The organism is Streptomyces sp. NPDC107546, from assembly GCF_055639175.1.
Genome location: NZ_JBVKBA010000037.1, coordinates 1 through 55,403, shown reverse-complemented (window position 1 = coordinate 55,403; position 55,403 = coordinate 1). Strand labels below are relative to the sequence as shown.

Genomic DNA, 55,403 nt, shown 5'->3' with positions numbered 1-55,403 from the left:
CCTGGTGACACTGGTGTACGCCCGTTCGTTCAAGCCCGGACAAGACCGATACGGTGGCGGACATGAGCGGCCGCGCACAGCTGATGTGGGACGAGGCAGTAACGGGCTATGACTTCGGCCCGGACCATCCGATGGATCCGGTCCGGCTCGCGCTGACCCGGAGACTGGTCGACGCCTTCGGGCTCGACCGGGACGTCGACGTGGTCGCTGCGAAGCCCGCGGGCGAGTCGACGCTGCGGCTGGTGCACCGGGGGGACTACGTGGCGGCGGTGAAGGCCGCGTCCGCGGATCCGGAGGCGGCCGACGGGTCGTACGGGATCGGGACTCTCGACGATCCCGCGTTCGCCGGGATGCACGAGGTGTCCGCGCTGATCGCGGGGCAGTCGGTCGGGGCGGCGGAGGCGGTGTGGCGCGGGGACGCGCTGCACGCGGTGAACTTCGCGGGCGGGCTGCACCATGCGATGCCGGGAAGCGCGTCGGGGTTCTGCATCTACAACGACGCCGCGCTCGCCGTCGCCCGGCTGCTGGAGCTGGGGGCGGAGCGGGTGGCGTACGTCGACGTGGACGTGCACCACGGGGACGGGGTCCAGGCGGCGTTCTGGGACGATCCCCGGGTGCTGACGGTGTCGCTGCACGAGCATCCGCGCACGCTGTTCCCGCAGACCGGATGGCCGGAGGAGACGGGCGGGCCGAACGCGGAGGGCAGCGCGGTGAACGTGGCGCTGCCGGCGGGGACGGGCGATGCGGGGTGGGTGCGGGCCTTCCATGCCGTGGTGCCGGAGCTGATCGCGGACTTCCGGCCGCAGGTGCTGGTGACGCAGCACGGGGCCGACACCCACTTCGAGGATCCGCTCGCGCATCTCGCGGTGTCGCTGGACGCGCAGCGTGCGGTGCAGGTCGCGTGTCACGACCTGGCGCACGAGTACGCGGGCGGGCGGTGGGTCGCGCTGGGCGGGGGTGGCTATGCGGTGGTGGAGGTCGTGCCGCGGTCCTGGACGCATCTCGTCGCGATCGCGGCGGGGCGGCCGGTTGAGCCGGAGACGGTGATTCCGGAGGGGTGGCGGCAGGAAGTCTTCGCACGGACGCGGCAGTTGGCGCCGGCGCGGATGACGGATGGGCGGTGGCCGGTGGCGTTCTCTGGGTGGGAGTCCGGGTACGACCCGGCCGATCGGCTGGACCAGGCGGTGCTGGCGGCGCGGAAGGCGGCGTATCCGCTGCGCGGACTGCTGCCGTAGCCCCCGGGCGTGCTGCTGGATTTCAGGCCCTCCGGCGTTCGAGGACGAGGCCGTAGGCCGACAGTGGGGTCCGGGGGCGCAGCCCCCAGGCGGGGTGTGATTACGCCGACTGTGGGGTGTTCCCTGCATTCCGGACATGCGGCGGACGTGATTGGGACAGCATCGCTGGCGTGTTGAGCACCGGCGCACTGCGTGCGCATCTGCTGGCCGCCCGGCTGGCCGGGCCCGTGGCCACCTCGCGGGAGGAGAGCCTGCGCAGCTATCGGCTCTTCGCTGCCCGCGACCCCCGCATGCTGATCGGACTCGATCCCGAATGGACATGGAGTTCTGGGGATTTGATCGAGTTGATGGCGGACAAGTGTGGGGTTTCGGCCGATCCACGGTATGTGTCCGGCCATGATGTGATCGATCCGGAGCGCACGCTGGAGGGGCTCGAGGCGTTCGCCGAGCGCGTCGCCAGGGCCGCGCGCCACCGCGAGGCGGTGCTGCTCGGCACCGGGCACCCGCACCGGCTGCTCGGGTTCTACGCCGCGCTCGCGGACGCCCTGTCGGCGGCGGGATGTACCGTTCTCACCCCGGCGCAGGGTCGCTGTGTCGACATAACGACCCGGTTCGGCCTACGCACGTACAACCTTGATTACGTACGGGGAGTCGCCCTCGTACGAGAACCAGGATCGGGAAGAGCCGGTTGTGAGCCCGGCGCACACACGCACTCGCCGCTCCCGCTTCGCACCGCGCTGGCCGCCGCTGCGGAAGCCGGCGGCCCGCTGCCGGAACTGGTCATCGGGGACCACGGCTGGGTCTGCGCAGCAGGTCAGCTGGGGTTCGACGCGATCGGCCTGGCCGATACGGACGATCCGGCGCCCTTCGTCGGCGAGGCGGAGGGGCGGGTGTCCGTCGTCGTTCCACTTGATGACGCTGTGCGGTCTGATTACTACCGACCGCTTACTCGCTATGTACTCAATCGAGCGTGTCTGTCACAGTAGGCCGCGGATGCCATCCCCTCTTCCCCACTTGCATCATCCGCACCTACATTGGGGAGTGAGCACGCAGCGACGAAGAGTCACCGGAAGGGGAAGCCGGTGGCCGTCGAGTGCGGAAGGTGCAGGTGTGTCATGGCTGCAGCTGGCGAGAGGCCTCTGAACGAGGTTCAGTTCCTGACCGTGGCGGAAGTCGCCTCGGTGATGCGAGTGTCGAAGATGACCGTGTACCGGCTGGTGCACAGCGGTCATCTGCCGGCGATCCGGGTGGGGAGGTCCTTCCGGGTCCCGGAGCAAGCGGTTCACGAGTACCTCCGCGACAGCTACGTGGGGGTGGAGACGGTCTGACGGCGGCCCGCCGGAGGTGCTGTGCGGCCTTCGGCGGGGCCTCGATTACAACCTCGCGCTCGGGTTGGGTAGGCTAGCCCCTCGTAGGTCGTATGGGCCCATGGCGCCCAGCACCGAGTGATGAGAAGTGAGCGAGGGTAGTCGTGGGCTCTGTTATCAAGAAGCGGCGCAAGCGGATGGCCAAGAAGAAGCACCGCAAGCTGCTCAAGCGCACTCGCGTTCAGCGTCGCAACAAGAAGTAAGGCGCGGCCCCGTCCAGGGGCGCCCCTGCTTCTGTGCGTGAGCGCGCGCAACACCCCCCACCACCGGTGGGGGGTGTTTGTCGTTTTCCGGGTGGGTGCGTTTCCGGGTGCGCGTGTTCCAGTGCCTTCCGGACGTGCGTACGCCTGTGACGCGAATGGCTTGGTCTGGTCGTACGTACGGGTGTGTCGTCACTTCGTGCATCGGGCGGTCATCACAGCGCAACACCGACCCGCTAAGTTGGCCGTATACGGGGAACGCGGCAGGCTGGCGGACAGAGCTACGTCCACTACTGGACGCGACGGGAAGAGAGGCGCTGATCTTGGGCAAGGTCGTGCTCGTGACCGGAGTGGCCCGCCGGCTCGGCGGCCGGTTCGTACGACGGATCCAGCGTGACCCGGAGGTCGACCGCGTCATCGCGGTGGACGCGGTACCACCCGAGCACCATCTGGGCGGCGCGGAGTTCCTCCAGGCCGACATCCGCCAGCCCACCATCGCCCGGGTGCTCGCCGAGCACTCCGTGGACACGGTGGTCCACATGGACGTGACCGGCACCGCGCTGGGCAGCGGCAGCCGGGCCACGGTCAAGGAGACCAACGTCATCGGCACCATGCAGCTGCTGGGCGCCTGCCAGAAGTCCCCGAGCGTCAAACGGCTGGTCGTGAAGTCCAGCACGAACGTGTACGGGTCCGCGCCCCGCGATCCGGCCGTGTTCACCGAGACGACCCCGCCCAAGTCGCTGCCGAGCGGCGGCTTCGCCAAGGACGCCGTGGAGGTCGAGGGGTACGTACGGGGCTTCGCGCGGCGCCGGCCCGATGTCGCCGTCTGCGTTCTGCGGTTCGCCAACATCCTCGGACCGCACGCCGACACGCCCCTTGCGTCGTACTTCTCGCTGCCGGTGCTGCCCACCGTGTTCGGCTACGACCCGCGACTGCAGTTCGTGCACGAGGACGATGTGATCGAGGTGCTGCGCATCGGCGCGCACGAGCCGCGGCGCGGCACCCTCAACAGCGGCACGTTCAACATCGCAGGCGACGGCGTGCTGCTGCTGTCGCAGTGTGCGCGGCGCCTGGGTCGGCCCACGGTGCCGCTGCTGCTGCCCGCCGTCACCTGGGTCGGGTCCGCGATGCGCACGCTGAGCATGACGGACTTCTCGCCCGAGCAGATCCGGCTGCTCACCCACGGCAGGGTCGTGGCCACGGACCAGATGTGCGAGACGCTCGGCTACGAGCCGAAGTACACGACCGCGGAGACCTTCGCGGACTTCGCGCGCAGCCGCGGGCCCGGACTGCTGCCGCCGGAGGCCCTCGCGGGGGCCGTCGACCGGATCGCCGCACTGCCCGTCCTGGGCGGTGGCCACCCCCCGACGCCAACCGCCCACTGAGGAGCGCATCAACGATGGCGGACGCCAAGGTCATTCCGTTCGACGACGACCGGTCGCGGGGGGCTGCCGTGCAGCGGCCGTCGCGGCGCCGGAGCGCCGGGAACAGCCGGCTGAAGGGGGAGCCCGCGGTGGTCCGCGAGGTCCAGCCCCTGCACGGCGAGGCCCTCCCGCAGGATGATGTTCCCGTGACACGCGAGGAAAGGCCGCCGGCCCGCTCCCGGGAAGGGGGCCTGGAGCGGCGTATCGCCGGAGGGCTGGCCTTTCTGCGCCGACGCCTGACGGGCGACTACGAGGTCGACGACTTCGGCTACGACGAGGAACTGACCGACCAGGTCCTGATGTCGCTGCTGCGGCCGGTGTACGAGAAGTACTTCCGGGTCGAGGTGAAGGGCATCGAGAACATCCCGGACAAGGGCGGGGCGCTGATCGTCGCCAACCACTCCGGGACGCTGCCGCTGGACGGCCTGATGATGCAGGTCGCCGTGCACGACAACCACCCGGCCGGGCGCCATCTGCGGCTGCTCGCGGCCGATTTGGTGTTCGTGCTGCCGGTGGTGAACGAACTGGCCCGCAAGGCCGGCCACACCCTGGCGTGCGCGGAGGACGCCGAGCGGCTCCTCGATCGCGGTGAGGTGGTCGGGGTGATGCCGGAGGGCTTCAAGGGGATCGGGAAGCCGTTCGGCGAGCGCTACAAGCTGCAGCGGTTCGGGCGTGGCGGCTTCGTGTCCACGGCGCTGCGGGCCGGGGCGCCGATCATTCCGTGCTCGATCGTCGGCGCCGAGGAGATCTACCCGATGATCGGCAACGCGAAGACGCTGGCCCGGCTGCTGGGGTTCCCGTACTTCCCGATCACCCCGACGTTTCCCTGGCTGGGGCCGTTGGGGGCGATTCCGCTGCCGACGAAGTGGACGATTCAGTTCGGGGAGCCGATCGCGACGGACGGGTATCCGCCGGAGGCCGCGGAGGATCCGATGCTGATGTTCAACCTGACGGATCAGGTGCGGGAGCAGATTCAGCACACGTTGTACAAGCTGTTGGTGCAGCGGCGGTCGGTGTTCTTCTGAGCGGTTCGGGGTCTGCGGGTACGACGATGGGGGCGCCCCTTGGTGGAAGGGGCGCCCCCAAGCGGTTTCCCGGTGGCCTACCTGTTCTCCTCGCCTTCGATGCCCAAGCCCGGTAGCAGGCCCGGAAGCAGCGGCGGGAGCGTGACGTTCGGTCCCGAGGACGGGGTCTTGCTCGTCGACGGGGAACTGCTCGTGCTGTCCTTCGGGGGGTCCAGGAGACCGCCCGTGTTGCCGCCGAGCAGGCCGTCGCCGGTGCTGCTGGAGCTGGACGGCTGGGGGTTGCCGCTGCTGCTGTGGGTGCCCGGGGCGGAGCCTCCGGTGGTGCTGGGGGCCGGGGCGCCGGAGCCGGCGGAGCCGGTGGACCCCGGGGCGGAGCTGCGGTGCCGGCCGGGGCCGCCCTGTGACGGGGGCTGCGGCAGCAGCGACTGCAGCGGTGCGACATCCCGGTCTATGGCGTCGAAGACCGACGAGACCTCCTGACTGACGTCCCCGAGCTGGGCGGGCAGCCGCTCGCGCAGGGCGCCCCAGGCCTCGCGGTGCGACTGGGAGAAGGCGGAGAGGGTCTGGATGGGTGCGAGTGAGCCGTCCCGTTCGTACGCCTCGTGCAGCAGGCGGTGGCCTTCGGCCGCGTCGTGCCGCATGCCGGACAGGGTGCGGCGGACCTCGGTGAGGGACTCGTGGTCGAGGTCGCCGCTGCGGCCGCGCTCCATCAGCCGGCGGGCCTCGCTCAGCCGGGTCGACGCCTGGTCGAGGTAGAGCTGCCCGCGGTCGTTGTCCCCGTCGGCCATGTCGAGTTTGACGTCCTCGATGCCGCGTTTGAGGCCGTAGAGGGAGTCACCGGGCAGGGCGTCGGAACTCGCAGCGGCCACTCCGCCGAAGGAGGCCGCGGCCACGCCGACGCCGAGTCCGCCCGCGGCGAGACCCTTGGTGAGCCGTGTCCGCGGTCGCAACTTCCCCAGCGTGGTTGCACGATGGGCGCCCCGCCCGTGTCGTTGCTCCGGCACCGAAGGGCCCGCCGCCTCGCCTGCCGGGGCCGCGCCCTCCCGGAACATGGCCTCCATCGCGGCCACCAGCCGCGCGCGCTGGACGACCTTGACCTCCGGGTCGAGCGTCGGCCTGGGCAGTTCGCCGAGACGGCTCGCGAGACCCAACAGACGGGTCTCATCGGTCCGTTCCGCCGCAGCCGGGGCCGGTCCTTCTGGCTGCTCGGCCGCCGCGCCCCGGTCGTCGGACTGCTCCTCCAGGGCCTGGGCGAAGGCGTTGGCCCGCCGGTGCGCCGATACGTTCGCGATCACTGGCGGCACCTCCTCTCGTCATGACGGTCGACTCCCCAGGGGGTCCTGAGGGTTGCACGCGCTGACCGCATCCACACGATCGAGTGATCAAAGAGAGTCAGGGTGTGACCACAGGGAGCCTGTGTCCCGCACAACGAGCGGCTCGGCACTTGGGTTACGGACGGCGGATGATCGGATCGCAAACACAACGGGCTTGTACGGACGGTGAGTTGGCGGTTGCGCTGGGTGTTCGCCCGGTGGGTGGACGAGGACGGTCCGGGGGTCTCAGCGGGCGTCTTCGGGGAGGAGTCGGGCCAGGGTGCGGACGGCCCGGTACTGGAGGGTCTTGATCGCGCCCTCGTTCTTGCCCATCACGCGGGCGGTCTCGGCGACGGACAGACCCTGGAGGAAGCGGAGTGTGACGCACTCCTGCTGCTGGGGATTGAGTCGCCGCACGGCTTCGAGGAGGGCGGCGTTGGAGAGCGACTCCAGCACGGAGTCCTCCGGGGAGCGCTCGACCTCGTTGGCGTCGAGCATCTCGCCGGTCGTCACCTCCAGCCGGAAGCGGCTGGACTTGAAGTGGTCGGCGACGAGGTTGCGGGCGATGGTGACGAGCCAGGCGCCGAAGTCGCGGCCCTGCCAGGTGAAGGTGCCGATCCGGCGCAGGGCGCGCAGAAAGGTCTCGCTGGTGAGGTCCTCGGCGGTGGCCCTGCCTCCGACACGGTAGTAGATGTAGCGGTAGACGGTGTCGCTGTACTGGTCGTACAGGCGCCCGAAGGCGTCGGCCTCGCCGGCCTGGGCGCGCTCCACGAGGTCCATCATGCGGGCGCTGTCGCTGTCCGCGGCCGGGCGGCGTGCGGTGGCGGCGGACGCGCCCGAGCGGCCGCGCCTGCCGACCGCGGCGCTTCCGTCGGCCAGTGCGTAGCACGGGCCGACGGGGGCGGCGGTGGCGAAGGCGGGGGTGGCGTACGCGGTGGGGACGAAGCCGCGCAACAGCTCGTGGACCGTTGCGCGGAGCGTAGCCAGGCCCGAGGCGTCAACCCCGACGTGTGGGTACACGGGACTCCCAGAGGCAGAGCTTCCATCACGTGCAGTACCGGACCGTTCACCCATCGTAGCGATGGAGGGGTACCGGTTTGCGTCTGAGGAGAATAACGCTTAGTACAGGCAGCGCTACACCCAGTTGCTCAAATCATCGATTACGTCGCTTCTGTAACCGATTGATGCCTGCTCAAGTGCCGTATAGTGACCGTTTGTTGATCGGTTGAGTTCGGCTTCCGTCTGGCTGCAGGGCGTGTTGTGGCCGGGTGTGCGACGCGGGGAGTGCTTGGTCCCAGGCCCGGGTAGAACACGCGGAATGGGCAGGACGCCTCAGGCCGCCCGGTGCCTGGCGGGCGAGTGTTTCGAGTCACCCGGCGAACGACGCGGACCGGCGCGTGGTGCCGCAATGTTCACGGCTCATCAATCGAGTCGACATCGATACGGCCACCCTGTGACGGCGACTGTGCGTTGACTGTGTGCCTCCGCTCATCTGAAGGGTGATCGCACATGGCCAAAAAGAGACGTAGCGTCATTGCCGTAGGGGTGGCTGCCGGCGTGATCGGCGCCGGTTTCGCCCTGTCCTCCGGTGTCGCCGACGCCGACGACGGCCCCGGGAGCTGGTCCTCGGTTCCGGCCGTCACCGACGTCCGGGGCGTGACCGCGCCGAACACCCTGTCCCCGGGGCTCACCGAGCACCCGGCGGCCCAGGGCTCGCTGAAGCTGGAGAACCCGACCGCCGGGGTGCCGTACTACGGTTACCTCGGCGACGGCACGCTGCTGCCGGACCCCGCCGTCAAGCAGGCCCCGGGCGTGAAGATCGAGGCGAGCAAGACCGAGCCCGACAAGAACACCTACCTGAGGCTGAACGGCTTGCACGGCGCCGACCCGTCCTACCCGTACGGCACGCACTTCCTCTTCCAGGGGCACGAGGGCGGCGAGGCCGGGTACATCACCCGCATCAACCTGGACGCCGACCAGCAGCACCGGGTGACGCTGCTGGCCACCAAGGAGACCGACGGCACGGACATCCCCGCCATCGACGGCTCCACCTGGGACCCGTGGGCCAAGCGGCTGCTGTTCACCTCCGAGGAGGGCGCCGAGGGAGCCGTGCTCCAGGCGACCCCGGACATCGACTCGAAGGTCCAGGACATCTCCTACGTCACGGGGCGTGCCGGCTACGAGGGTGTCCAGAACGACTCCGCGGGCAACCTGTGGCTGGTGGAGGACGCAGGCGGCACGACGGTCACCGGCAAGGCGAAGGTCCCGGGCAGCTTCGTCTACCGGCTGATCCCGTACGACAAGCACGATCTCACCAAGGGCGGCAAGCTGCAGGCGCTCCAGGTGACCTCGCGTCGCAGCGGCTCGCCGATCGCCTACCAGAACGTCGACGCCGCGCACCCGAACGGCGCCGCGTTCAGCGACGACGTGAAGGACCTGACGAACTACGGTCCGGCCCTGCGCACCCGCTGGGTGACCGTCCACGACACGAAGACCGACACCAGCGGCAAGCCGTTCGACGCCAACGCCCTGGCGAAGGCGGCCAAGGCCACTCCCTTCAAGCGTCCGGAGAACGGGCAGTTCCGCCCGGGGGCGGACTTCCGCGAGTTCTACTTCGACGCCACGGGCGACACGAACACCACCAGTGCGGCCAACGACGGATACGGCGGCTGGGGCAACGTCTACAAGCTCACGCAGAGCGACCCGAGGTCCGACGAGGGCACGCTCAGCGTCTTCTACAGCGGTGACAAGGCGCACACCGGGCTCGACAACGTCACCTTCCTAGACCGGACCCACGTCGCGTTCGTCGAGGACGCGAGCGACACGGTGCACACACAGCGCGGCGCCTTCGACTCCGGTTACGTCTTCGACACGACCACCGACTACTCCCGCGGCGCCCAGCCGGTGCGCTTCCTCGCCGAGGGCCGCGACCCGTCGGCGACCCTGGACAACATGCTGTCCTCGGTGAACGGCGGCATCCAGAACGACGGTGACAACGAGATCACCGGCATCCACGTGTCCGACGGCGACCCGGGCACGGACGGCATCCTCGGCGCGAAGACGCCGAGGCTGTTCCGTGACGGCTGGCGCCTGTTCTGGACGCAGCAGCACGGCGACAACACGACGTGGGAGATCACCCCGTCCGACGACTAGGCCGCGCCCGGCCACAGCAGCGGACCCCGCGACGGGCGCCGACCCGTCGCGGGGGACGTATGCGTCCGGCGGCAGCCGTGACCATCCGGTGAGCCCTCAGCGGCGCCGGCGGTGCAGTGCGATCGCCGCCGCCGTGCCCCCGGCCACCGCGCCCACCCCGGCCGCCGCCGGCAGGCCGACCTTCGCGGCCTTGCGGGCCGTGCGGTAGTCGCGCAGGCGCCAGTCGCAGGCGCGGGCGTGTTTGCGGAGCTTGGCGTCCGGGTTGATCGCGTAGGGGTGGCCCACCAGCGACAGCATCGGGATGTCGTTGTGCGAGTCGCTGTACGCCGCGCAGCGCGAGAGGTCCAGCCCCTCCGCCACCGCCAGCGCGCGGACCGCCTCCGCCTTCGCCGGGCCGTGGAGGGGTTCGCCCACCAGGCGGCCGGTGTAGACGCCGTCGACCGACTCCGCCACCGTGCCCAGGGCTCCGGTGAGGCCCAGCCTGCGTGCGATCACCGTGGCGATCTCCACGGGTGCGGCGGTCACCAGCCACACCTTCTGGCCCGCGTCCAGGTGCGCCTGCGCCAGCGCCCGCGTACCCGGCCAGATCCGCTCGGCCATGTACTCGTCGTAGATCTCCTCGCCGATCGACATCAGCTCGGAGACCCGGTGGCCCTTCACGATCGACAGCGCCGAGTCCCGCGCGTCCTGCATGTGCTCGGGATCCTCCACCCCGGCCAGCCGGAACCACGCCTGCTGCCAGGCGAACTTCGCCAGATCGCGGGTCTCGAAGAACTTCCGCTTGTACAGGCCCCGGCCGAAGTGGAACAGCGCGGCGCCCTGCATCACCGTGTTGTCCAGGTCGAAGAACGCCGCCGCCTTGTCGTCGCCGTGGACCGGGAACTGCTGTTCCTGGTCGGAGACGTCCTGCGAGGTCTTGCGCGCTGCCTCCGCCGAGGCCTCGCCTGCCAACACGCTCCGCGCCGTGGCGGAGCGCCTACGGGGAGTGAGCCATCCGAGAGCGGCCATGACGCGAGCATAGCCACTCTGTTCGGTGGTTCCGGACTCGAGAGGTTTGGAGGCTGTGAACTCTCCACGACCGAGTCGTCAAAGGACTCCCAAGGAGTCATCCCCCCGGCGTGGCACGGGCGGTGGGGTGGGCACGACCGGGCGGTGAGCGCGGGCTGCCGCCGCGTTCCACCCGAGTGAGAATGGCCGACATGAGTCCCATCTTTCGGCGTAACAGCAGCGGCCGGCAGCCCCACGAGCGGCTCGTCACCCTCATCCGTAAGCCCGGGTGTCATCTCTGCGACGACGCACAGCTCGTCATCGAGAAGGTGTGCGGCGAGCTGGGCGTGCCCTGGGAGCAGAAGGACATCACCCAGGACCAGCGGCTCCACGACGAGTACTGGGAGCAGATCCCCGTCGTCCTCGTCGACGGCGCCCAGCACACCTTCTGGCGTGTCGACGAGCAGCGGTTGCGCAGGGCGCTGACCGACTAGTCCAAAGAGGTCCGCGAAGTCGCCTAGGATCGGGGGCGACTGGTCTTGGGGGCGGGGATCGTTGAGGAGAGTGTGCGGTGAAGCCCCCAGGAGTACCACGCGTGACCCCGGTCACGTTTGCCGGGCAAATCGGACACCATCTTTGTGCACGCGTTCACAAAGACATAGCCTGCATTCGACGGGGCGGTCCGGGGACGTGTGACCGCCCGCAGCCCCGCTCTACCCGCAGGAGCACCGTGGCAACTGGCCGAACTCACCGACCGGCGACCCGTAGCCGAGGGATTCCCGAGGCCACCGTCGCCAGGCTTCCGCTGTACCTCCGAGCCCTGACCGCGCTGTCGGAGCGCTCGGTACCCACGGTCTCCTCCGAGGAGCTGGCCGCCGCCGCGGGCGTGAACTCCGCGAAGCTGCGCAAGGACTTCTCCTACCTCGGCTCCTACGGCACCCGGGGCGTGGGCTACGACGTCGAGTATCTCGTCTACCAGATCTCCCGGGAACTGGGCCTGACCCAGGACTGGCCGGTTGTGATCGTCGGTATCGGTAACCTCGGCGCGGCGCTGGCCAACTACGGCGGGTTCGCCTCCCGCGGCTTCCGGGTCGCCGCCCTCATCGACGCCGACCCGGCCCTCACGGGCAAGGCCGTCGCCGGCATCCCGGTCCAGCACACGGATGATCTGGAAAAGATCATCAAGGACAACGGCGTCTCGATCGGCGTGATCGCGACCCCCGCGGGCGCCGCCCAGCAGGTCTGCGACCGGCTCGTGGGCGCGGGCGTGACCTCCATCCTGAACTTCGCGCCGACCGTGCTGACCGTTCCGGACGGTGTCGACGTCCGCAAGGTCGACCTCTCCATCGAGCTGCAGATCCTCGCCTTCCACGAGCAGCGCAAGGCCGGCGAGGAGGCCATCGCCGATGCGCTGCCCGACGGCCTGCCGTCCGCCGCCACGACCACGGAGTCCGCCGACAAGGGACCCGACGGGGACGTCCCCGCCGTGATGCCGGCATGAGTCTCCTCGTCGTCGGGCTGAGCCACCGCAGCGCACCGGTCAGCGTCCTCGAGCGGGCCACGCTGACCACGGACGCCCAGGTCAAGCTGGTCCATGACACGGTCGCCGCCGAGCCGGCCACCGAGGCCGCGGTGCTCGCCACCTGCAACCGCATCGAGCTGTACGCGGACGTCGACAAGTTCCACGCCGGTGTCGCCGAGCTGTCCACCCTGCTCGCCCAGCACAGCGGGGTCGGCCTCGACGAGCTGACCCCCTACCTCTACGTCCACTACGAGGACCGGGCCGTCCACCACCTGTTCTCGGTGGCCTGCGGACTGGACTCCATGGTCGTCGGCGAGGGGCAGATCCTCGGGCAGATCAAGGACTCCCTGGCCACCGCGCAGGAGCAGCACACCGCCGGACGCCTGCTGAACGACCTGTTCCAGCAGTCCCTCAGGGTCGGCAAGCGCGCCCACTCCGAGACGGGCATCGACCGTGCCGGGCAGTCCCTGGTCACCTTCGGCCTGGAGCAGCTGTCGGCCGGTGCGCCGGTGGAGACGTGGGCCAAGGGCAAGCGTGCCCTGGTGATCGGCGCCGGCTCCATGTCGTCGCTGGCCGCCGCGACGCTCGCCCGCGCCGGTGTCGCCGAGGTCGTGATCGCCAACCGCACCCTGGAGCGCGCCGAGCGCCTGGCGCAGATCCTCACCGAAGGGGACGACACGGACGTACGGGCGCGTGCGGTGCCGATGGAGACGGTTCCGGACCAGCTGACACGTGCCGACGTCGTGGTGTCCTGCACGGGCGCGACCGGGCTCGTCCTCACCGCCCAGTCGGTCGCCGCGGCCCTCGAGGGCCGGGTGGAGGGACCGGTCGCCCCGGACGCCGCAGCCGCGTCTTCCGCGCGCGTCACCGACCCGGCGCCGATACGCGGCCACCTGCCGCCCACCGGTCTCGGCACCGAGGAGGGCTGCCCGCTCGACCTCTCCGCCGTCCAGGGCACCGCCCACTTCTCGGTGCTCGGCGAAGCCGCCGTCGCCGGTATGCCGGCCGCCGAGCTGGAGCAGCACGCCGCGTGGGTGGACAAGGGCGCCGAGGAACCGCGCGGCGGTCGTACGGCCGTCGTGGCGGACCCGGGGACCGAGGCCGAGCTGATCAGCGCGCTCGCCGCGACCGTCGCCACGATCGGCCGGATCCCGGAGCGCCGCCGTCCGGAGCCCGTCGTCGAGACGCCCCGCCCCGCGCCCGTGCTGTCGCTGCTGGACCTTGCGATGCCCCGCGACATCGACGCGGCCGTGCACCGGCTGCTCGGAGTGCGGCTCGTCGACATCGAGTCGCTCGCCGAGGCCTCCGCCGACGCGCCGATGGCTGCCGACGTCGACCAGGTCCGGCGTATCGTCTCCGACGAGGTCGCCGCGTTCGGCGCCGCCCAGCGCGCCGAGCACATCACGCCCACCGTGGTCGCGCTGCGCTCGATGGCCGCCGACGTGGTGGCGAACGAGATCGCCCGACTGGAGGGGCGGCTGCCCGGCCTCGACGACAAGCACCGCGCGGAGATCACGCAGACCGTGCGGCGCGTCGTGGACAAGCTGCTGCACGCCCCGACCGTACGGGTCAAGCAACTCGCGGCCGAACCCGGCGGCGCCGGCTACGCGGACGCGCTGCGCACCCTGTTCGACCTGGACCCCGAGACGGTCGCCTCCGTCTCCCGGGCCGACGACCCCAAGCCCACCGAGAACACCGAGAACGCCAAGAACCGAGGGCGAGCATGAGTGAGCAGTCACCACTGAGGCTCGGGACCAGGCGCAGCAAGCTGGCCATGGCCCAGTCCGGGCAGGTCGCCGACGCCGTACGCCGGGTGACCGGACGGCCCGTGGAGCTCGTGGAGATCACGACGTACGGGGACACCTCCCGCGAGCACCTCGCGCAGATCGGCGGCACCGGTGTGTTCGTGACCGCCCTGCGCGACGCACTGCTGCGCGGCGAGGTCGACTTCGCGGTGCACTCGCTGAAGGACCTGCCGACCGCGCAGCCCGAGGAGCTGGTGCTGGCCGCCGTGCCGGTACGCGAGGACCCGCGGGACGTGATCGTCGCGCGCGACGCCCTGAAGTTCACCGACCTGCCCCGCGGGGCGCGCGTCGGCACCGGTTCGCCGCGCCGCATGGCGCAGCTGAACGCGTACGCGCGCGGCCACGGCCTCGACATCGAGACCGTCCCGATCCGCGGCAACATCGACACCCGGGTCGGATACGTCCGCAGCGGTGAGCTGGACGCCGTGGTCCTCGCCGCGGCCGGGCTCAACCGCATCGGGCGGATCGACGAGGTGACCGACTTCCTGTCGGTCGACACGGTTCTGCCCGCCCCCGGCCAGGGGGCACTGGCGATCGAGTGCAGGGCGGGGAACACCGCCCGGGATGCTGCCCTGATCGCGGCGCTCGCCGAGCTCGACGACCCGTTCACACGGGCCGCCGTGACCGCCGAGCGGTCCCTGCTCGCCGCCCTGGAGGCCGGTTGCAGCGCCCCCGTGGGCGCGCTGGCCGACCTGTTGGCCGACGGGCAGGTTGTCAAGGAAATGCGCCTGCGCGGAGTCGTCGGAACACCCGACGGCCGCACGCTGGTGCAGCTGTCCACCACCGGTCCCGTGCCCGAGACGCACGACCAGGCAATGGCGCTCGGTCGCGAACTCGCCGCCGAGATGCTCACCAAGGGCGCGGCCGGTCTGATGGGGGAGCGAGCACATTGAGCCCCACCACCCTTCCCGCCGGCCTTGAACACGGGCACGTCACCTTCCTCGGTGCCGGACCCGGAGATCCGGGACTACTCACACTGCGCGCCGTCGAGGCGCTGGCCAACGCGGACGTCCTCGTCGGCGAGCACGAGGTGCTCGACGTCGTGCGCACGCATGCCAGAGCGGGCGTCGCCGAGCTCAACACGGACACGGACCCCTCCACGGGTGCGTATCCGGGCGTGGGCACGCCTCAGCTGACGGTTGTTGACGGCGAGTCAACAGCCGCTGGTGTCCCTGCGTTGCGGGATGCCGCACATCTTGTCATGGAGGCTGCGCGGGGCGGCAAGCGGGTCGTCCGTGCGGTGTCCGGCGACCCCGGCCTGGACGCGTACGCGGCCGGCGAGATGCTGGCGTGCGCCGCCGAGGGCGTGCCGTTCGAGGTCGTCCCCGGCGTCGCGGCCGCCGTGGGCGTGCCCGCGTACGCGGGTGTGCCGCTGCGGGACGCGCAGGGCGCGGACGTCCGGTTCGTGGACGCCCGGACCGCCTCCGACCGCTGCTGGACGGAGGTCGGCGCGTCCGACGGCACGGTCGTGGTGTCCACGACGCTGGACTCGGTGGCGGCGGCGGCCGGGGAGCTTGTGGCCGCGGGCCGCAAGCCGGACACCCCGATGACGGTGACGGTGGCCGGTACGACGACGCGGCAGCGCACCTGGACCGCCACCCTCGGCTCCATCGCGCAGACGCTGAAGCAGGCGAAGGTCCTGCCGTCCCCCGAGGGCGGGCGTCCGGTGATAGCCGTGGTCGGTGAGCGTTCCGCCGCCGCCCAGCGCGACCAGTTGTCGTGGTTCGAGAACAAGCCGCTGTTCGGCTGGAAGGTCCTCGTGCCGCGTACGAAGGAGCAGGCGGCCTCGCTCTCCGACCAGCTGAGGTCCTACGGGGCCGTGCCGCACGAGGTCCCGACGATCGCGGTGGAGCCCCCGCGCACTCCGCAGCAGATGGAACGAGCGGTCAAGGGCCTGGTGACGGGCCGCTACGAGTGGATCGCGTTCACGTCGGTCAACGCGGTGCGGGCGGTCCGGGAGAAGTTCGAGGAGTACGGCCTGGACGCGCGCGCCTTCGCGGGCATCAAGGTCGCGGCGGTCGGCGAGCAGACGGCGAAGGCACTGGTGGACTTCGGTGTGAAGCCCGACCTGGTCCCCTCCGGCGAGCAGTCGGCGGCCGGCCTGCTGGAGGACTGGCCCCCGTACGACCCGGTCTTCGACCCGATCGACCGCGTGTTCCTGCCGCGCGCCGACATCGCGACCGAGACCCTGGTCGCGGGCCTGATCGAACTCGGCTGGGAGGTCGACGACGTGACGGCCTACCGGACGGTCCGCGCCTCGCCTCCGCCGGCCGAGACGCGTGAGGCGATCAAGGGCGGCGGCTTCGACGCGGTCCTGTTCACGTCCTCGTCCACGGTCCGGAACCTGGTCGGCATCGCGGGCAAGCCGCACAACGTGACGGTGATCGCGTGCATCGGTCCCGCGACCGCGAAGACGGCGGAGGAGCACGGCCTGCGGGTGGACGTCATGGCCCCGGAGCCGTCGGTCCACAAGCTGGCGGAGGCGCTGGCGGACTTCGGCCTCAAGCGCCGGGCCGCCGCGCTGGCGGCCGGGGACCCGGTGACACGGCCGAGCGAGCGGAGGCCGGGGGCGCGGAGGCGTCGGTCGACGACGTAGCGGTGTCGTCGCCCCCGCCGCCCCTGCCCTTGCCGCCCCTGGGGGCTGCGCCTCCCAACGGGGTGCGGGGGCGGGGCCCCCGCCGGGGTCGAAGGGGCGGGGCCCCTGGAGGACGGGACCGGCGGGGGCGAGAGGCGTGCGGAGTTTCGCCCGACTCGGCGTCGGCAAAAGGACACCCCCGCCGGGCGTAGCGTAGAAGGCATGACGAAGTACGGATCCTTCCCCGGTACCCGTCCCCGGCGGCTGCGCACCACGCCCGCCATGCGCCGTATGGTCGCCGAGACCCGGCTGCACCCCGCCGACTTCATCCTCCCGGCCTTCGTGCGTGAGGGAGTCAGCGAGCCCGTGCCGATCGGCTCCATGCCCGGTGTCGTGCAGCACACCCGGGACAGCCTGAAGAAGGCGGCGTTGGAGGCCGTGGAGGCCGGGATCTCCGGGATCATGCTCTTCGGCGTGCCCGAGGAGTCGAAGAAGGACGCCGTCGGGACCCCGGGCACCGACCCGGAAGGGATTCTTCAGGTCGCCATCCGGGACGTGCGCGCCGAGGTCGGCGACGACCTCCTCGTCATGTCGGACCTGTGCCTGGACGAGACCACCGATCACGGGCACTGCGGCGTGCTCGACGCCAGGGGCCGGGTCGACAACGACGCCACCCTCGAGCGGTACGCCGAGATGGCACAGGTCCAGGCCGACGCCGGTGCCCATGTCGTCGGGCCCAGCGGGATGATGGACGGGCAGATCGGCGTCATCCGCGACGCGCTCGACCAGATCGGGCGCGAGGACGTCGCAATCCTCGCCTACACCGCCAAGTACTCGTCCGCCTTCTACGGGCCGTTCCGCGAGGCCGTCGCCTCCTCGCTGCAGGGCGACCGCAAGACCTACCAGCAGGACCCCGCCAACTGGCGCGAGTCCCTGCGCGAACTCGCCCTCGATCTCGAGGAGGGCGCCGACATGGTGATGGTCAAGCCGGCCGGGCCCTACCTCGACATCCTGGCGAGGGTCGCGGACGCGGTCGACGTGCCCGTGGCCGCGTACCAGATCTCCGGCGAGTACGCCATGATCGAGGCCGCCGCCGAGAAGGGCTGGATCGACCGCGACCGGGCCATCCTGGAGACCCTGACCGGCATCAAGCGCGCCGGTGCGCGCAGCATCCTCACGTACTGGGCCACCGAGGTGGCCCGCAAACTCCGCGCAGACACCCAGTACATCGGCTAGTACGTCAACGCCGCCTTCCGGTTCGGCAGCCAGCACGTGACCCGCAGTGTGTCGTCGACGTACAGGCCCTTGGGCGGCAGCGCCGGGCGGGCGGCCGGGCCGGTGGGGAGCGTGATCGTGAGGGACGTGACGGTGCGGCCGTGCCCGCCCGTGCCGTCCGCCGCCGACAGCAGCACGGCCGCGTAGGCGGACCCTCCGGGGGAGAGGGTGATCCGGGACCCACGGGGCTTCGGATCCCGGGCCGGCGGCGCGAGGGAGCCGGACTCGCCGAAGCGGGCCTTCGGGTAGCCGTTGAGGGAGCAGTTCACGGCGCCCGTGTTCGTCACCGTCAACAGCAGGTGGTTCACCGGCTCGCTCACCCGCGTCGCCGTCGTCCGCATGTGTTTGCCCGAGCAGGGGACCGCCCTGCCCGGGTGCCCGGTGTCCCGGACGGACGGGCCGGGCAGCGAGGAGGGGCCCTCGTCCCGTACACCCTCGCCGTTCTCGCAGGCCGACAGCGCGAGCGCGGCGAGCGCGACGGTGACGGCGGCGAGCAGCCGGGGGCGGACGGCACGGGTGGGACGGCCGGTACGAGCAAAGGACATGGTCGGGGCCCTTCGGACGTGCGAGTCGGGGGGTGACGCCTCCGCTCGACCGGTCGGCGGGAGCGGAGGCCTCGACGGCCCAGCTTGACCGGTGGTTCGCCCGCCCGCCACAGTCGCCGCCGAATTCGGGACGCCGAGCCGATGGAACGCTTCCCGACCTGCGCGAATGCCGTCCCTTGGGAGGGGTGCCCGGGACGGCGGGTCTCGGCCGGAAGCGGACCGGGCACTTCCAACCGGCCTCAGCAGTCACGTTGTTGACCATCACATCGGTCGCTCGACGCACGACCGAGGGAACGGCCGACCGACCCATCGACCGATGGAACGACCGACTCCTTACGCCGACCACCAGGGAGACGCCATGTCCGACGACGCACTCAGCCACGACCCGGCCGAGCTGCGCAAGCGGATCGACACCACCAAGGCCCATCCGGCCCGCGTCTACGACGTCTTCCTCCGACTTCGACCAGCCGGTCGCCCTCGTACTCGTGGCGGTCCTGCACTTCGTCGAGGACGTCACGGACGCCGACATCAACGTGTACGGGGCCACCGGCGAGAAGGCCTGACGCCGGGAGCGTTCCCCGGTGTCAGCCGTCCGTGCCGAACCACTGCTCGGCGAGTGCGTCGAAGCGTGGTTCGGCCGGGTGCGGCAGCTCGTGGAGGTAGAAGGGCAGATCGCTGAAGACGTGCAGCAGCGTGTACGCCATCAACTGGTCCGGGTCGTGCGGGGCGCGTCCGTAGGCCTCGTAGAAGCGGCGGAGCTGGCGCGGGTCGGCACGGGTGACGAACAGGCCGACGCAGACGAAGTCGTACGCCGGATCACCGATCATCGCCGGCTCGAAGTCGAACATGCCCGTCAGCACGCGCCCGCCGCGCATGTCGATGGTCAGGTGCTCGCTCATGAACTCGGTGTGCAGCAGCACGCGTTCGGTGGACACGGGCAGCGGCACGGAGTCCAGGAAGTCGGGGATCCGGCTCAGCCAGGGCTCGGTCACCCCGGAGTGACGGTGCCACTCGAGCGCTCCGGCGCGCTGGCTGCGCAGGAACGCCGTCCAGTCCGGGGGCCCGACGATGTCCGTCAGCGGGTTCCAGTACATCGCGTGCAGGGAGGCCAGCGCCTCGGCCGACTCCGTGACGATACGGTCCTGTTCCGCCGCGGTCAGCCGGTGCCAGACGTCGTTGAGGGTCCAGCCGGGCAGCCGGGACATCAGCACCCACCGCCAGCCGTTCACGAACTCCTCGGTGCCGATCAAGCGCGGGGTGGGAAGCTTGAGCTGTCCCCACAGGTGGTGCAACACCCGTGCCTCGCGCACGGCTTCCCGCGCCTCGAACCGCGGATACAGCTTCAGCACCAGGTCGCCCCCGACGGCGTACACGGGCAGAGTCCCGTCCGGGAAGCGGCGCACCGCGAGTCCGACGAGGCCCATCTGGTCGAGCAGATGCAGCACGGCCGGGCGTAACACCTCCTCGTCCGAGACGATGGCTTTCAACTCGTCGTTCGTGTCCACGCTCGGCAGCATGCGCCGCATGCTAGGGCCCACGGACCGTCGTCCGCATGGCGAAACGAGACTGTTGTAGGGGACAGCGATATCCCTAAGGTGCACGAACGAGCCGTTTTCGAATGGCGTTCCCTATGACGTGTTACGTCCTGCGAACGCCCCTGCCCATCAGGAGCCGCCCTCGTGACCTCCAGCGAAAGCACGCCCAGCGGTCCGCCCCAGCCCGCGTTCGCCGCCCGGGTCGCCGAGGTCGGCGGTTCCCCCGTTCGGGACATCCTCGCCGTCACCGCGCGTCCCGAAGTCGTCAACTTCGCGGGCGGCCTGCCCGCCCCCGGGCTCTTCGACAGCGAGGGCGTCGCCGCCGCGTTCCACGCCGTGCTGACGGAGGCCCCGCAGCGGGCACTCCAGTACTCGACGACCGAGGGTGAACCGGCGCTGCGCGCCGCCCTCGCCGACCGCACCACCGCGCGCGGCCTCGCCACCGGCCCGGACGACCTGCTCGTCACCACCGGCTCCCAGCAGGCCCTCTCGCTGCTCGTCACCGCCCTGCTGGAGCCCGGCGACACGGTTCTCGTCGAGAACCCCTGCTACCTCGCGGCCCTCCAGGCCTTCGGCTTCGCGGGCGCCCGGGTCGTCGCCGTCCCCTGCGACGAGGACGGTATCGACCCCGGCGCGCTGGAGGAGCTGGTGGTGCGGGAGCGCCCCAAGCTGCTCTACACCGTCCCCACCTTCCAGAACCCCACCGGCCGCACCCTGCCCGCCGACCGCCGCGCGGCGATCGCCGGCGTCGCCGCCCGGCACGGCCTGTGGATCGTCGAGGACGACCCCTACGGGGAGCTCCGCTTCGAGGGCGAGCGCGTGCCGTGGATCGCCTCCTACGAGGACGCCCACGACCGCGCGGTGCTCCTCGGCTCGTTCTCCAAGGTGATGGCCCCCGGCCTGCGCCTCGGCTGGCTGCGGGCACCGGCGGCGCTGCGGCGGGCCTGCGCGATCGCGAAGCAGGCCGCGGACCTCCACACCCCGACCGTGAACCAGCTCGCCGCCGCGCGGTACCTGGCGGACCGCGACCTCGACGCGCACGTCGTCCGGGTCGCCGCCGCGTACCGCCAACGCCGCGACGCGATGCTCGTCGGCCTCGCTGACGCCCTGCCCGAGGGCTCCGTCTGGAACCGCCCCGAGGGCGGCATGTTCCTCTGGGCGCGGCTCCCGGAGGGGTACGACACCACGGCGCTGCTGCCGCGGGTGGTGGAGCAGGACGTGGCGTACGTCCCGGGCGCGCCGTTCTACGCCGACGCGCCGGACCGGTCGACCCTGCGGCTGTGCTTCGTCACGCACACACCGGGGGAGATCGAGGAGGGGTTGCGCAGACTGGGGAAGGGACTGAGCTGAGGGTCGCCTAGCGGGTCGCGTAGGTGGTGAAGGCGGTCCAGGTGGCGGGGGTTACCCGGAGGGTGGGGCCGGTGGGGTTCTTGGAGTCGCGGATGTGGACCGCCGCGTTGTCGGTGGACTGGGGGGTGGTGAAGGCGACTTCGAGGCACTGGCCGCCCTCGTCACCGCTGTAGGTCGACTTGAACCACTGAAGTGCTTCGGTGCTCATGCTTCTCCCAGCAAGCGGTCGAGCAGACCCATGGAGTCATGAGTGGTCAGGGCCTGTGTTCGCAGCATCGCATATTTGCGCGCCAGGATGGACACCTCGTCCGGGTCGGAGACCCACTGGCTGCCGCGCTGGGACTCGGTGTAGGCGAGATGCTGGTGGTCGGGCGTCTCCAGGAGGGTGAACGGGCCGTTGAGACCAGCGTGATAGGGGCTGTCCAAGGGGAGGAACTGCAGGGCGACGCCCGGCAGTTCAGCAATCGCGCGCAGGTGCCGTAGCTGCTCCCTGCGCACCCCTGGGTCGCCGATTCCCAGGTGAAGCACGGGTTCCCACACGACGAAGCTCAACGTCGGCGGGATCTTCCGGTGCAGAATCTCCTGACGCTCGACACGGGCTGCCGTACGGGTCTCGACCTCGTCCTCGTCGTACGCCGGTACACGATTGCGCAGCACGGCGCGGGCGTATGCCTCGGTTTGGAGGATGCCAGGCACGACCAGGGTGTCGTACCAGGACAGGGCAATGGCCTCGCGCTCGTGGTGGATGTACAACTCCGCCCACATCGGGAACTGGTCGATCTCAGGGAGGTTGGCCACCCCGGCCGTCAACAATCCCTTCGTGTCGAGCAGGTGGTCCAGCGCCTCGGCCAGATCCGGCTTCAACGGCCGTCGCCCCTGCTCGATCGACGCGATGGTCTCCTCGTCGACCATGAGCTCCCTGGCCAGGGACCCTTGGGTGTGGCCCGCCGCACGGCGGGCCGTGCCGAGCTGGACGCCCAGCATCTTCATGGCCGAGACGTTCTTCTTCCGTGGAGGCTTCCTGGAGGTCATGCTGGTCCAACTCCCCGCGCGTGCCCGTTCGCGACCCCGAAGGAACCCGTACAAAAAAACCGTACGGGTTCACTGAGTGATTCACGGTAGTGACTCTCCGCAACACTCGTCTCGTGAACGAAATGATCCAACTTCCGCCCCTGCGTGAGAGGTTCTTCCGACGGGAGCGCCGATCCGTCCCGGCCGCACGGCAGTTCGCGTACGAGGTGCTGGCCGGCTGGGGGCTCGCGAAGGCCGAGCGAAGTGACGACGTGCTGTTGTGCGTGAGCGAGTTGGCGACGAACGCGCTGGTGCACGGGGTACCGCCGGGCCGTTGCTTCCGGGTGTTCCTGCGGTACGACGGCGTGTTGCTGCGGGTGGAAGTGCACGACAGCGGTCCGGGCGAGCCGCGCATCCCACTGGAGGCGGACGAGGGCGGCCGGGGGCTGCTCCTGGTGGCGGCGCTCTCGGACAAGTGGGGGGTGGGGGAGCGGGACCCCGGCAAGGTGGTGTGGTGCGAATTTCTGTCGACGCTGTGGCCAGGCGGTTGAACCCTCCGGTGCGACACATTTCCCAGATGTGTCGCAGTTCCGCAGGCACACCCCTCAGTGGACGCGACCGGGCCTCCCAGGGTTCGCGCGACGTTCGCCGGCCATGGTCAGGTCATCCGGAGGGCCGGGTCGCGGGGGTCTGAGGCGGGGCCGTCACACGGCCCTCGACGCACTCCGGTCGCCCGCCCGCCGTCGGTCGGAAGCACGCCCGGACGACGGTGCCGGGGCGGGTGGCGGCCATGGGGGTGTAGACGTAGTCCTTCGCGTCGTCGGCGTCCTTGACCCGGGCGGAGTGACTGCGGCCGTCCGCGGTCACATCGATCCGGTCCCCGACATGGGCGCCCCACACCCGGGCCCAACTCGCGCCGCAGTCCTTGTTGTAGCGCAGTTCCATGCCGACGCCGGCGGCGGTGTGGTGCGACGCCAGGGTGGCCGGGTGGGGGCCGCAGTGCAGTGCCATCGGGTCCCCGCCCTCGCAGGTGGCGCCCCCGCAGAGCGGGGCGAGGACGGGTTGGGGCGGGGACGGGAACGGTCGCGGTGCGCCGCCCGGGTGCGGCATCAGGAAGAGGGCCAGGGCGACGGCCCCGGTGGCGAGGGCGCACACGGCGGCGACCAGCGCGGCGACCGCGCCCTTCCGGACGGCGTGTCCGGTGTCGTCGGCCGGGGCCGGGGCGGTGCCGGTGGCCTTCGCCGTGCCGGTGGCGTTCGCCGCGTCCGTATCCGTGGCCCCCGCCGTGTCCCCGTCCGTGGCCGGGGAGGGGGACGAAGCCGGAGGCGGGGGTGACTGCTGCGCCGGGGCCGTGGGCGGCTCCTCCGCCCGTGCGCGTCCACTCGCCTCCGACTCCGCCAGCTCCCACAGGGCCAGACAGCGGGCGGCGGGTTCGTGGGCGAGGCGGCACAGGTCCAGCACGGCCTGGCGCGGCGGCAGTGTCTTGCCGTTGAGGTAGCGCTCCCAGGACGACTTGCTGTACGGGGTGCGTTCCTCCAGGCGGGCCAGGCTCAGACCGGTGCGTGCCTTCAGCTCGCGCAGTTCGGCCGCCAACCGCGCCCGCTCCGCGGACGTCGTCCCCTGCGTCCCCGTCGGCCGGGTCATGTGCGCAGCGCCCTCCAGGTGTGCGGTCCGACGATGCCGTCCGGGGGCAGACCGGCCCGCTTCTGCAGCTCCTTGACCGCGCGCTCGGTCAGCGGCCCGTAGACACCGTCGATGCCGCCGGGGGAGAAGCCCGCCCGACGCAGCAGGCACTGCGCCTCGGCCACGTCCGGACCCGCCAGGCCCTGCGCCAGGATCGCGTCCTGCGTACGGCTGTTGCCCGCGTACCAGTGGCCGTCGGTCCGCTGGATGCGACAGGTGTACGACGGCGCCGACCCCGACGTCGGGAAGGAGCCGGCGGTCGAGGCGGGGCGGGTCGTCACCGCCTTGTCGTCGGTGCCGTGGTCCGTGAGGCGGGCGACCAGGAGAACCGCCGAGACGGCGGCCAGCACCAGGGCCACGGCTCCCGCCCCCACCGCGATGCGCAACGAACGTCCGTGCGGCCGGGCCGTCTTGCCGTCCGCGGCGGACGGGGTCTCGTCGTCAGTCGGGAACGGCCCGGCCTCGGCCGCCGAAGGCTCCTTCCCGTCCGCCTCCGCCACCGACGTGCCCCGGCGCCGCTTCTCCCAGCCCTCCGCGGCCAGTTCGTGCAGCACCAGCAGCCGTGTCGGATCCTCACCACCGACCTGGGCCAGTGCCTCCACGGCCTCACGGGGCGGCAGCGACCTGCCGTTGAGGTACCGCTCCCACGACTTCTGGCTGTAGCCGGTCTTCGCCGCCAGCCGCTGCATGCTCAGATCGCCGTGGTCCTTCAGCCGCCGTAATCGCACCACCAACTGCCGCACACGCGGATCCAGGTCTGCGGGCAGCGCTTTCCAACGCGACATGTTCCCCCTACTCGCGTCCCGGGACCTTGGTCGTCGGTCCCCGTTTCCGCCGCATTCTGCATGAACTTCCACGGCGCACCCCACATATCGGTTCCCGCCCCGGCACCGAATAGGCCACCCGCCCGCCCCACCCGCTCCCCGCCGACGTCACGTCGAAGCGTCCCGCCCAGGCGTCCCGCCAAGATGTGTCCCCGCAGGTCAACGCCCTGGACGTCCCACGAAGTCGTCACTGCGGCGGCGCTCGTGGCGCATCTCGGCGCCCGGCCCGCACTCTCGAGTGGCCAGCGGCGCCCACCACGTCAGGCGCTGCCCGATCACCCGAAAGGGACACACATGCGACCGAACTTCATGGCGAGGACCCTCGTTGCGGCCACCGCCGTCGCCGGGATCGCCGCCGGGAGCCTCGCGGGGGCGACCGCCGGCTTCGCGGCCTCCGCGCCGGCCGCCAAGCCGGCGATGAGCACCCAGGCCGTCTCGGTGCAGGCGGTGAACAACCTGGGCCTGAACACCAAGGAGGCCATGGGCATCCAGCGGGTGCTGAAGAACCACTGGGGCTACCAGGGCAAGATCGACGGCCGGCTCGGCACCGACAGCTGGAAGGCCATGCAGCGCTACCTCCACAAGTACTGGGGCTACAACAAGAAGATCGACGGCGTCGTCGGAGGCGACACGGTGAAGGCGCTGCAGCGCATGCTGAAGAAGTACTACGGCTACAAGGGCAAGATCGACGGAATCGCCGGGAAGGACACCAAGGCCGCGTTCAAGCGGTTCGCCGACGACTACGTCTGACGGCCGCCCGCGAGAGGCGGCCTGCGCGCAGACGGCCCAAAGACACCGCGGCCCGTCCTCCCACGGGGGAGAGGACGGGCCGCGGCCCTGGCAGGGTGGGGTTCAGAGCCGCTCGGGCGTCCTGATGCCCAGCAGCGCCATCCCCTGGTGCAGCGTCCGGGCCGTGACGTCGCACAGGAAAAGGCGGTTCTGCACCTGCTCCGGCGTCTGAGCCTTCAGCACCGGGCACTTGTCGTAGAACGACGTGTACAACGACGCGAGCTGGTAGAGGTACGCCGCCATCTTGTGCGGGGCGTACTCCGCCGCCGCCTCCGCCACCGTCTCCGCGAAGGCGTCCACGTGCAGGCCGAGCGCGCGCTCCGCGTCCGTCAGCGCCAGCTCCGGATGCGCGGACGGCCGTACGTCGCCGGCCTTGCGCAGGATCGACTGGATACGGGCGTACGCGTACTGGAGGTAGACGGACGTGTCGCCGTTCAGCGAGACCATCTGGTCCAGGTCGAACTTGTAGTCCCGGTTCGCCGACGTCGACAGGTCCGCGTACTTCACCGCGCCGATGCCCACCTGGGCGCCCCGCTCGGCGATCTCCTCCTCGGACAGGTCCTGCGCCTTCTCCCGTACGACGGCGGAGGCGCGGTCGATCGCCTCGTCCAGCAGGTCCACCAGCCGCACCGTCTCGCCCTCACGGGTCTTGAACGGCTTGCCGTCCTTGCCGAGGACCGTGCCGAAGGCGAGCTGGTAGGCCTTCACGTCGTCGTTCAGCCAGCCGGCCCTCCGCGCCGTCTCGAAGACCATCTTGAAGTGCAGCGACTGGCGGGCGTCCACGACGTAGATGATCGAGTTGGCCTTCAGGTTGAAGACACGGTCCCTGATCGCGGACAGGTCCGTCGCCGCGTAGCCGTAGCCGCCGTCCGACTTCTGCACGATCAGCGGGACCGGCTTGCCGTCGGGGCCCTTGATGTCGTCGAAGAAGACGCAGAGCGCCCCTTCGGAGCGGACGGCGACGCCCGACTCCTCCAGGAGACGGCAGGTCTCGGCCAGCATGTCGTTGTAGCCGGACTCGCCGACGATGTCGGGGTCCCGGATCTCCATGTCCAGCTTCTCGAAGACCGAGAAGAAGTAGATCTTCGACTCGTCGACGAACTTCTGCCACATGGCGAGCGTGTGCGGATCGCCGGCCTGGAGGTCGACCACCCGGCGCCGCGCCCGCGTCTTGAACTCCTCGTCGGAGTCGAAGAACTTGCGCGCGGCCTTGTAGAGGCGGTCGAGGTTCGACATCGCCTCCTCGCCCGTCACCTCGGCGGCCTTGTGGTCCAGCTCGTGCGGGTGCTCGTCCAGGTACTGGATGAGCATGCCGAACTGGGTGCCCCAGTCGCCGATGTGGTGTCGGCGGATCACCGTCTCGCCGGTGAACTCGAGAAGCTTGACGACCGAGTCGCCGATCACCGCGGAACGCAGGTGACCGACGTGCATCTCCTTCGCCACGTTCGGTTGGGCGTAGTCGATCACCGTGGTACCCGGCCGCTCGGTGTACGGCACGCCGAGGCGGCCCTCGGCGTCGGCGGCGCGGGCCGCGAGGTTCTCGGTGATCGCCTGGTCCGTGACCGTGATGTTGAGGAAGCCGGGGCCCGACACCTCGACCTTCCCGATCACGTCACCCGTGACCACCTGGCCGACGACCTGCGTCGCCAACTCCCTCGGGTTCGCCTTCGCCTTCTTCGCCAGCGCCAGGATCCCGTTGGCCTGGAAGTCCGCCCGGTCGCTGCGTCGCAGCAGCGGGTCCGCGTCGGCGGCCTCGGGCAGGGCAGCCGAGAGGGCGGACGCGAGGCGCTGGTGGACGGCGGACGTGAGGGACGTGACCGAGGCCATAGCTATGGGTGCCGTTCTCCTCGTGGGGATGGATAGACACGCCCAGTATCCCATGCGGGGTAAAGCGAATTTTCCTCTCGCCCGGTGAACGGCCGCGCCCGTTCACCCGTCCAACGCGTTGAAAAGGCGTTTTCGTGGATGTGGCGCAGCCTGGGACAATGGAGCGGTCAGCCGTGCGACCGTACCGGCTGCTCGTGGAGAACTTTCAGAAAAAGAGGACGTGCCGATCGTGGCTCAGAGCACCGAGACCACCGACTGGGTCTCCCGTTTCGCGGATGAGGTCATCGAGGAGTCGGAGCGTCGGGCCCCGGGCAAACCGGTCGTCGTCGCGTCCGGGCTGTCTCCGTCCGGCCCGATCCACCTGGGGAACCTGCGCGAGGTCATGACCCCGCACCTGGTCGCCGACGAGATCCGCCGGCGCGGGTACGAGGTGCGGCACCTGATCTCCTGGGACGACTACGACCGGTACCGCAAGGTGCCGGCCGGTGTCGCGGGCGTGGACGAGTCGTGGGCCGAACACATCGGCAAGCCGCTCACCTCCGTCCCGGCCCCGAAGGGCTCGGCGTACCCGAACTGGGCCGAGCACTTCAAGGCCGCCATGATCGCCTCGCTCGCCGAGCTGGGCGTGGAGTTCGACGGCATCAGCCAGACCGCGCAGTACACCTCCGGGGTGTACCGGGAGCAGATCCTGCACGCGATGAAGCACCGCGGCGACATCGACGCGATCCTCGCCCAGTACCGCACCAAGCCGAAGCCCGCCAAGAAGCAGCAGCAGAAGCCCGTCGACGAGGCCGAGCTGGAGGCCGAGGAGGGCTCGGGCGCCGCGTCCGAGGACGACGGCAGCTCCGGCGCCGCCGGTTACTTCCCGTACAAGCCGTACTGCGGCGGTTGCGGCAAGGACTTCACCACGGTCACCGCCTACGACGACGACTCCACCGAGATGACGTACACGTGCACCGCGTGCGGCTTCTCCGAGACGGTCCGGCTGAGCGAGTTCAACCGCGGCAAGCTGGTCTGGAAGGTCGACTGGCCGATGCGCTGGGCCTACGAGGGCGTGATCTTCGAGCCGAGCGGTGTCGACCACTCGTCGCCGGGATCGTCGTACCAGGTCGGTGGGCAGATCGTCGGGATCTTCGGCGGCAAGCAGCCCATCGGGCCCATGTACGCCTTCGTCGGCATCTCCGGCATGGCGAAGATGTCGTCCTCGCGCGGTGGCGTCCCCACCCCGGCCGACGCCCTCCAGATCATGGAGCCCCAGCTGCTGCGCTGGCTCTACGCCCGCCGCAGGCCCAACCAGTCCTTCAAGATCGCCTTCGACCAGGAGATCCAGCGCCTCTACGACGAGTGGGACAAGCTCGCGGGCAAGGTGGCCGACGGCTCCGCCCTCCCCGGCGACGTCGCCGCGTACACCCGCGCGGTCGGCACCGCCGCCGATGAGCTGCCCAGGACGCCCCGCCCGCTGCCCTACCGCACCCTCGCGTCCGTCGCCGACATCACCGCCGGCCACCAGGACCAGGCGCTGCGCATCCTGTCCGACCTCGACCCGGCCAACCCGCTCGCCTCGCTCGACGAGGCGCGCCCGCGGTACGACAAGGCCGAGGCGTGGATCAACACCCACGTCCCCGCCGACCAGCGCACCATCGTCCGCGACGAGCCCGACGTCGAACTGCTGAAGTCCCTCGACGAGCCCTCCCAGCAGTCGATCCGGCTGCTGCTCGACGGCCTGGAGGAGCACTGGTCGCTGGACGGGCTCACCCACCTCGTGTACGGCGTGCCCAAGGTCCAGGCCGGATTCTCCGCGGACGCCACGCCCAAGGAGCTGCCGCCGGAGATCAAGACGGCCCAGCGGTCGTTCTTCGCGCTCCTGTACCACCTGCTCGTCGGCCGCGACACCGGCCCGCGCCTGCCCACGCTGCTGCTCGCGGTGGGCCAGGACCGGGTGCGGGCCCTGCTCGGGGAGTAGGACCGAGCAGAAGGCGCCCGGTGCTCTTCTGCACCGGGCGCCTTTCCGTGCAGGCCCTAGGCGATGTGGTCCTCTTCCAGTTCCGCGTTGTAGCGGTTGGTGAAGCGGTTGACCATGCGCTTGGCCTCTTCCGGGGGGAGGCCGATGCTGAACTCCGCCTCGACGTTCTCGCTGAACTCACGGGGCGTCGGGTAGCTGCCGTTGATCGACTGCTTGAAGACCTGGTAGTACGCCTCCTCGTCCGGCTGGGGCGTGCCGCCGCCCTCGCCGAGCTCGCGGGTGCGGTTCGGGCCGACGGGGATGGGGAAGCTGCCGGTGTCCTCGGGGGAGGGCTGCGGGGGACCCTGCGGTCCGGACTGCTGCGCGCCCTGCGGGACGGGCGCCTGGAACTTCTGCGGGACGGTCTGCTCGAACTGCTCCGGGTGCTGGTCCTCGTACCAGTCGTCGTACGGGGGCTCCGGCTCGTACGACGGGTCGTAGCCGCCGTGGTAGTCGACCTGCCGTGGGGCCTGGAACCAGGGGCTCTGGTCGTCCGGCTCCTCGTATCCGAGATGCCCGGGGTCGCCCTCGAGCTGGGGGCGCTGCCCGCCGAGCGGTGCGGCTGACTGCGGGACCGGCGCCGCCCCGGCGGCACGACTGCCCGCCGCTGCGTTCAGCTGCGGCGCCGAGGGTATCAGCGCCGGTTCGATGCCCGCCGCCGCCAGGCCGGCCGGAGCCGTCTGCGCCAGCGGCACGCCGTACCGCGCCAGCCTCAGCGGCATCAGCGACTCCACCGGGGCCTTGCGACGCCACGCCCGGCCGAAGCGGGAACGCAGGCGCGCCTGGTAGACGAGACGCTCCTGCTCCAGCTTGATCACCTGGTCGTACGACCGCAGCTCCCACAGCTTCATCCGTCGCCACAGCAGAAACGTCGGAACCGGCGAGAGCAGCCACCGGGTCAGACGGACGCCCTCCATGTGCTTGTCCGCCGTGATGTCCGCGATCCGGCCGATCGCATGCCGGGCCGCCTCCACCGCGACCACGAACAGCACCGGGATCACCGCGTGCATGCCCACACCCAGCGGGTCCGGCCACGCCGCCGCGCCGTTGAACGCGATCGTCGCCGCCGTCAGCAGCCACGCCGTCTGACGCAGCAGCGGGAACGGAATGCGGATCCAGGTCAGCAGCAGGTCCAGGGCCAGCAGCACACAGATGCCCGCGTCGATGCCGACCGGGAAGACATAACTGAAGTCGCCGAAGCCCTTCTTGATGGCCAGCGCACGGACGGCCGCGTATGAACCCGCGAAACCGATCCCGGCGATGATGACAGCACCGGTGACGACCACACCGATGAGAATCCGGTGCATCCGTGTCAACTGCAGTGGCGCGGCCACCTGTACTCCCCTCCCAGTGCCTGTTGTTGCGCGCAACAGGGTGGCACACGCGTGCGGTGAACGGGTGGCCGGTATGGGGAGAGCCCCCCATCCGCACCGGACCGAACCCCCGCAACCTCCCTGCGCGCGCCACGCGTTCCGCGCGGCAGTCGGTCAGCTCTTCGGCGAGGCCGACGGCGACGGAGAGCCGCCCTTCGCGGGGCTCGCCGACGCGGAGGACGACGCCGACGCCGACTTCGACGGCGAGGCGCTCTTCGACGCCCCCTGCGACGGAGACCCGCCCGGCGCCTTGCCACCGTCGTTGTTCGCCGCCGACACCGCGGACACCACCTCCTTGACGGCCTTCTCCGCCGCCTTGGTCAGGTCGTCCGCGTCCGGCGACTTGTCACCGGCCAGGCCCGCGCCGTTGTAGTCGACGGTGACCACGACGTTCTCCAAGCGCGCCACCACCGTCTGCTGCTTGAAGTCGCCTTCCTTCTTCTTCAGGTCGTACGTCACCGCCGTCGCCGCGTCGCCCGCCCCGGAGACCGGCACCGCCTTGGTGTCCTTCGCGCCCTCGACCGCCTTGGCGTCCTGTACCTGCTGGTCGTAGTACTGCTGCGCCAGCTTGTTCCCGTCGCCGCGCGTGGCGTCCGACTCGAAGCGCAGCAGGGAGACGTTGAGCCAGCGGAACTGGGAGCCCTTGACGCCGTTGTTCTGCAGACTGCTCCACGAGCAGCTCGACCGCGTCTTCGCGTCGTCCGTCGAGCCCGCCTTGCCGGACTTCACACCCTTCGGGACCAGATCGCCCAGGGTCTTCTGCGACAACACGGAGCAGGGCTGGGGCAGCGTCGCGTACGCCGCGGGCCGCACCGCGTTCGCCGACGCGCTCTGCGAGGGTCGTGCGCTCGACTCCTGCGCCTGCGGCTTGGCGTCGCCGCCCGAGCCCGAACCGGAGGAGCCCGAGGAACACCCGGCGGCGACGAGCACCGCCGGGACGGCGGCCGCGCAGACGAGGAAACGGCTCACGCGTGAACCCCGCCGGCCCGGCCGGCACTCGCTCCGCTCGCCCTGATCACTGTGCTCGTGCTGGTCTCGCTGTCGGTGCATGGTTCCTTCACTCATGACGCTTGTGACGCTCGTGGTCCTTCGGTCGGAACGGGTCCGAGGGGCCACGGTACGCGGTGGGGACACATGCGGGGGGAGGTTCGGTTCCCGCGCGGGGGTCCGGCGAGGGGGTCCCTCAGCCGAGCGAGCCGGCCAGCTGACCGGCCAGTTTCCTGGCCTTGTCCTGCATGTCCTCGCTGCTCGGGGTGGTCCCGGGCGCGGCCGGCTGCTCGTCGTACTCGATGGTCACGATCACGTTGGACGTGCGGAACACCACAGTCACGGTCCGCTGCTGGGCGGTGCTCAGCACGTCGTCGATGAACGCCTCGTCGCCGAGGTCGTCGAGAGTGCGGGGCTGCAGATCGGCCGGGGTTCCGGTGACGGAGGGACTGCCGGAGGGAGAGCCGGACGCCGATGCCGAGGGGTGGGGACCGCCACCGGCCGGAGAAGCAGAGGCGGAGGAGGACGGGGAAGCGGAGCCGGAGCTGGAACCGGGAGCGGGGCTCGCAGGGGAACCGGAACTCGAACTGGAACCGGCACTGGGCTCCGGAAGGTTCGCGGCCTGCTCCTTGGTGGCGTAGACCTGATGGGCGGCGTTGTCGTCGGAGACCGTGTTGTCGTACGACACCACCCGCTCGAAATCCACGAACAGATGGTCCGTGGCGTCGGTCGACTCCGCCTTCCAACGACAGCCGGAGCGGCGGTCGTTGTTGTAGGTGAGGGCGGCCTCGCCCTGGTACGCCCTGTCGCGCTGCTCCTGGTCCGCTATGCGTGTCAGGCCCGGCAGAAGCGCTTCGAGGGTGTCATGGCTCACGGCACTGCAGGCGTCGGCGAGGGTGCGGTACTTGCCCGGCTGCGGGGCGGCGGCGCTCGTGGTGGAACCGGCCTTGGGGTCCGCGGCCCGGCCACCGCTGCCGGAACCGCCGGTGCAGGCGGCCAGCAGGGCCGCGAGGAGCACGGCGGCGCCCGGTACGTACGCCTTCCGCTGCACGGTGAGGCTCCTCTCGACGGTGTTCCGCGGGGTGGGGCCCGCTGGTTATTCGGTTGCCGCACGGGGCGGACCCCTGGAGACAATGTGTATCGCACGCACTGCCGTGGACGCCGGTCCGTTGTCCCATACGTCGACCTTGGCGCCGGTTTTGCGCTTACAGACTTCTGTTGTGATTCCGGGGGATTGAGGACGATATGTCGTACGTTGAGGTGCCGGGGGCGAAGGTTCCGATCCGTATGTGGACGGACCCGTCGACGGTCGAGGACGCCGCGATGCAGCAGCTGCGGAACGTGTCGACCCTGCCGTGGATCAAGGGCCTGGCGGTCATGCCGGACGTCCACTACGGCAAGGGAGCCACGGTCGGCTCGGTGATCGCGATGCGGGACGCGGTGTGCCCGGCGGCGGTCGGGGTCGACATCGGGTGCGGGATGTCGGCCGTGAAGACGTCACTGACGGCGAACGACCTGCCGGGGGATCTGTCACGCCTGCGCTCGAAGATCGAGCAGGCGATTCCGGTGGGGCGGGGGATGCATGCCGATCCCGTCGACCCGGGGCGGCTGCACGGGTTCGCCACCTCGGGGTGGGAGGAGTTCTGGGGGCGTTTTGACGAGGTCGCTGAAGCGGTCAGATTCCGTCAGGATCGGGCGGAAAAGCAGATGGGAACGCTCGGATCCGGCAACCACTTTGTGGAAATATGCACAGATACAGCGGGTTCCGTCTGGCTGATGCTCCACTCCGGCTCTCGCAACATCGGTAAGGAACTCGCCGAGCACCACATCGGCGTGGCCCAGAGCCTCCCGCACAACCAGGGCCTGATCGACCGTGACCTCGCCGTCTTCGTCGCGGACACCCCGCAGATGGCGGCGTACCGCAACGACCTGTACTGGGCGCAGGAGTATGCGAAGTACAACCGCACGCTGATGATGGCCCTCCTGAAGGACGTGATCCGCAGGGAGTTCAAGAAGGCGAAGCCGACTTTCGAGCCGGAGATCTCCTGCCACCACAACTACGTGGCGGAGGAGCGGTACGAGGGCATGGACCTGCTCGTGACCCGTAAGGGGGCCATCCGCGCGGGGTCCGGCGAGTACGGGATCATCCCCGGTTCGATGGGGACGGGTTCGTACATCGTGAGGGGCCTCGGAAACGAGAAGTCCTTCAACTCCGCGTCGCACGGCGCCGGTCGGCGCATGAGCCGCAACGCCGCGAAGCGCCGGTTCACGGCGAAGGACCTTCAGGACCAGACGCGGGGCGTCGAATGCCGCAAGGACTCCGGCGTCGTGGACGAGATCCCGGGCGCGTACAAGCCCATCGAGAAGGTCATCGAGCAGCAGACCGACCTGGTGCAGGTCGTGGCGAAGCTGAAGCAGGTCGTCTGCGTGAAGGGTTGATGTACGAGGCCCCCGCAGGTTTCACTTCGCGTGCCGCACGGCGTAGATCATCACGAACGCCACGAGGTGGATGCCGAAGAGGAAGTACGCCAGGTAGTACCAGACGTAGCGTTCGCGCTTCTTCTCCAGGGAGAGGCGTTGTTGTTCGGCTGTGTGGTCCGCGTCGTCGGCCGGTGGGATCGGGTCGGCCATCAAAGGTCCCTGTGTACCTTGGTGTTCGAGGCCTGGGCGCGCGGGCGGACCACCAGGAGGTCGACGTTGACGTGGCTGGGGCGGGTGACCGCCCAGGTGATCGTGTCCGCGACGTCGTCCGCGGTCAGGGGCTCGGCGACGCCCTCGTAGACCTTCGCCGCCTTGTCCTGGTCGCCGCCGAAGCGGGTCAGCGCGAACTCGTCCGTCTTCACCATGCCGGGGGCGATCTCGATCACGCGGACCGGGGTGCCGACGATCTCCAGGCGCAGGGTCTCGGCGAGGACGTGCTCGGCGTGCTTGGCGGCGACGTAGCCCGCGCCGCCCTCGTACGTGCCGTGGCCGGCGGTGGAGGAGACGACGACCACCGTGCCGTCGCCGCTCGCGGTCAGGGCGGGGAGCAGGGCCTGGGTGACGTTGAGGGTGCCGAGGACGTTCGTCTCGTACATCCGGCGCCAGTCCCCGGGGTCGCCGGTGGCGACCGGGTCGGCGCCGAGCGCGCCGCCCGCGTTGTTCACGAGGACGCCGATCGTCTTGAAGGCGGTCGCGAACTCGTCGACCGCCGCGCGGTCGGTGACGTCGAGCGCGTACGCCGTCGCGGAGTGACCCGCGCCCGTGAGTTCCTCCGCGAGCGCCTCGATACGGTCCTTGCGGCGGGCGGTGAGGACCACGCGGTAGCCCGCTGCGGCGAGTTGCCGGGCCGTCGCGGCGCCGATCCCGCTGCTCGCGCCCGTGACGACGGCGATACGGGAGGCGGCGGAGGGTGCTGCGGCGGTCATGGGCGACTCCTCGACGGTCGTTCGGCAGTGGCTCGTTCATGCGGGCGTATGAGCGGCCTCCGCCCAGGATAGGTGGCGGGGCACGCGCCCGGCGGGGTGCCCGAAGGGTGGTCAGTGGCCCCGCGGCGCCCACATGATCACGGCCATTCCGGCGAGGCAGATCAGTGCCCCGGTCACATCCCAGCGGTCGGGGCGGTAGCCGTCCGCCACCATGCCCCAGGCCAGTGAACCGGCCACGAAGACACCGCCGTACGCCGCCAGGACGCGCCCGAAGTGGGCGTCCGGCTGGAATGTGGCGACGAAGCCGTAGATACCGAGAGCCATGACGCCCGCGCCGGCCCACAGCCATCCGCGGTGTTCACGCACCCCTTGCCAGACCAGCCAGGCGCCGCCGATCTCGAACAGCGCGGCGAGGAGGAACAGGGCTGCGGAGCGGAGGATCAGCATGCGGCCACCTTCGCACGCCGTTTCCGTGGGCCCGTCGGCCCTCCTGCGTCCTCACCTCACCTGCCCGGCGGCGCCTGTCCTGTCGTCCGCGTGGCATACATGCGGTGATTTGTCCGGGGACCGACGTGGAGGAAGTGACGTATGCGGAAGCGGATCGCGGGTGTGCTGGGCGCGGCCCTGACGATGGGTGCCGCCGTGCCCGCCGCGGCGGTGGCGGTGCCCAGGGTCGCCATCGCCTCTCACGGGTATGTGACCCTGACCGGTGGCCGGGCCGAGGTACGGCTGACCCCGCGCAACGACGGGTGGGCCGCCGTCGCCGGGGCGACCGTGCGGCTGCACTTCTCGCGCGCCCTGGGCGGTCCGCAGCAGCTGCCGGAGGGCTGTGCGGCGACCGACGCGAACACGGTGGTGTGTGGGACGGGACCGCTCGCGGCGGGCCGGGCGGGCCGGGAGATCCGGCTGCGGGTGGGTCTTGAGGGGGCGCCTGCCGAGGTGCGGCTGGACGTCGAGACCCTGCACGACGGCGACGCCGCCGACCGGGACCCCGTCGGGGACCGGCAGCAGGTGCTCGCGCTGGAGACGGGGGACGAGTACGCCTTCTAGGGCCCTCATGGGAGGCTGTGCCGAACGTAGGCCGTGGGGGGTACGCCCACCGTCGCCGTGAAGTCCCTCACCAGGTGGGCCTGGTCCGCATAGCCCAGGTCGGCCGCCAGGGCCGCCCAGTCCACCGCCCTCTCGGTCTCCGCGCGCTCCAGGGCCTCGTGGATGCGGTAGCGCAGGACGGCCCACTTGGGGCCCACGCCCACGTACGCGGCGAACAGGCGCTGCATGACCCGTACGGACATGCCCTCGGACCGGGCGAAGTCGGTGACGCGGCGGATCGTGCGGTCCGTGCGGATGCGGTCGACCAGGACCATGGCGAGGTCGGCCTGCGGGTCGGGGCGCGGAGCGAGGCCCAGGAGGAAGGTGTCCAGGGCGGCTACGCGGGCGTCCTCGTCGTCTGGGGCGAGGACGGTGTGCGCGTCGGCTTCCGGGAGCGGGAGCCGCTTGCCCGTCCACTGCGACACCGGTCGGTCCGGGAAGAAGGGGCGGAAGCCGCCCGGGCGGAACTGGATGCCGCAGACCCGGCCCTTTCCCTCCAGTTTCTGGGTGAAGAGCTCCAGGCCGATGCCGGCGATCTCGGCGAAGGGCTCCCGGTCCTCGTACTGCTGGAAGACGATGTTCACGGACGGGTGCGGGACCACGTGTGAGGCGTAGGGCCGGGTCAGGTCCCAGTCGATCAGCCAGTAGTGCTCCAGGTACGGCCGCAGGGGGTCGGCCGGTTCGCGGCGGCGGAAGTCCACGCGCGCGAAGAGCTCCGCTGCGTCGACGATTCCTCGGGTGTCACGGCGTGGGGCGGCCATGTCCGGGATCGTACGAGCGGGCACTGACAGGGGCGGAATAGTGGGAAGGGCGGAACCGTTTGTCGGTATAGTTGAATCGTAAACAACTTGAAGGGTGTGAGCGACCATGCAGTTCGGGATCTTCAGCGTCGGTGATGTCACGCCGGACCCGACCACCGGCCGGACGCCGACCGAGCGTGAGCGGATCAAGGCCATGGTCGCCATCGCGCTGAAGGCCGAGGAGGTCGGCCTGGACGTCTTCGCGACCGGCGAGCACCACAACCCGCCGTTCGTGCCGTCGTCCCCGACCACGATGCTCGGCTACATAGCCGCCCGCACCGAGAGGCTGATCCTCTCCACGTCCACCACCCTCATCACCACCAACGACCCGGTGAAGATCGCCGAGGACTACGCGATGCTCCAGCACCTCGCGGACGGTCGGGTGGACCTGATGATGGGGCGCGGCAACACCGGCCCGGTGTATCCGTGGTTCGGGCAGGACATCCGGGAGGGCATCAACCTCGCCATCGAGAACTACGCCCTGCTGCGCCGCCTGTGGCGCGAGGACGTGGTGAACTGGGAGGGCAAGTTCCGCACGCCGCTGCAGGGCTTCACGTCCACGCCACGCCCGCTGGACGGCGTACCGCCGTTCGTCTGGCACGGCTCCATCCGCTCCCCGGAGATCGCCGAGCAGGCGGCCTTCTACGGCGACGGCTTCTTCCACAACAACATCTTCTGGCCCGCCGACCACACCAAGCGCATGGTCGAGTTCTATCGGGAGCGCTACGCCCACTACGGGCACGGCACCCCCGAGCAGGCGATCGTGGGCCTGGGCGGGCAGGTGTTCATGCGGAAGAACTCCCAGGACGCGGTGCGCGAGTTCCGGCCGTACTTCGACAACGCGCCGGTGTACGGGCACGGGCCGTCCCTCGAGGACTTCACCGAGCAGACCCCGCTGACCGTCGGATCGCCGCAACAGGTGATCGAGAAGACGCTGGGCTTCCGCGAGTACGCCGGGGACTACCAGCGGCAGCTGTTCCTGATGGACCACGCGGGACTGCCCCTGAAGACCGTGCTGGAGCAGCTCGACATGCTCGGCGAGGAGGTCGTGCCGGTGCTGCGCAAGGAGTTCGCGAAGGACCGGCCGGCCGGGGTGCCGGACGCGCCGACGCACGCGTCGCTGTCGGTCGCCGAGGAAGCCGGGGAGAGCGCGCAGGAGACCGCAGCGGAAGGGGTGAGCGCCGTATGAAAAAGCTGGTCGTCGTCTCGGCGGGGCTGAGCGTGCCGTCGTCGACGCGGCTGCTCGCGGACCGGCTGGCCGCCGCCGTGGAGCGCGGGGCGCCGGTGTCGGTGCGGGTCGTGGAGTTGCGGGACCTCGCCGTGGAGATCGCGCACAACTTCACGAACGGCTTTCCGGGCCGGGCGCTGGCCGCCGCGCTCGATGCCGTGACGGATGCGGACGGGCTGATCGTCGTCACGCCGGTGTTCTCGGCGTCGTACAGCGGGCTGTTCAAGTCGTTCTTCGACGTGCTGGACAAGGACGCGCTGGCGGGCAAGCCGGTCCTGATCGCCGCCACCGGCGGCTCGGCCCGCCACTCCCTGGTCCTGGACCACGCGCTGCGTCCGCTCTTCTCCTACCTGCGCGCGGTGGTCGCCCCGACGGGCGTCTACGCCGCGTCGGAGGACTGGGGCGCGGAGGGCCTGCCGGAACGGATCGAGCGGGCGGCCGGGGAGCTGGCCGGGCTGATGGGGGCGGGGTCCCTCCGGGAGGGACTGGACGGGGCGGTCCCTGCCGCTTCCGCACCTGAACCGCGCGGGCCCTTCGCCGAGCCCACCGGGTCCGTGGCGGAGCCTGCCGGCGCCGCGCGGGAGCCGGCCGGAGCGCAGAGCGCGCCCGGGGCGGACGGCGACGCTGCGTCCGCCGGGGACGGCGGCCGTGGCGCGACCGTCTCGCACGGCTTCCGGGTGGTCCCGTTCGAGCAGCAGCTGGCCGCCCTGCGCGGCTAGTGCTGTGGCCGGATCGTGCCGTGAGTGAGGGTGGGCCGCCGCCGTCGTGTCGTGCCGGCCCACCCTTCCGCGTCGGCCGGTCTCCGGACCGGGGGGAGGATCCGGGACCGGCCGGGCGGACCCCTCACCCGGCCACGCCCTGGGATGGTGGGCCGGACGGGCTCGGGGATCCGGCGGGACCGGTGGCTCGGCGCGTGGCGTCCGGCGACGGGGCCCGCCCCGCCGGCCGGGGCCCGCAGCCGCTGCGTCACGGCCCGCCCCGACGGCTCTCCGCGTTCCCTCCCCGGAGGGCCACGCGGTGATGTGACTCAGTCGACGCAGTGGCCCGACCAGGTAAGTCACCGCGGATGAGGCGGTGAGAGGCGGGTAAGAAGCCCCTTCCTCGCTCCACCACCCGCTGGTGCACCGCCGTGACCTTGGCAGACTGGGGGCGTGACCCAGACAGTGCTGCTCGCCGAGGACGACCGCGCCATCCGTCATGCCCTGGAACGCGCGCTGACACTGGAGGGTTACCAGGTGACCGCCGTGGCCGACGGGGTGGAGGCCCTCGCCCAGGCCCACCGCAGCCGCCCCGACGTGCTCGTCCTCGATGTGATGATGCCCGGCATCGACGGCCTCCAGGTGTGCCGCGTGCTGCGCGCCGAGGGCGACCGCACGCCCGTCCTGATGCTCACCGCACTGGTCGAGACGGCCGACCGCATCGCCGGCCTGGACGCGGGTGCCGACGACTACGTCGTCAAACCGTTCGACGTCGAGGAGGTCTTCGCCCGGCTCCGGGCCCTGCTGCGCCGCAGCAACGGCGGCTCCTTCGAGGCTCCCAAGGAAGAGGACAGGACCCCCACCGGCCAGGTGTCCGTCGCCGGGCTGCGCATGGACGTGCAGGCGCGCCGGGCGTGGCGCGGCGAGCGCGAGCTGGAACTGACCCGCACCGAGTTCGACCTGCTGGAACTGCTCGCCCGCAACGCGGGCATCGTCCTGGACCACGCCACGATCTACGACCGCATCTGGGGTTACGACTTCGGCCCCGGATCCAAGAACCTCGCCGTCTACGTGGGCTATCTGCGGCGCAAGCTCGACGAGCCGGGCGCACCGGCGCTCATCCACACGGTACGCGGCGTGGGGTACGTACTGAGGGAGGACTAGGTGCCTCCTCCAGCACGCCGTTCGGGCGCCGAAGTGGACGTCGGGTTCTGGATGCGCCTGTGGCATCGGCTGCCGCCCGGGCTGCGCCGCCGGCTCCGGCTGCGGGCCCGGTTGCGCAAGGTGTCCTCGCTGCGGACGACCTTCACGGTGTCGTTCGCGGCCGTCGCCGCCGGCGTCACCGTCCTCGTCGGCTTCCTGAGCTACGACGCCGCCGCCCGCCTGGTGCGCGTGGACCAGCAGACCGTGTTCACCCAGGTCGTCGCCGACCTGCGGGACCAGGTCAGCCAGAAGCAGCTGATGCCGGACGACTTCGCCATCTCCGACAAGGACCACGACACCCCGCGCGACGACATCATCCGGCCCGCCCGCACGGTCGTGCAGGTGCTCGGCCCCGGCGGCGCGGTCGTCGACCACTCCAACCCGCCGCTGCCCGTGGGCGCCGACGACCGCAAGATCGCGGCCAGTGCCAAGGCCGCCAAGCTGCTGGAGCACAAGAACGTCGACGTCGGCGGCGACGTCTACCGGGTCGCGACCGTCGCGCTCGGCCACGGCCGGGGCGGGGTTCAGGTCGCCCAGGAGCTCAGCTCCACCGAGGACCTGCTGCGCAGCCTCCAGCAGCGCACGGCCCTGTTGATGGGAGCTGTCGTGATCGCTGCCGGCCTGTTCGGCTGGTGGCTGGCCCGGCGGATCACCCGGCGGCTGGTCGTGCTGGCCGGGGCCGCCGAGGACGTGGCGCGCACCCGGCGGCTCGGCATCCAGGTGCCGGCCACCGGGAACGACGAGGTGGGCCGTCTCGGCCGCTCCTTCGACCGCATGCTCGAGCGCCTCGCCCAGTCGGAGGAGGACCAGCGGCGCCTGGTGCAGGACGCGGGTCACGAGCTGCGCACGCCGCTCACCTCGCTGCGGACGAACATCTCCCTGCTGCGCCGGATAGACGAGCTGCCGCCCGCCGCCCGCGAGGAGCTGGTCGCCGATCTCGCGGAGGAGTCCCGCGAGCTGACCGACCTGGTGAACGAGCTGGTGGCGCTGGCGGCCGGGCAGTCGGACACCGAGCCGGTGCAACGGCTGACGCTGGCCGACGTCGCGGAGGACGCGGCGACGATCGCCCGACGGCGTACGGGGCGCGAGATCGTCGTCCGGGCCAGTGGTGACACGACGGTCGACGGCCGTACCACGGCTTTGCAGCGGGCGGTGTCGAACCTGCTGGAGAACGCGGCGAAGTTCGACCGGGACGCCAAGGCGCCGATCGAGATCGTCGTGACCGGTCCCGAGCATCCGCTCCAGCTGGAGGACTCGGACGAGCCGGAGAGCGGGGCGCCGCTGGGGATCGTACGGGTGGAGGTGCTGGATCGGGGGCCCGGGATCGAGGGGCCGGATCTCATGCGGATCTTCGACCGGTTCTACCGGGCCGCGGACGCACGGAGTCTGCCGGGGTCGGGACTGGGGTTGTCGATCGTGCGGGAGGTCGCCACCTCGCACGGGGGTGCCTCGTTCGCGTACCGGCGTGAGGGGGGCGGGGCGGTCATCGGGTTCACGGTGGGCGGGGGAGCCGGGGCCGGGGGCGACTGACGGGGTCACCCGACGTGCACGCGTGGCCGGCGCGCGCGGTTCGGTTCCGCTTCTCGCAGGACCTCCCGGGTGACCGGGGCCACCTCGCCCTGGCCGAAGAGGAAGAAGCGCAGGAAGTTGGCGAACGGGTTGCCCTCGGTCCACTCGAAGTAGATGTGCGGGATGCAGCCGGTGCGCTCCCGGACGTGCAGCAGCAGGGCCGCGAGGGCGTTGGGGATCGAGGACGACTCCAGGGTGAGCACCCGGTAGCGGCCGTGCATGACCTCGCCGCGGACCGTCATGCTCGACTCGAACTCCGAGGGGTCGCGGACGGTCACCTCCACGAAGACGAAGTCCTCCTGCAGCGGGAGGTCGTTGTCGTTGCGGATCTGCTCGACCTTCCCCCGGTACTCGTCGAAGTCCCGGTTGTCGGGCTCGTTGGCGATGAAGCGGATACGGCGGCTGGCGATGTCTCTGACGAAGCGTTCCGCCATGTCGTCGAGCGTCACGCTGGTCACGCGCAGCTCGAAGGCGCGGGCGAGCCGGGACAGCAGTGAGACGAGGATGATCCCGGCGATGAAGCAGGCGCCGATCTTCACACCGTCCGGCCGCTCCAGGACGTTCACGACCGTCGTGTACAGGAAGACCGCGGAGATCACCGCGTAGACGACCACCAGACGGCTCTGGCGGGCCTTGCGGGCGGCGATGGTCACCGCGATCGCGGCGGAGCTGATCAGCACCAGGACACCGGTGGCGTAGGCGCTGCCCTGGGCGTCGACGTTGGCGTCGAAGATCCAGGTGACCAGGAAGGCGATCAGGGTGAAGACGATGACCATGGGACGTACCGCGCGGGCCCAGTGCGGGGCCATGCCGTAGCGGGGCAGGTAGCGGGGCATCAGGTTGAGCAGCCCGGCCATGGCGGAGGCGCCGGCGAACCACAGGATCGCGATCGTCGAGACGTCGTAGACCGAGCCGAAACCGCTGCCCAGGTACTGGTGCGCGAGGTACGCCAGCGCCCGCCCGTTGGCGGGGCCGCCCGGCTTGAACGCGGGTGCCGGGATCAGCAGGGTCGTGATGAAGCTGGTCGTGATCAGGAAGACGCTCATGATGAGGGCGGCCGTGGTCAGCAGCTTCTTGGTGTCCCGGATACGGCCGGTGGGCTTCTCCTCGGTGTCGCCGGGGTCGCCCCGGACGTGGGGCATGACCGCGACGCCGGTCTCGAAGCCGGACAGGCCGAGCGCCAGCTTCGGGAAGACGATCAGGGCCAGTCCGACCATGACGAACACGTTGCCGTGCTGGGCGATCAGGGCGCCGGTCCAGTCGGTCACCACGTGCTCGGCGGTCAGGACGTGCCACAGGCCCACCACCACGACGACGGCGTTCAGCGCCAGGTACACGCCGACCAGGGCGACCGCGACACCGATGGCCTCCAGGAAACCCTTGAGGAAGACGGCACCGAGAAGGGCGATCAGGAGCAGGGTGATCAGCAGCTGGTGGCTGTGCAGGGCGCCGGTGAGGTGGGGGTTCTCGATCAGGTGGGTGGAGGCGTCGGCGGCGGAGAGGGTGATGGTGATCAGGAAGTCGGTGGCGGCGAAGCCGAGCAGGGTGAGGACGAAGAGCTTGCCCTTCCAGAAGGAGAGCAGGCGCTCCAGCATGGCGATGGACCCTTCGCCGTGCGGGCTCTCCTCGGCCACCCTCCGGTACACGGGCAGGGCGCCGGCCAGGGTGACGGCGACCAGGACGACGGTGGCGACGGGGGAGAGCAGGCCGGCGGCGAGGGCGGCGATGCCGGGCTGGTAGCCGAGGGTGGAGAAGTAGTCGACGCCGGTCAGGCACATCACCCGGTACCAGGGCTGCCCCTTGTGCGGATGCTCGGGCTCCGCGTGCGGACCCTGCGGGACGTCCGCCTTGCCCAGGTCGGTCAGCCCCTGCAGCATCCACGCCCGCAACCGGCTCGGACGAGCGTGCTCCGTGGCGGCCATCGGCGTGCTCCTGCCATACGGCTCTACGAACGGCCCCGGCCACCTACGGCACATCCATCCCGTACGTGGCCAATAGAGGATGCCGCGCTACCAGCGTAGGCAGAGGGAGGGGCGGGGGCCTGTGCACGGCGGTGGGAGGGGTCGGCGCGGGTTGGCGTGGGTCGGCGCGGGTCGGCGCGGCTCGGCGGCAGGGATGCGAAGCGGAACAAGGTAAGAAATAGCTCGCCGAGGTGACCCGATCCACCTGCTCTGATTACAAGAGGTAACCGGTTTGGGGGCGTCGGCGTTACTGCAATGCGGTGACATCCGGGTCGCCGCCGGACCGGTTACATGGAAGCCTCAGGAGTGCGCGCGCTGGGGGAGTCCGTCAATGGGGGATCTGTCCAAGCACAGGAGACAAACGTGAAAGCCTCACTTCGCACGCACTCCACCCGTGTCCTTGCCGCCGGTGCGCTCTCCGTCGCGCTGCTGACGTCCGGGGCGGCCGCCGCGTTCGCGGTCGACCCGGTCGCGCCCAACCCGGTGGCGGGCACGTCGACGAAGTCGCCGAACCTGGCGACGAAGCCGGACCAGCCCAACCTCAAGCCGGCCGTGACCGCGACCTCGATCACCATCAGCGCCAACAGGACCAACGTGAAGTCCGGTCAGTCGGTGACGTTCACGGGTCAGGCCAAGGGCGTGAAGGCGGGCGACAGGCTCGACCTCCAGCGCTACGACGGCAGGAAGTGGGCCACCGTGAAGACCGTCACGGTCAAGCGGGGCAGCAGCTACACCTATGCCCTGGCCACCAAGCTGACCGGGATGGGCAAGGAGAAGCTCCGCGTGGTCCACGCGAAGACGATGTCGCCGACGGTGACCATCACCGTGAAGTGACGCAGTGAAAGCGGGGGTGTCCCGGCCGGGGCGCCCCCGCTTTCCCGTGCCCGTAGTTGAATCGGGCCATGATCTATCACGTCGTACCGCTCGCCGACTGGAATGCGGCTCCCGACCGCCCGTACGCCCCCGCCTCCCTCGCGGAGGACGGCTTCGTCCACTGCTCTCCCGACGAGGAGACGACGCTGGCCGTCGTGAACGCGTTCTACCGCGGCGCGCCGAGGCCGTTGCTGGCACTGCTCCTCGACGAGAGCCGGCTCACCGCGCGGTGCGAGTGGGAGCGGGCGGTCCCCGCGCCGCCGCCGGGCGTGGCCGAGGGCACCCTGTTCCCCCACGTGTTCGGCCCGGTCGACCGCGACGCCGTCACGCGGATCCTGGAGGTCGAGTGGGACGAGGAGGGCCGGGCGGCCGGGCTGAAGGATGCGGACTGATCCCCGCGTCGATCAGCGCCTGCCGTCGGGCGTGACGGGTGTGAGTCGGATCCTGGTGACCGGTTCCGCCGACGGCCTTGGACGTGCCGCGGCGGATTCGCTGTCGACCGCGGGACACGACGTGGTGGTGCACGCCCGGAACCGGGAGCGCGCGGCGGGCCTCAAGGCGCTCGTCGACCGTGGGGCACACATGGTGGTGGGCGATTTCACGGACCGTGACGCCGTACGGCGCATCGCCGCGGAGCTGAACGACGCCGAGCCGCTCGACGCGGTGATCCACAACGCCGGTGTGTGGAGCGGACCGGCGGTCATGCCGGTCAACATCGTCGCACCGTACCTGCTCACGGCCCTGCTCCGCGGCCCGCGCCGGCTGGTGTACCTGAGCAGCGGCTCGCATTTCGGGGGGCGTCCCTCGCTCGACGGGGTGGACTGGCGGGGTGAGAGCGCGGGCTCGTATGCCGACAGCAAGCTGTTCGTCACGGCACTCTCCGCCGCGGTGGCCCGTCTGCGCCCCGGGGTGGTGAGCAACGCCGTGGATCCGGGCTGGGTGCCGACGAAGATGGGCGGGCCAGATGCACCGGACGACCTCGAACTCGGCCACCGGACGCAAGAGTGGCTCGCCTCCAGCGACGAACCCGAGGCCCTGACGACGGGCGGGTACTGGTACCACCGCCGACGGCAGCAGCCGCACCGCGCGGTCCACGACGAGGCGTTCCAGGACCGCCTCCTGCAGACGTTGGCCGAGGAGACAGGCATCACACTGTGAACCAAGAGGTCTCCCGGCAGATGCCGGGAGACCTCTTGCCTCGTCCCCGATCGGTCGCGCAGCAGCCCGTGCTGGACAGCCCCGCCCAAACCCCACGAAACCTCAGTTCACGGCCAGACCAGGCAATAAGGCTGATGCCCCGCCTCGTGCAGCCGGTGGCTGAAGTCCTGCCACTCGTGCAGCAACTGGTACACGTTGAACGCGTCCCGCGGGCCGCCCCGGTCCGGCACCGTCGACCAGATGAAGGCCGCCGCGCCGACCTGTTCCTCACCGATGCCGCGCAGCGGGTCCACGACCGTCATGGGGAGTTTGACGACCGCGTAGTCGGGGTGCAGGACCACCAGTTCCAGCGGTGGGACCTTGTGCAGCGGGACGCCCTCGATGCCCGTGAGGACCATCGCCGCCATCGTCTCCGGCTTGATCTTGGTGAACATGCCGCCCATGCCGAGCTCGTCGCCGCCGAGCTCCTCGGGACGCATCGAGATCGGGACACGGGCTGCCGTGGCGCCGTCCGGCGCGCCGAAGTACTTGTACGTCACCCCCACCCGACCACCATTCCCGCTTCCTGCCCCGAGCCGATCCCGCCTACGGTTCACATGGTCCATGCCATCCATACGCGTCAGCCGGTCGATTCGCTCAGGACCGCCGGGACCGACAGGGCCACCCTGTGGACCCTGCGTCTGACGTGTCTCGCTCGTCTCCTCCGCGTCGCGCCGGTGCCTTCCCCGCCGGGCACGCCGAGGACCCAGGTCATCGGTCCCCTCGCCCAGTCCGCCACCGCGATGCATATCTCCACCCGACTGCTTTTCTAGGACGCGTGGCCCCCGCCGCGCAACCCGATCATCGTGTCAGTGACCTCCCCCGCGGCTGCCCGCCGAAACGTGCGTTTAACCACCTGTCCGCAGGATCCTCGAGGCCTCTGACACCATGGCTAGTGTGAGCTATCCGTACGAAGCCCCAGTTTCGCAGACTCTTTTCGAGCGCGCGGCGGTCGTCACGCCCGGCGGCGTGAACTCTCCGGTGCGCGCCTTCCGCGCCGTGGGCGGTACGCCCCGGTTCATGGTGTCCGGTAATGGTCCGTATCTGACTGACGCCGACGGACGCGAATATGTCGATCTCGTGTGTTCCTGGGGGCCGATGATCCTCGGCCACTCCCACCCGGACGTGATCGCCGCCGTCCAGGAGGCCGTCGCCCGCGGTACCTCCTTCGGTACGCCCGGTGAGGGCGAGGTCGCTCTCGCCGAGGAGATCGTCGCCCGGGTCGCGCCCGTCGAGCAGGTCCGGCTCGTCTCCAGCGGCACCGAGGCCACCATGTCCGCCATCCGGCTCGCCCGCGGGTTCACCCAGCGGTCCAAGGTGATCAAGTTCGCCGGTTGTTATCACGGGCACGTCGATTCGCTGCTGGCCGCCGCGGGCAGTGGAGTGGCCACCTTCGCGCTGCCCGACACCCCGGGTGTCACCGGCGCCCAGGCCGGCGACACCATCGTGCTGCCCTACAACGACCTCGAGGCCGTCCGCGCCGCCTTCGCCGCGCACCCCGGCGAGATCGCCTGCGTGATCACCGAGGCCTCCCCGGGGAACATGGGCGTGGTCCCGCCGCTGCCCGGCTTCAACCAGGGGCTCAAGGACCTGTGCCGGGACAACGGCGCCCTTTACATCTCCGACGAGGTCATGACCGGGTTCCGCACCAGCAGGGCCGGCTGGTACGGCATCGACGGGGTCGAGCCCGACCTGATGACGTTCGGCAAGGTCATGGGCGGCGGTTTCCCCGCCGCCGCGTTCGGTGGCCGCAAGGACGTCATGGCGCACCTCGCGCCGGCCGGGCCCGTCTACCAGGCCGGCACCCTCTCCGGGAACCCGGTGGCCACCGCCGCCGGCCTCGCCCAGTTGAGGCTGCTCGACGACGCCGCGTACGACAAGGTCGACGCCGTCTCGGCCGAGATCCGTACGCTCGTCACGGAGGCGCTGAGCAAGGAGGGCGTGGCGCACCAGTTGCAGAACGCCTCCAACATGTTCTCCGTGTTCTTCACCGACCGGCCGGTGCGCGACTACGAGGGCGCCAAGGCGCAGGAGTCCTTCCGGTTCACCGCCTTCTTCCACTCCCTCCTCTCCCAGGGCGTCTACCTGCCGCCCTCCTCCTTCGAGTCCTGGTTCGTCTCCACCGCGCACGACGAGCGGGCCGTCCAGCGGATCGCCGACGCCCTTCCGGCGGCGGCCCGGGCAGCAGCGGAGGCGACCGCGGCATGAGCGACATCACAGTCGTCCACCTGATGCGGCACGGCGAGGTCGCCAACCCGGACGGAATCCTCTACGGGAGACTGCCCGGCTACCACCTCTCCGAGCTCGGCCGGCAGATGGCCGAGCGGGTCGCCGAGCACCTGGCCTCGCGGGACATCACCTACGTCGTCTCCTCCCCGCTGGAGCGGGCGCAGGAGACGGCCACCCCGATCGCCAAGGCACACGGTCTCGACCTCGCCACCGACGAGCGGCTCATCGAGGCCGAGAACGTGTTCCAGGGGAAGACCTTCGGTGTCGGGGACGGGGCGCTCAGGCGGACCGAGAACTGGAAGCACCTGGTCAACCCGTTCAAGCCGTCCTGGGGCGAGCCGTACGTGGAGCAGGTCGTCCGGATGATGGCGGCGCTGGACGCCGCCAAGGACGCCGCGCGCGGGCACGAGGCCGTGTGCGTGAGCCACCAGCTGCCGATCTGGATCGTGCGCAGCTTCGTGGAGCGGCGGCGGCTGTGGCACGACCCGCGCAAGCGGCAGTGCACGCTCGCCTCCCTCACCACGTTCACGTACCAGGGCGACAAGATCGTGTCGGTGGGCTACACCGAGCCGGCCCGTGACCTGGTGCCGCCGCATCTGCGCGCGGGTGCCAAGCCGGCGAAGGGGAAGTCCGCTGCGGGGAACAGCAAGGCGTTCGGGGCCTGAGAGCCTTGTGACGCAGGGGCTGTTGGCGGAACACGGGGTCTGATGGCGGGACGGGCCTGACTGTGGAAGAGGGGGAACATTCCCCGCCCTACGGTTGACGGCTCGGCGTACGCTTCGTCACAAGACGTATGCAGTCCCGGCATCAGGCAGTATCTTCGTAAAATCCGCGACAGGTATGCGGTTTCAGCGGAACCTGCCTCTCCATAGCGCCCTCTCACTGTGCGACCACTGAGAGGGCGCTATGAGATGGGGACGGAATGCGGGACATCAGCCGACGGGGACTGATAGGACTCGGCGCGGGTGCGGCGGCGGCCATGGGACTCGCCGCGTGCGGTACCCAGCATGACGGCGCGAATCCCGCCCACGGTTCCGACAAGGGGGGATCCGACGGTTCCGGCGGTCCCGGCGACAGCCCCACGGCCACCGCGCGTCCGCTGGGTGACGGCTCCACCGCCGACACCGGCAAGCAGCCGAACCAGCCGGACAAGCCGGTGCCGCTGGAGCCGGGCCAGACTCCTCCGCAGTTCGTGGTCTTCTCCTGGGACGGCGCCGGCGAGGTCGGCAACGGCCTCTTCCCGCGCTTCCTGGACCTCGCCAAGGAGCACGGCGCGCACATGACCTTCTTCCTCTCCGGGCTCTACCTGCTGCCGGAGTCGAAGAAGCGCAAGTACCTGCCGCCGAACAACGCGCCGGGCGCCTCCGACATCGGCTACCTGTCGGACCCGCACATCCGGTCCACGCTGGAGAACGTCCGCCGGGCGTGGCTCGAGGGCCACGAGATAGGCACCCACTTCAACGGCCACTTCTGTGGCGAGGCTCACGGTTCGGTCAAGTGGTGGACGCCCAAGCAGTGGCGCAGCGAGATCGACCAGGCCAAGGCCTTCGTCAAGGAGTGGAAGACCAACACCGGCTGGCACGATCTGCCGCCGCTGCCCTTCGACTACGACAAGGAACTGGTCGGGGGCCGTACGCCCTGCCTGCTCGGCCAGGACAACCTGCTGCCCACCGCACGCGAACTGGGCTGGCGCTACGACGCCTCCTCGCCCGGCGGCAACCAGGTGTGGCCGACGAAGCGGCACGGGCTCTGGGACTACCCGCTCCAGGCGATCCCGTTCCCGGGGCACAGCTTCCAGGTGCTGTCCATGGACTACAACATCATGGCCAACCAGTCGAAGAACTCGACCAAGGCGCCCGCGTACAACTACCCGGGCTGGCGCCAGCAGGCAGCGCAGGCCTACATAGCCGGATTCAAGCGGGCATACGAGACGAACCGGGCACCCTTCTTCATAGGTAACCACTTCGAGCACTGGAACGGCGGCATCTACATGGACGCCGTCGAAGAGGCGTTCAAGCACATCGCGCGCGCGAAGGAGAACGGCGCCGACGTCCGCATCGTCTCCTTCCGGCAGTTCACGGACTGGATCGACGTGCAGCGGCCCGAGATCCTGGCCAAGCTGCGCACGCTCGGGGTCGGGCAGGCGCCGGCCGGTGGCTGGAAGACGTTCCTCTCCGAAACCTCCGGCACCGGCAAGAAGACCTCGGGCACCACCGCGGGCACCACCTCGGGGAGCCCGTCGAACCCCGCCTGAAATGCGGGTTTCCGCCCGCAAGGGGGGTGCGCAAGATCCCCGGAACGGACATGCGAAACTTTTCACATGAGTGCCGCCTGCCGCGCCCCCCAGCGCCTGAACCGCACCCGTAGCCGCAGCCGCCGACGCGCCGTCCTGGCCACCGCCGGGGCCGCCGTCGCGGCGCTCGTGCTGTCCGCCTGCGGATCCGGCGGCACCTCGGGGGGCTCCGGCAACACCAACTTCATCACCGGCAAGGACGGCATCGCGACCGTCAAGAAGGGCGAGCGGGCCGACGCCCCCGACCTGTCCGGCACCACCATCGACGGCAAGAAGCTCGACGTCGCCGACTACAAGGGCAAGGTCGTCGTCATCAACGTCTGGGGCTCCTGGTGCCCGCCCTGCCGCGCCGAGGCGCCCAACTTCGTCGAGGTCGCCAAGGAGACGGCGAGCAAGGGTGTCCAGTTCGTCGGCATCAACACCCGTGACACCAGCACCGGTCCGGCCCGCGCCTTCGAGCAGCAGTACGGGGTCACGTACCCGAGCCTGTACGACCCCACCGGCAAGCTGATGCTCCGCTTCAAGAAGGGCACGCTCAACCCGCAGGCGATCCCGTCCACGCTGATCGTCGACCGGGACGGGAAGATCGCCGCGCGCACCCTGCAGGCCCTCACCGAGGACAAGCTGCGCGAGATGCTCGACCCGGTCGTCGCGGAGAAGTGACAAGTGAGTCCTCTGACCACGCTCGCCGCCGAGGGCTACAACGGCACGGTGCTCAACGGAGCCCTGCTCGTCGCCCTCCCCGTCGCCCTGCTCGGCGGTCTCGTCTCCTTCTTCTCCCCGTGCGTCCTGCCGCTGGTGCCCGGCTACCTGTCGTATGTGACCGGGGTCACCGGCACCGACCTGGCCGAGGCCCGGCGCGGGCGGATGGTCGCGGGCGCCTCCCTGTTCGTGCTCGGCTTCACCGCCGTGTTCGTCTCCGGCGGGGCCCTGTTCGGGTTCTTCGGCGCGACGCTGCAGGAGCACAAGGACGTTCTGTCCAAGGTGCTGGGCGTCTTCATGATCCTCATGGGTCTGTTCTTCATGGGGGCGATGCCCTGGTTCACCCAGCGGGAGTTCCGCTTCCACAAGCGGCCCGTGGCGGGACTGGTCAGCGCGCCCCTGCTGGGCGCGCTGTTCGGCATCGGCTGGACCCCGTGCATCGGCCCGACCCTGTCCTCGGTGCTGATGCTCTCCTCCGACCAGGGCAGCGCAGGCCGCGGCGCCCTCCTCACCGTCGCCTACTGCCTCGGCCTCGGCGTGCCCTTCGTGCTCGCCGCCGTCGCCTTCCGCAAGGCGCTCGGCGCGTTCGGCTGGGTCAAGCGGCACTACCAGTGGGTGATGCGCATCGGCGGCGGCATGATGATCGCGACCGGGCTGCTGCTGGTCACCGGCGCCTGGGACGGCATCGTGCAGCAGATGCAGAGCTGGTCCGACGGCTTCACGGTGGGGGTCTGATCCATGAGCGACACACGGAGCACCGACGTGCACAGTGACGAGACCCCCGAGATCCTCGCGGGCGGCAGTGATCCCGACCTCGGCGAGGCCGGCTCCCAACTGTCCACCGCCCCCGTCGAGACGGCCGTGCCCGGCTCCTTCGGCGGCTCCCGCGCCCCCGGCGCCAAGGGCTGGATCACCTGGACCGCACGGGAGATCATCGGCTGGGCCCGCTGGTTCTGGCGGCAGCTGACCTCCATGCGGGTCGCGCTGATCCTGCTGTTCCTGCTCTCGCTCGCCGCGGTCCCCGGCTCGCTGATCCCGCAGACGGGCCAGAACGCGCTGAAGGTCCAGGACTTCAAGGACTCGCACAAGACGCTCGGTGAGATCTACGACAAGCTCGGGCTGTTCCACGTCTACAGCTCGGTGTGGTTCTCCGCGATCTACATCCTGCTGTTCATCTCGCTCATCGGCTGCATCGTGCCGCGCACCTGGCAGTTCACCGGCCAGCTCAGGGGCCGCCCGCCGGCCGCCCCCAAGCGGCTGACCCGGCTGCCCGCCTACGCGACCTGGCGCACCGACGCCGACCCCGAGCAGGTCCGCGAGGCCGCGCTGGCGGTGCTGGGGCGCCGCCGCTTCCGCGCGCATGTCGCCGGGGACGCCGTCGCAGCCGAGAAGGGCTATCTGCGCGAGGCCGGCAACCTGGTCTTCCACATCGCCCTCGTCGTGATGCTGGTCGCCTTCGCCTGGGGCCAGCTGTACAAGACGGAGGGCAACAAGCTGATCGTCGAGGGCGACGGCTTCTCCAACACCCTCACCCAGTACGACGACTTCAAGTCCGGCAACCTCTTCACCGACGACAACCTGGTGCCGTTCAGCTTCACCCTGAACAAGTTCACCGGCACCTACGAGCGCAACGGCCCCAACAAGGGCACCCCGCGCACCTACCAGGCGAACATCACCTACAGCGTCGGCCCCTACGGCAAGGACAAGAAGACCACCATCAAGGTCAACGAGCCGTTGGTGATCGGGGACGCCAAGGTGTACCTGGTCAGCCACGGCTACGCGCCCGTCGTCACCGTCCGCGACGGCAAGGGGAGCGTCGTCTTCCATGACGCGGTGCCGCTGCTGCCGATCGACTCCAACGTGACCTCCCAGGGCGCCGTCAAGGTCCTCGACGGCTACAAGAACGCCCAGGGCCAGTCCGAGCAGCTCGGCTTCCCGGCGTTCTTCGTGCCGACCTTCGCGGGCGCCGGCCAGGGCACGATGTTCTCCCAGTTCCCGGCGCTCGACTACCCGGTGCTCGCGGTGTCCGCGTACCACGGCGACCTGGGTGTCAACGCGGGCATCCCGCAGAACGTGTATCAGTTGGACACCAAGGCCAGGGGCCTGAAGCCGTACAAGGACGCCAAGGGCGACATCGTCAAGGCCCGTCTGCTGCCCGGCGAGACCATGAAGCTGCCGGGCGGGAACGGCTCGATCACCTTCGACAAGCAGATCAAGTCGTGGGCCGGCTTCCAGGTGGTGCAGCAGCCCGGCACCGGCTGGGCGCTCGGCGGCGCGATCGGCGCGATCTTCGGCCTGGCCGCCTCGCTGTTCATCCAGCGCCGCCGCGTGTGGGTGCGCGCGACGACCGGCGCCGACGGCGTCACCGTCGTCGAGATGGCGGGCCTCGGCCGCAGCGAGTCCGCGAAGGTGCCCGAGGAACTGGGCGACCTGGCCGCGCTCGTCCACGAGCAGGCACCCACGAAGGCCGACGAGTCCCACCCGTCCGACGAGTCCGACGAGTCCGGCGAGACCGCCGACGACACGACCCCCGACGCCGACCCCGAACGGGAGCCGGACGCCGCAACCCCCGTACCTGCCGCTGAAGGGGCTCAGAAAAAGTGACCCTCGCCACCGCCACCAACGAACACCTCGCGAACATCAGCAACACGCTGATCTACTCCGCGATGGCCGTCTACACCCTGGCCTTCTTCGCGTACATCGCCGAATGGCTCTTCGGCAGCCGCAGCAAGGTCGCCCGCACGGCCAACGCGCTCACCACCGAGGCCGGGCGGAAGGCCGCCGGGCCCGCGGTCACGGTCAACAAGGCCGGAGGCACCGCGGTCCTGGAGCGGCCCAAGGTCGTCACCCGGGCCGTGGCCGGCGCCCGTGACGTGCCCGACGGCCCCGGCGCCCACGGCGGTGACGAGCAGGGCGATCTCTACGGCCGTATCGCCATCTCCCTCACCGCGCTGGCCTTCCTCGTGGAGCTCGGCGGCGTGATCGCCCGTGCGGCCTCCGTGGAGCGGGCGCCGTGGGGCAACATGTACGAGTTCAACATCACGTTCTCCACGGTCGCCGTCGGCGTCTACCTCACGCTGCTCGCGCTGAAGAAGAACGTGCGCTGGCTCGGCCTCTTCCTGACCACCACGGTCCTGCTCGACCTGGGCCTCGCCGTCACCGTCCTCTACACGGCGAGCGACCAGCTCGTCCCGGCCCTGCACTCGTACTGGCTGTACATCCACGTCTCCACCGCGATCATCTGCGGCGCGGTCTTCTACGTCGGCGCGGTCGGCACGATCCTGTACCTCTTCAAGGACTCCTACGAGAACAAGCTCGCGACCGGCGGCAAGCCCGGCACCTTCGCCACCTCCGTCCTGGAGCGGCTGCCCTCCTCGGCGTCCCTCGACAAGTTCTCCTACCGAGTGAACGCGGCCGTCTTCCCGCTGTGGACGTTCACGATCATCGCGGGCGCCATCTGGGCGGAGTCCGCCTGGGGCCGCTACTGGGGCTGGGACCCCAAGGAGACCTGGGCGTTCATCACCTGGGTCGCCTACGCCTGCTACCTGCACGCCCGCTCCACGGCCGGCTGGAAGGGCCGCAAGGCGGCGTACATCGCGCTCATCGCCTTCGGCTGCTGGCTGTTCAACTACTACGGCGTGAACATCTTCGTGAGCGGCAAGCACTCGTACGCGGGCGTGTGAGTCCGCCGTGCCCCCTGTGCGGTGAAGGCCGGTTCCGATGACCCGGGTCATCGGAACCGGCCTTCACCGCACAGGGGGCACGGATGCGGAACGTTCCACCGGGAGTGACGCTGGTGTCATGACCGATCCCATCGAAGAGGGCACCGCCGAGCACCGGGGGGACGCGTACGTACGGCACTACCTGCTGCGCCTGCCCAGCCCCGTGGAGGACGTCTGGCCGGTGCTGGCCTCCGCCGCGGGCCTCGCGGAGTGGCTGGCCCCCGCCGAGCCGTTCGAACCACGGCTCGGCGGCGCGGTGGGCCTGCGCCTCCCGGACGGCCCGGCAAGGGGCTGGATCACGGCCTGGGACGTGGAACGGGTCGCCGAGTACACGGTGCAGGGCCGGGGCCGCATCCGCTTCCACCTGGAGCCGGGCCGCCCGACGGGGACGACGGTGCGGTTCACGCACGAGAGCCGGGAGGACAGGGACCCGGGCTGGCGGGAACGGTTCGAACGCCTGCTGGGGTCCTTGGCCCAGGTCCTTGACGACGGTGCCTAGTGCTGTGGCCGGTGAACCTTTCCGGTCACAGCACTAGTGTGATGCGCCTGAAATTGCAGGCTTAAGTCTGTAGTCTGTTTTCATGTCTCGGGGTCCTCGTGCCGTCGAAGTTGTGCTGTCCGATGA

The 55,403-nt window shown here is 70.4% G+C and carries 54 protein-coding genes and 1 pseudogene (1 of these 55 running past the window's edge); 36 read left to right on the top strand and 19 right to left on the bottom strand.

The genetic code is table 11. The features are described from left to right. From ACZ7L1_RS33730 to ACZ7L1_RS33700, 7 genes are all read left to right on the top strand, one after another. Positions 1-112 carry the 3' portion of an MFS transporter gene (locus ACZ7L1_RS33730; RefSeq protein WP_471442725.1) on the top strand. 1,130 nt of this gene lie to the left of the window's left edge, so 112 of the gene's 1,242 nt are visible here — the last part of the coding sequence; its start codon lies beyond the left edge, outside the window; the stop codon is at positions 110-112. Then, positions 63-1,235 (top strand): acetoin utilization protein AcuC, encoded by a 1,173-nt coding sequence (locus ACZ7L1_RS33725; RefSeq protein WP_471442723.1) that lies wholly within the window; start codon positions 63-65, stop codon positions 1,233-1,235. Before ACZ7L1_RS33730 ends, ACZ7L1_RS33725 begins: the two co-directional genes overlap by 50 nt. A gap of 170 nt (positions 1,236-1,405) precedes the next feature. Then, on the top strand, positions 1,406-2,221 hold the full coding sequence (locus tag ACZ7L1_RS33720) for a phosphatase (protein ID WP_471442721.1): 816 nt from the start codon (positions 1,406-1,408) through the stop codon (positions 2,219-2,221). A 129-nt stretch (positions 2,222-2,350) separates the two neighbouring features. After that, positions 2,351-2,563: a helix-turn-helix domain-containing protein gene (locus ACZ7L1_RS33715; RefSeq protein ID WP_158712621.1), complete on the top strand. Its 213-nt coding sequence runs from the start codon at positions 2,351-2,353 to the stop codon at positions 2,561-2,563. Positions 2,564-2,706: 143 nt separating this feature from the next. Next, complete coding sequence (locus ACZ7L1_RS33710) at positions 2,707-2,805, top strand: 30S ribosomal protein bS22 (protein ID WP_003948845.1); 99 nt, start codon at positions 2,707-2,709, stop codon at positions 2,803-2,805. A gap of 320 nt (positions 2,806-3,125) precedes the next feature. Continuing rightward, positions 3,126-4,187 (top strand): NAD-dependent epimerase/dehydratase family protein, encoded by a 1,062-nt coding sequence (locus tag ACZ7L1_RS33705; RefSeq protein WP_471442719.1) that lies wholly within the window; start codon positions 3,126-3,128, stop codon positions 4,185-4,187. Positions 4,188-4,201: 14 nt separating this feature from the next. Further along, on the top strand, positions 4,202-5,251 hold the full coding sequence (locus ACZ7L1_RS33700) for a lysophospholipid acyltransferase family protein (RefSeq protein WP_471442717.1): 1,050 nt from the start codon (positions 4,202-4,204) through the stop codon (positions 5,249-5,251). A gap of 77 nt (positions 5,252-5,328) precedes the next feature. On the opposite strand, the gene ACZ7L1_RS33695 is transcribed toward ACZ7L1_RS33700, so the two are convergent. Next, the gene (locus ACZ7L1_RS33695; RefSeq protein WP_471442715.1) at positions 5,329-6,546 is read right to left on the bottom strand and encodes a DUF5667 domain-containing protein; all 1,218 of its coding nucleotides are present in this window, start codon (positions 6,544-6,546) and stop codon (positions 5,329-5,331) included. A gap of 264 nt (positions 6,547-6,810) precedes the next feature. Next, positions 6,811-7,584, bottom strand: coding sequence for an ECF subfamily RNA polymerase sigma factor, BldN family (locus ACZ7L1_RS33690; protein WP_471442714.1), 774 nt, complete (start codon positions 7,582-7,584; stop codon positions 6,811-6,813). 489 nt (positions 7,585-8,073) lie between these two features. Between ACZ7L1_RS33690 and ACZ7L1_RS33685 the strand changes: the two genes are divergently transcribed. Continuing rightward, positions 8,074-9,717: a hypothetical protein gene (locus ACZ7L1_RS33685; protein ID WP_471442712.1), complete on the top strand. Its 1,644-nt coding sequence runs from the start codon at positions 8,074-8,076 to the stop codon at positions 9,715-9,717. Positions 9,718-9,813: 96 nt separating this feature from the next. On the opposite strand, the gene ACZ7L1_RS33680 is transcribed toward ACZ7L1_RS33685, so the two are convergent. Next, a complete protein-coding gene (locus ACZ7L1_RS33680; RefSeq protein WP_200418669.1) occupies positions 9,814-10,725 on the bottom strand; it encodes an HAD family hydrolase in 912 nt (303 codons plus the stop codon). A gap of 182 nt (positions 10,726-10,907) precedes the next feature. Here ACZ7L1_RS33680 and ACZ7L1_RS33675 point away from each other — a divergent pair, with 182 nt between their 5' ends. The 6 genes from ACZ7L1_RS33675 (at position 10,908) to hemB (ending at position 17,842) form a co-directional block, all read left to right on the top strand. Continuing rightward, positions 10,908-11,198 carry a glutaredoxin family protein gene (locus tag ACZ7L1_RS33675; protein ID WP_471442709.1) on the top strand — a complete coding sequence of 97 codons (291 nt, stop codon included), beginning with the start codon at positions 10,908-10,910 and terminating at the stop codon, positions 11,196-11,198. Between the two features lie 236 nt (positions 11,199-11,434). Continuing rightward, positions 11,435-12,205 carry a redox-sensing transcriptional repressor Rex gene (locus ACZ7L1_RS33670; RefSeq protein WP_471442707.1) on the top strand — a complete coding sequence of 257 codons (771 nt, stop codon included), beginning with the start codon at positions 11,435-11,437 and terminating at the stop codon, positions 12,203-12,205. Next, positions 12,202-13,953, top strand: coding sequence for a glutamyl-tRNA reductase (locus ACZ7L1_RS33665; protein WP_471442705.1), 1,752 nt, complete (start codon positions 12,202-12,204; stop codon positions 13,951-13,953). Before ACZ7L1_RS33670 ends, ACZ7L1_RS33665 begins: the two co-directional genes overlap by 4 nt. Next, positions 13,950-14,924, top strand: coding sequence for a hydroxymethylbilane synthase (gene hemC / locus ACZ7L1_RS33660; protein WP_471442703.1), 975 nt, complete (start codon positions 13,950-13,952; stop codon positions 14,922-14,924). The genes ACZ7L1_RS33665 and hemC overlap by 4 nt, the downstream gene beginning before the upstream one ends. Further along, a complete protein-coding gene (locus ACZ7L1_RS33655; protein ID WP_471442701.1) occupies positions 14,921-16,627 on the top strand; it encodes a bifunctional uroporphyrinogen-III C-methyltransferase/uroporphyrinogen-III synthase in 1,707 nt (568 codons plus the stop codon). The genes hemC and ACZ7L1_RS33655 overlap by 4 nt, the downstream gene beginning before the upstream one ends. Positions 16,628-16,828: 201 nt before the next feature. Continuing rightward, positions 16,829-17,842 (top strand): porphobilinogen synthase, encoded by a 1,014-nt coding sequence (gene hemB, locus ACZ7L1_RS33650; protein WP_471442699.1) that lies wholly within the window; start codon positions 16,829-16,831, stop codon positions 17,840-17,842. On the opposite strand, the gene ACZ7L1_RS33645 is transcribed toward hemB, so the two are convergent. Further along, a complete protein-coding gene (locus tag ACZ7L1_RS33645; RefSeq protein WP_471442698.1) occupies positions 17,839-18,426 on the bottom strand; it encodes a DUF4232 domain-containing protein in 588 nt (195 codons plus the stop codon). The two genes, hemB and ACZ7L1_RS33645, sit on opposite strands and share 4 nt — an antisense overlap. Positions 18,427-18,784: 358 nt before the next feature. On the opposite strand from ACZ7L1_RS33645, the pseudogene ACZ7L1_RS33640 reads away from it, so the two are divergent. Further along, positions 18,785-18,880: pseudogene (locus ACZ7L1_RS33640) on the top strand (SAM-dependent methyltransferase); the annotation flags it as partial. Between the two features lie 130 nt (positions 18,881-19,010). Here the strand turns inward: ACZ7L1_RS33640 and ACZ7L1_RS33635 are convergent. Continuing rightward, the gene (locus tag ACZ7L1_RS33635) at positions 19,011-19,943 is read right to left on the bottom strand and encodes a phosphotransferase family protein (RefSeq protein ID WP_471442696.1); all 933 of its coding nucleotides are present in this window, start codon (positions 19,941-19,943) and stop codon (positions 19,011-19,013) included. Positions 19,944-20,105: 162 nt separating this feature from the next. Here ACZ7L1_RS33635 and ACZ7L1_RS33630 point away from each other — a divergent pair, with 162 nt between their 5' ends. After that, a complete protein-coding gene (locus tag ACZ7L1_RS33630; RefSeq protein WP_471442695.1) occupies positions 20,106-21,311 on the top strand; it encodes an aminotransferase-like domain-containing protein in 1,206 nt (401 codons plus the stop codon). Positions 21,312-21,318: 7 nt separating this feature from the next. Here the strand turns inward: ACZ7L1_RS33630 and ACZ7L1_RS33625 are convergent, their stop codons facing one another. Together ACZ7L1_RS33625 and ACZ7L1_RS33620 are read right to left on the bottom strand one after the other, a co-directional pair. After that, the gene (locus ACZ7L1_RS33625) at positions 21,319-21,519 is read right to left on the bottom strand and encodes a DUF397 domain-containing protein (protein ID WP_471442693.1); all 201 of its coding nucleotides are present in this window, start codon (positions 21,517-21,519) and stop codon (positions 21,319-21,321) included. Continuing rightward, entirely contained in the window at positions 21,516-22,343 is an 828-nt protein-coding gene (locus tag ACZ7L1_RS33620; protein ID WP_471442691.1) for a helix-turn-helix domain-containing protein, read from the bottom strand. Before ACZ7L1_RS33620 ends, ACZ7L1_RS33625 begins: the two co-directional genes overlap by 4 nt. A 113-nt stretch (positions 22,344-22,456) precedes the next feature. Between ACZ7L1_RS33620 and ACZ7L1_RS33615 the strand changes: the two genes are divergently transcribed. Continuing rightward, on the top strand, positions 22,457-22,873 hold the full coding sequence (locus ACZ7L1_RS33615; protein WP_471442689.1) for an ATP-binding protein: 417 nt from the start codon (positions 22,457-22,459) through the stop codon (positions 22,871-22,873). A 112-nt stretch (positions 22,874-22,985) separates the two neighbouring features. Here the strand turns inward: ACZ7L1_RS33615 and ACZ7L1_RS33610 are convergent, their stop codons facing one another. Next, on the bottom strand, positions 22,986-23,966 hold the full coding sequence (locus tag ACZ7L1_RS33610; RefSeq protein ID WP_471442687.1) for a helix-turn-helix domain-containing protein: 981 nt from the start codon (positions 23,964-23,966) through the stop codon (positions 22,986-22,988). Beyond that, complete coding sequence (locus tag ACZ7L1_RS33605; protein ID WP_471442685.1) at positions 23,963-24,790, bottom strand: peptidoglycan-binding protein; 828 nt, start codon at positions 24,788-24,790, stop codon at positions 23,963-23,965. The genes ACZ7L1_RS33610 and ACZ7L1_RS33605 overlap by 4 nt, the downstream gene beginning before the upstream one ends. A gap of 333 nt (positions 24,791-25,123) precedes the next feature. Here ACZ7L1_RS33605 and ACZ7L1_RS33600 point away from each other — a divergent pair, with 333 nt between their 5' ends. Beyond that, positions 25,124-25,579, top strand: a complete 456-nt coding sequence (locus ACZ7L1_RS33600) for a peptidoglycan-binding domain-containing protein (protein WP_471442683.1) — start codon at positions 25,124-25,126, stop codon at positions 25,577-25,579. A 102-nt stretch (positions 25,580-25,681) separates the two neighbouring features. Here the strand turns inward: ACZ7L1_RS33600 and argS are convergent, their stop codons facing one another. Then, positions 25,682-27,445 carry an arginine--tRNA ligase gene (gene argS / locus ACZ7L1_RS33595; RefSeq protein WP_471442681.1) on the bottom strand — a complete coding sequence of 588 codons (1,764 nt, stop codon included), beginning with the start codon at positions 27,443-27,445 and terminating at the stop codon, positions 25,682-25,684. Positions 27,446-27,665: 220 nt separating this feature from the next. Here argS and lysS point away from each other — a divergent pair, with 220 nt between their 5' ends. Next, complete coding sequence (lysS, locus tag ACZ7L1_RS33590) at positions 27,666-29,408, top strand: lysine--tRNA ligase (RefSeq protein WP_471442679.1); 1,743 nt, start codon at positions 27,666-27,668, stop codon at positions 29,406-29,408. Positions 29,409-29,464: 56 nt separating this feature from the next. On the opposite strand, the gene ACZ7L1_RS33585 is transcribed toward lysS, so the two are convergent. The 3 genes from ACZ7L1_RS33585 to ACZ7L1_RS33575 all read right to left on the bottom strand — a co-directional run bounded on the left by ACZ7L1_RS33585 (position 29,465) and on the right by ACZ7L1_RS33575 (position 32,858). Continuing rightward, a complete protein-coding gene (locus ACZ7L1_RS33585) occupies positions 29,465-30,754 on the bottom strand; it encodes a DUF2637 domain-containing protein (RefSeq protein ID WP_471442735.1) in 1,290 nt (429 codons plus the stop codon). A gap of 180 nt (positions 30,755-30,934) precedes the next feature. Next, entirely contained in the window at positions 30,935-31,885 is a 951-nt protein-coding gene (locus ACZ7L1_RS33580) for a DUF3558 family protein (RefSeq protein ID WP_471442678.1), read from the bottom strand. A 118-nt stretch (positions 31,886-32,003) separates the two neighbouring features. Beyond that, complete coding sequence (locus tag ACZ7L1_RS33575; RefSeq protein ID WP_471442676.1) at positions 32,004-32,858, bottom strand: DUF3558 domain-containing protein; 855 nt, start codon at positions 32,856-32,858, stop codon at positions 32,004-32,006. Positions 32,859-33,052: 194 nt separating this feature from the next. Between ACZ7L1_RS33575 and ACZ7L1_RS33570 the strand changes: the two genes are divergently transcribed. Continuing rightward, entirely contained in the window at positions 33,053-34,246 is a 1,194-nt protein-coding gene (locus tag ACZ7L1_RS33570; RefSeq protein ID WP_471442674.1) for an RtcB family protein, read from the top strand. 21 nt (positions 34,247-34,267) lie between these two features. On the opposite strand, the gene ACZ7L1_RS33565 is transcribed toward ACZ7L1_RS33570, so the two are convergent. The 3 genes from ACZ7L1_RS33565 to ACZ7L1_RS33555 all read right to left on the bottom strand — a co-directional run bounded on the left by ACZ7L1_RS33565 (position 34,268) and on the right by ACZ7L1_RS33555 (position 35,661). Further along, positions 34,268-34,438, bottom strand: a complete 171-nt coding sequence (locus ACZ7L1_RS33565) for a hypothetical protein (RefSeq protein ID WP_471442672.1) — start codon at positions 34,436-34,438, stop codon at positions 34,268-34,270. Further along, positions 34,438-35,214, bottom strand: a complete 777-nt coding sequence (locus tag ACZ7L1_RS33560; RefSeq protein ID WP_471442670.1) for an SDR family NAD(P)-dependent oxidoreductase — start codon at positions 35,212-35,214, stop codon at positions 34,438-34,440. Before ACZ7L1_RS33560 ends, ACZ7L1_RS33565 begins: the two co-directional genes overlap by 1 nt. A gap of 111 nt (positions 35,215-35,325) precedes the next feature. Continuing rightward, positions 35,326-35,661, bottom strand: coding sequence for a YnfA family protein (locus ACZ7L1_RS33555; RefSeq protein ID WP_471442668.1), 336 nt, complete (start codon positions 35,659-35,661; stop codon positions 35,326-35,328). Positions 35,662-35,802: 141 nt separating this feature from the next. On the opposite strand from ACZ7L1_RS33555, the gene ACZ7L1_RS33550 reads away from it, so the two are divergent. Further along, positions 35,803-36,264: a hypothetical protein gene (locus tag ACZ7L1_RS33550; RefSeq protein WP_471442666.1), complete on the top strand. Its 462-nt coding sequence runs from the start codon at positions 35,803-35,805 to the stop codon at positions 36,262-36,264. A gap of 5 nt (positions 36,265-36,269) precedes the next feature. Here ACZ7L1_RS33550 and ACZ7L1_RS33545 read toward each other — a convergent pair whose 3' ends face one another. Beyond that, positions 36,270-37,064: a DUF6597 domain-containing transcriptional factor gene (locus tag ACZ7L1_RS33545; protein ID WP_471442664.1), complete on the bottom strand. Its 795-nt coding sequence runs from the start codon at positions 37,062-37,064 to the stop codon at positions 36,270-36,272. A 106-nt stretch (positions 37,065-37,170) separates the two neighbouring features. On the opposite strand from ACZ7L1_RS33545, the gene ACZ7L1_RS33540 reads away from it, so the two are divergent. From ACZ7L1_RS33540 to ACZ7L1_RS33525, 4 genes are all read left to right on the top strand, one after another. Beyond that, entirely contained in the window at positions 37,171-38,292 is a 1,122-nt protein-coding gene (locus ACZ7L1_RS33540) for an LLM class flavin-dependent oxidoreductase (RefSeq protein ID WP_471442662.1), read from the top strand. After that, positions 38,289-39,050 carry an FMN reductase gene (locus ACZ7L1_RS33535; protein ID WP_471442660.1) on the top strand — a complete coding sequence of 254 codons (762 nt, stop codon included), beginning with the start codon at positions 38,289-38,291 and terminating at the stop codon, positions 39,048-39,050. The genes ACZ7L1_RS33540 and ACZ7L1_RS33535 overlap by 4 nt, the downstream gene beginning before the upstream one ends. A gap of 432 nt (positions 39,051-39,482) precedes the next feature. Continuing rightward, positions 39,483-40,193, top strand: a complete 711-nt coding sequence (locus ACZ7L1_RS33530; protein WP_471442658.1) for a response regulator transcription factor — start codon at positions 39,483-39,485, stop codon at positions 40,191-40,193. Between the two features lie 51 nt (positions 40,194-40,244). Then, positions 40,245-41,762: a HAMP domain-containing sensor histidine kinase gene (locus ACZ7L1_RS33525; protein WP_471442733.1), complete on the top strand. Its 1,518-nt coding sequence runs from the start codon at positions 40,245-40,247 to the stop codon at positions 41,760-41,762. 5 nt (positions 41,763-41,767) lie between these two features. On the opposite strand, the gene ACZ7L1_RS33520 is transcribed toward ACZ7L1_RS33525, so the two are convergent. Next, positions 41,768-43,723, bottom strand: coding sequence for an APC family permease (locus ACZ7L1_RS33520; protein WP_471442656.1), 1,956 nt, complete (start codon positions 43,721-43,723; stop codon positions 41,768-41,770). Between the two features lie 402 nt (positions 43,724-44,125). Here ACZ7L1_RS33520 and ACZ7L1_RS33515 point away from each other — a divergent pair, with 402 nt between their 5' ends. The 3 genes from ACZ7L1_RS33515 to ACZ7L1_RS33505 all read left to right on the top strand — a co-directional run bounded on the left by ACZ7L1_RS33515 (position 44,126) and on the right by ACZ7L1_RS33505 (position 45,793). Further along, positions 44,126-44,596 carry a hypothetical protein gene (locus ACZ7L1_RS33515; RefSeq protein WP_471442654.1) on the top strand — a complete coding sequence of 157 codons (471 nt, stop codon included), beginning with the start codon at positions 44,126-44,128 and terminating at the stop codon, positions 44,594-44,596. 68 nt (positions 44,597-44,664) lie between these two features. After that, positions 44,665-45,027 (top strand): DUF952 domain-containing protein, encoded by a 363-nt coding sequence (locus tag ACZ7L1_RS33510; protein ID WP_366024212.1) that lies wholly within the window; start codon positions 44,665-44,667, stop codon positions 45,025-45,027. 40 nt (positions 45,028-45,067) lie between these two features. Further along, the gene (locus ACZ7L1_RS33505; protein WP_471442731.1) at positions 45,068-45,793 is read left to right on the top strand and encodes an SDR family NAD(P)-dependent oxidoreductase; all 726 of its coding nucleotides are present in this window, start codon (positions 45,068-45,070) and stop codon (positions 45,791-45,793) included. Between the two features lie 107 nt (positions 45,794-45,900). Here ACZ7L1_RS33505 and ACZ7L1_RS33500 read toward each other — a convergent pair whose 3' ends face one another. Then, positions 45,901-46,581: a hypothetical protein gene (locus ACZ7L1_RS33500; RefSeq protein ID WP_471442652.1), complete on the bottom strand. Its 681-nt coding sequence runs from the start codon at positions 46,579-46,581 to the stop codon at positions 45,901-45,903. 139 nt (positions 46,582-46,720) lie between these two features. Between ACZ7L1_RS33500 and hemL the strand changes: the two genes are divergently transcribed. The 8 genes from hemL (at position 46,721) to ACZ7L1_RS33460 (ending at position 55,277) form a co-directional block, all read left to right on the top strand. Next, on the top strand, positions 46,721-48,040 hold the full coding sequence (gene hemL, locus ACZ7L1_RS33495; RefSeq protein ID WP_471442650.1) for a glutamate-1-semialdehyde 2,1-aminomutase: 1,320 nt from the start codon (positions 46,721-46,723) through the stop codon (positions 48,038-48,040). Continuing rightward, positions 48,037-48,726, top strand: a complete 690-nt coding sequence (locus ACZ7L1_RS33490; RefSeq protein WP_471442648.1) for a histidine phosphatase family protein — start codon at positions 48,037-48,039, stop codon at positions 48,724-48,726. The genes hemL and ACZ7L1_RS33490 overlap by 4 nt, the downstream gene beginning before the upstream one ends. Positions 48,727-48,983: 257 nt before the next feature. Beyond that, a complete protein-coding gene (locus ACZ7L1_RS33485; protein ID WP_471442646.1) occupies positions 48,984-50,315 on the top strand; it encodes a polysaccharide deacetylase family protein in 1,332 nt (443 codons plus the stop codon). Positions 50,316-50,381: 66 nt separating this feature from the next. Next, complete coding sequence (locus ACZ7L1_RS33480) at positions 50,382-51,017, top strand: TlpA family protein disulfide reductase (protein WP_471442644.1); 636 nt, start codon at positions 50,382-50,384, stop codon at positions 51,015-51,017. Positions 51,018-51,020: 3 nt separating this feature from the next. Further along, complete coding sequence (locus ACZ7L1_RS33475) at positions 51,021-51,791, top strand: cytochrome c biogenesis CcdA family protein (protein WP_471442642.1); 771 nt, start codon at positions 51,021-51,023, stop codon at positions 51,789-51,791. A gap of 3 nt (positions 51,792-51,794) precedes the next feature. Continuing rightward, positions 51,795-53,660 carry a cytochrome c biogenesis protein ResB gene (gene resB, locus ACZ7L1_RS33470; protein WP_471442640.1) on the top strand — a complete coding sequence of 622 codons (1,866 nt, stop codon included), beginning with the start codon at positions 51,795-51,797 and terminating at the stop codon, positions 53,658-53,660. Beyond that, positions 53,657-54,739 carry a c-type cytochrome biogenesis protein CcsB gene (gene ccsB, locus ACZ7L1_RS33465; protein WP_471442638.1) on the top strand — a complete coding sequence of 361 codons (1,083 nt, stop codon included), beginning with the start codon at positions 53,657-53,659 and terminating at the stop codon, positions 54,737-54,739. The genes resB and ccsB overlap by 4 nt, the downstream gene beginning before the upstream one ends. Positions 54,740-54,857: 118 nt before the next feature. Then, positions 54,858-55,277 (top strand): SRPBCC domain-containing protein, encoded by a 420-nt coding sequence (locus ACZ7L1_RS33460; RefSeq protein ID WP_471442636.1) that lies wholly within the window; start codon positions 54,858-54,860, stop codon positions 55,275-55,277. Positions 55,278-55,403: the final 126 nt, after the last annotated feature.

Bases quoted from the DNA above. Each gene is read 5' to 3' on its own strand.
- ACZ7L1_RS33480 (WP_471442644.1), top strand. From the start codon at position 50,382: ATGAGTGCCGCCTGCCGCGCCCCCCAGCGCCTGAACCGCACCCGTAGC.
- hemB (WP_471442699.1), top strand. From the start codon at position 16,829: ATGACGAAGTACGGATCCTTCCCCGGTACCCGTCCCCGGCGGCTGCGC.
- ACZ7L1_RS33645 (WP_471442698.1), bottom strand. From the start codon at position 18,426: ATGTCCTTTGCTCGTACCGGCCGTCCCACCCGTGCCGTCCGCCCCCGG.
- ACZ7L1_RS33610 (WP_471442687.1), bottom strand. From the start codon at position 23,966: ATGACCCGGCCGACGGGGACGCAGGGGACGACGTCCGCGGAGCGGGCG.
- ACZ7L1_RS33715 (WP_158712621.1), top strand. From the start codon at position 2,351: ATGGCTGCAGCTGGCGAGAGGCCTCTGAACGAGGTTCAGTTCCTGACC.
- ACZ7L1_RS33490 (WP_471442648.1), top strand. From the start codon at position 48,037: ATGAGCGACATCACAGTCGTCCACCTGATGCGGCACGGCGAGGTCGCC.
- ACZ7L1_RS33525 (WP_471442733.1), top strand. From the start codon at position 40,245: ATGCGCCTGTGGCATCGGCTGCCGCCCGGGCTGCGCCGCCGGCTCCGG.
- ACZ7L1_RS33555 (WP_471442668.1), bottom strand. From the start codon at position 35,661: ATGCTGATCCTCCGCTCCGCAGCCCTGTTCCTCCTCGCCGCGCTGTTC.
- ACZ7L1_RS33580 (WP_471442678.1), bottom strand. From the start codon at position 31,885: ATGAGTGAAGGAACCATGCACCGACAGCGAGACCAGCACGAGCACAGT.
- ACZ7L1_RS33685 (WP_471442712.1), top strand. From the start codon at position 8,074: ATGGCCAAAAAGAGACGTAGCGTCATTGCCGTAGGGGTGGCTGCCGGC.
- resB (WP_471442640.1), top strand. From the start codon at position 51,795: ATGAGCGACACACGGAGCACCGACGTGCACAGTGACGAGACCCCCGAG.
- ACZ7L1_RS33545 (WP_471442664.1), bottom strand. From the start codon at position 37,064: ATGGCCGCCCCACGCCGTGACACCCGAGGAATCGTCGACGCAGCGGAG.
- ACZ7L1_RS33620 (WP_471442691.1), bottom strand. From the start codon at position 22,343: ATGACCTCCAGGAAGCCTCCACGGAAGAAGAACGTCTCGGCCATGAAG.
- ACZ7L1_RS33500 (WP_471442652.1), bottom strand. From the start codon at position 46,581: ATGCATCGCGGTGGCGGACTGGGCGAGGGGACCGATGACCTGGGTCCT.
- ACZ7L1_RS33460 (WP_471442636.1), top strand. From the start codon at position 54,858: ATGACCGATCCCATCGAAGAGGGCACCGCCGAGCACCGGGGGGACGCG.
- ACZ7L1_RS33550 (WP_471442666.1), top strand. From the start codon at position 35,803: ATGCGGAAGCGGATCGCGGGTGTGCTGGGCGCGGCCCTGACGATGGGT.
- ACZ7L1_RS33600 (WP_471442683.1), top strand. From the start codon at position 25,124: ATGCGACCGAACTTCATGGCGAGGACCCTCGTTGCGGCCACCGCCGTC.
- hemC (WP_471442703.1), top strand. From the start codon at position 13,950: ATGAGTGAGCAGTCACCACTGAGGCTCGGGACCAGGCGCAGCAAGCTG.
- ACZ7L1_RS33635 (WP_471442696.1), bottom strand. From the start codon at position 19,943: ATGCTGCCGAGCGTGGACACGAACGACGAGTTGAAAGCCATCGTCTCG.
- ACZ7L1_RS33565 (WP_471442672.1), bottom strand. From the start codon at position 34,438: ATGGCCGACCCGATCCCACCGGCCGACGACGCGGACCACACAGCCGAA.
- ACZ7L1_RS33665 (WP_471442705.1), top strand. From the start codon at position 12,202: ATGAGTCTCCTCGTCGTCGGGCTGAGCCACCGCAGCGCACCGGTCAGC.
- ACZ7L1_RS33520 (WP_471442656.1), bottom strand. From the start codon at position 43,723: ATGGCCGCCACGGAGCACGCTCGTCCGAGCCGGTTGCGGGCGTGGATG.
- ACZ7L1_RS33510 (WP_366024212.1), top strand. From the start codon at position 44,665: ATGATCTATCACGTCGTACCGCTCGCCGACTGGAATGCGGCTCCCGAC.
- argS (WP_471442681.1), bottom strand. From the start codon at position 27,445: ATGGCCTCGGTCACGTCCCTCACGTCCGCCGTCCACCAGCGCCTCGCG.
- ACZ7L1_RS33680 (WP_200418669.1), bottom strand. From the start codon at position 10,725: ATGGCCGCTCTCGGATGGCTCACTCCCCGTAGGCGCTCCGCCACGGCG.
- ACZ7L1_RS33700 (WP_471442717.1), top strand. From the start codon at position 4,202: ATGGCGGACGCCAAGGTCATTCCGTTCGACGACGACCGGTCGCGGGGG.
- ACZ7L1_RS33675 (WP_471442709.1), top strand. From the start codon at position 10,908: ATGGCCGACATGAGTCCCATCTTTCGGCGTAACAGCAGCGGCCGGCAG.
- hemL (WP_471442650.1), top strand. From the start codon at position 46,721: ATGGCTAGTGTGAGCTATCCGTACGAAGCCCCAGTTTCGCAGACTCTT.
- ACZ7L1_RS33560 (WP_471442670.1), bottom strand. From the start codon at position 35,214: ATGACCGCCGCAGCACCCTCCGCCGCCTCCCGTATCGCCGTCGTCACG.
- ACZ7L1_RS33540 (WP_471442662.1), top strand. From the start codon at position 37,171: ATGCAGTTCGGGATCTTCAGCGTCGGTGATGTCACGCCGGACCCGACC.
- ACZ7L1_RS33570 (WP_471442674.1), top strand. From the start codon at position 33,053: ATGTCGTACGTTGAGGTGCCGGGGGCGAAGGTTCCGATCCGTATGTGG.
- ACZ7L1_RS33535 (WP_471442660.1), top strand. From the start codon at position 38,289: ATGAAAAAGCTGGTCGTCGTCTCGGCGGGGCTGAGCGTGCCGTCGTCG.
- ACZ7L1_RS33585 (WP_471442735.1), bottom strand. From the start codon at position 30,754: ATGCACCGGATTCTCATCGGTGTGGTCGTCACCGGTGCTGTCATCATC.
- ACZ7L1_RS33725 (WP_471442723.1), top strand. From the start codon at position 63: ATGAGCGGCCGCGCACAGCTGATGTGGGACGAGGCAGTAACGGGCTAT.
- ACZ7L1_RS33605 (WP_471442685.1), bottom strand. From the start codon at position 24,790: ATGTCGCGTTGGAAAGCGCTGCCCGCAGACCTGGATCCGCGTGTGCGG.
- ACZ7L1_RS33625 (WP_471442693.1), bottom strand. From the start codon at position 21,519: ATGAGCACCGAAGCACTTCAGTGGTTCAAGTCGACCTACAGCGGTGAC.
- ACZ7L1_RS33485 (WP_471442646.1), top strand. From the start codon at position 48,984: ATGCGGGACATCAGCCGACGGGGACTGATAGGACTCGGCGCGGGTGCG.